Genomic DNA, 57,221 nt, shown 5'->3' on the forward strand with positions numbered 1-57,221 from the left:
CCTGACCGGTAGTACTGACAGGAGGGCCAATAACACCTGCTCCACCACAGCCATTGGTAGATTTAGTCAAAGAAGTTGTAGCAGTCTCAGTTCCATCTCCGTTACGGTATTTAACATACCAAGCATATGAAGTGCCGCAAGAAAGCCCTGTACCTTGCCAGGAATTAGTTTGAATCCAGCCTGAATTTGGAGAGTCACCGGAACGATAGAAGTAGTACCCGGAAGAACCAACAGTAGCATTGGTAAAAGAATCAACAGATAAAGATATGGTTGAGAGTGTAGCTGTGCCTGAAAAATTAGTTGGCGTTGGAGCTAGAGTATAGGCAGAGGAGGTTGAAGAATAGGATGATCCATTATCAGTTGTATCTTTAACTTTAACCCTGTAAGTGTATTGGGTATTGGCTGTTAAACCAGCGTCAATGAAACTGGTTGAAGCTTGGTAAGCACTTGAGGAAGAAGCTCCAGAGTTACCTGAAGTTTCTTGGAAGAAATATGGGGTGGAGTGCAGTCCAGCACCTGAGTCTATGGCTGTATCAGCTGTAACTGTTAACTGGGTAGTAGAGCCTGCTGTGACTGAAGATATGGAAACATTGGTTGGTGCTGTGGTGTCTACCTTAAAAGCAATACTACCTGAATTGGCAGTTGCATATGAGCTTTCAGCTGCATCATCATCAATACCTTTAACTCTCCAGTAGTATGAACCATCAGATAAGGTTTGGTCTTCTTCACCTGTAGTATAGCTTCCAGATCCTTCAGCTTGTCCAATAGTAAATGTTCTGGCAGTGCTTTCTGTTGCAAAACCAGAAACATAGTCTACTACTACAGAACCAAAGTCAGCACTGTCATCTACTTGTATCTGGAACTTAACCTGGTCATTGGTATCTGGGTCTGGAGTGGTAAATGTTAAGCTTGGGGTATTATCTGTCCCCCAGCTTCCATCAACATAGGCTGTTGGTCCTAATGGAGTTGGGGTAGTTGGTAAACGGTTAACAGTAAATGTGCCAGACGTTGATGATGAACAAGCATTGTCATCATCACAGACAAAGACATAGTAGTCATTGGATCCAGCATCTCCATCTTGAGCTTCATAGGTAAGATCTATTGGGTCATCTGTTACAAAGCTTGCTGAATCTGCCCAGGAGCCTCCATCACAGGTTTGAGTTGTAATGGCATCGGTCTTGCAGATATGTGCTTTAACCAGGTCCCCGGAGTCTGTGTCATTCCAGTCAGTAGAGAAAGTGGTATTACTGCCTGAGTTAACCGGATCTGGAGTATCGGAAACCGAAGAGATTGTTGGGGTTGCGTTTGTTGAATCATAGGTAATATAGATGGAGTATTTATTGTTGTTGTGTAATGAGTAACTTGGGTTTTCCGGTGTGGCGTAGTTGTTGGTTTGATCATAGTGGCCTTGACTAGCGTCTCCTGAATTATAGTAAAAATCCTGACCCCATGCGCTCTGACCGGTTATCCACATAATAATGTAGGTTGTGCTCCCAGTAAGGGAAGGTGTACCTGCTAATATACTGGTACGCCAGCCAGGAGTAGTGCTGCAAGTGACAGCGTTACCGACACCGTTTGCTATAATTAGCAAATCGGCTACGTTAGCAGTGTGAAGAACCATTACCCCTTTGGCGGGAGAAGACTGAACGCTAGATGCCACATAAAAAGTAATCGAAGTGCCAGTATCAACATCGCTTGGGGAGGTAAATAAAGAACCAAACAGCTCGCCGCCATTTATATTCGCGGAGGATCCTCCAATCGTCGTATAACCGAAAGTCGGATCGACAATTACAGGATAGGTCGCAGCATTCAACCATCCTTGGTCAACAGTGATTGTTAGCTCTTCTGACATCTCGTCAATGTCAAGATCAGCCCATATTTGAGCCCCTAAATTATCTATCACCATTGGTCTGTAAATATGGAATGCTATGCCTGTTTTATATTTATCGGCTTCCTCTTGTGAGGCGTATATCGGTTGTTTCGTATCGTGATAAACTGCATAGGAACCAACCACATTCTCTGGTCGCATTTTTCGTTTTGTTTCTAATAAAGTTATAGGCAGACTTGCTAAATAATTTTGCCAATCTTCTAATGATACTTCATCTGGTTTCTCCATCTGTCTTCTTTCGTTATACGTATTTAATTGTCTTTGTGCTTCTTCATCAGAAATCTCCGGCTGATAATAAAACTTTAATCCCTGCGTTTCTATATCAAGAACTATCTTATTTGCCAGTGGTTTCTTTTTAAGGATAACCTCGAATTCAAACCCTCCCTCGTCCATCTGTTCCGTTGGCTCTAGTGAATATAGGTGAACTTCCACATCCTTACCTTTCCATTTCAGTTTTTTGTTTTCCTGTTTGGGTTTTACTTTTTTATCAAAATTCGCATATTTAACTTTAATAAACGTTTCGTCTCCCCATTTTTTTAGTTTAACTTCTGGCGTATCAACTTCTGGTATCTCCACCTCTGACCACTGGCCAAAGGTTATCTTGTAAAGTCCCTGTTTTTTTGTGACATTTGGTAAATTTTCAAAGCTTCTATTTGGCGGGATAGGCTGTATTCCTGCTGCCTCTTGGATTTTTAAAAAGAAAAAGCCAGAGGTAATAAGGACCGCTGACAGAATTAAAATCACGATTTTACATAAAATCCCCTGCCTAGTTTTTGGTATTTTTACACTTTTAATTTTTATCTCCATAATTTCCTTTCTGTTTTTCTATTATATCGAAAAAAAGGGAAATATCAATTAAAATTAAAAAAGAGTCGTCTTCAACTAAAAGAACTCTTTTCATACATTTTTATATCATAATTATTTTAATTCTTCTTCGATTTTCAACAACCTATTATATTTTGCCATTCTTTCTTTTTTGGTAGGGGCGCCTGATTTTATAAAATCGGCACCGCTTCCCACTGCCAAATCAGCAATAAAGCTGTCTGGAGTATCACCTCCGCGATGCGAAATAACAGTTTTCCAATTGAATTTTTTTGCCAAGTTGATGGCTGATATTGTTTCTGTTACTGTCCCTATTTGATTGGGTTTTATAATAACTGCATTGACACATTGCTCTTGTTCGGCCTTTTTGAATCTCTCTTGATTAGTTACTGTTAGGTCGTCGCCGATAACCAAAAGTTGGTTTTTGATATTCGACATAAACATTTTCCATCCCTCCCAATCATCTTCGGCAAACGGATCTTCAATTGCTAAAATTGGATACTTCTGATAAAGCTTCACATAGAATCTTGATAACTCTTCTCTGTTTAAGGTTTTTCCTTCAAAAGAATATTTCTCATTTCGAAAAAAAGAAGAAGAAGCAACATCAAGAACAAATTTTACCTTGTTCTCGTGTCCAGTCTCTGATATGGCTTCAGTAATCAGGTCTAAGGCTTCTTCAGTTTTCTTTAAGGGCGGAATAAAGGCTCCTTCTATTCCTGTCTTTGTTCCTAATTCACCGTAATTTTTCTCTAATATTCGCCGGAGAGTATGGTGAATTTTTGTAACGACACGAAACTTGTCGCCAAATGAACCGGCCCGAGTAACGATCATAAATTCTTGAATATCTAAGGCACCGCTTCCGTGAAGTCCGCCCTCTATGCATAAAATAAAAGGGCTGGGTAAGGCTGGCTCTCTGCGGCTGAGTTCTGAAATCCATTTCCATAATGGTCTTTCTTCAGCTCCCGCTCTACAAATAGCTATTGAGACAGCTAAGATGGCATTCGCCCCAAGCTTGGATTTGTTTTCTGTTCCGTCCATTTCAATCATCAGCCTGTCTATTTCTTCTTGTTTGGTTGCATCCCTATCAATAAGCTTGGGGGCAATAATTTGATTAACATTTCTGACGGCTGCCAATACCCCCTTGCCCTGGTGTCTCGTTCCTCCATCTCTCAATTCAACGGCCTCATATTTGCCCTTAGATATTCCAGAAGGCACCGAAGCTGTAAAAACTCCTGATTCAGTTGTTAGTTTAACTTCTACTGTTGGTTCTCCTTTCGAGTCTAAAATTTCCTTGGCTTTTAAGTTTTTAATTTTAGATGACATTTTTGTTCTTTCTTTAATCTAAGTTTTCCAGGCTTTCTTCTAAGCCGGTTCGTCACTTTTCCTGAAGATAACTATAGGCAGAAAGTGCGGCCTTAGCTCCTTCTCCGCAAGCTATGATAATCTGTTTGTATTTCACATCAGTAACGTCACCAGCGGCAAAAAGACCAGGAGTTTTAGTGGCACAAGTCTTGTGATCAATTTTGAGCTCGCCCCGCTCATTAAAGTCGACTACATCTTTCACAAAAGCAGTGGCTGGAAGTGAGCCAATTTCAACAAAAATACCATTAACTTTAAGTTCTTTTGGCTGTTTTGAAACTTTATCTTCATAAACCAAACTTTCAACAAAATTATTACCCTTAATTTCTTTGACTATAGCGTTAGTAATTACCGAAATTTTACCAGAGGTTCTTGCTCTTTCTTGGATAACTTCATCAGCTTTTACATGAGGAGCAAATTCCAGGATATAAATTTTTGGCGAATATTTTTCCAAGTCCAAAGCAGCTTCAAATCCAGAGTTACCGCCCCCTACAATTGCTACTATTTTATCTTGAAAAAGGGGGGCATCACAAGTTGAACAATAAGAAACTCCTTTTCCCATAAATTGATCTTCGCCGGGAACTTTAAGGGGCCTTGGATTCCGGCCGGAAGTAATAATTACTGTCTTGGCCTGAAAATTATCTTTTTTTAAGGTTGAGACTTCAAATACTGCTCCTTCTTTTTTGATTTTTTTTACTTCTTCATTGCTTTTAATCTCGGTATCAAATTGCTTAATATGACTTTTAAAACTTTCTATTAACTCTATTCCAGAGATTGAATCAGCTCCGGGCCAATTTTCGACAGAAGAAGTTTTGCCCACCTGGCCGACAAAGTCTTTAGTAAGCATAAGGGTTTTAATTTTTTTTCTGGCAGCATAAATTCCAGCTGTAATACCTGCCGGACCACCGCCTATTATAATTAAATCGTAGATATTTGGCATGTGATTTAAATTTAAAAATTATAAATTCTTATTACTTGCCCCGCATAATCCGAGCGAAGAGATGATCTGTGCGGGGTTCAATGTGTGGCGCACGTAATACAGGGATCGTAAGCCCTGATTAGCATGGCGATTTTTTGTTTTTTTTGTTCTTTATTTAGTTTTTTCCAGTCTTTTAAATTTTCGAAATCTTCCAAGTCTTTTTCGAGGTTAGCCAAATTTTGAACAGTAGGAGTAATGATATTTAAATCAGATACTGTGCCATCTTCAGCCACTTGGACGTCATAAAAAAGCAGCCCCCGGGGAGCTTCCATGGCAACTATTCCTCTGCCGTCTTTCACTTGAAATTCCGGCTTCTCTTCTTTAATCCCTGCCTCTAAAATATTATCTATTAATTTTATTGCCTCTTCTAAAAAATGAACTATCTCTATTGCTTGAGCTAAAATATTGTAAAATGGGTTGAAATAGTGATTCTGAATTTTAGACTCTAAGAAAATCTTTTTAGCTAAAGAGTTTAAATACTGATTGTTGTTTTTTATTCTGGGCAGAGCTCCCACCATGTAACTGTTTCTATAGGATGTTCTCTTAACAACGCTTTCCGAAATTTGAATCTCTTTTATTTTTCCAAGAAAATCTTTCGTATTTAACCCTTCTATCTTGCCATTATGGACGGCGTATTCTTTATTGTCTGCCAAACAAATATAATCTGTTTTCCTTTCAAATTCGGGATAATCTAATTTCAGAAAAAATTGAGCTAATCTTTTAACCTCGGGAAGAAGCTTTAAGCAAGCAGCTTTTAAATTCTCCAAATCTTTTCTTTTTGGTAATTTTCGAAAACCGCCAACAGTTGGAGTTAAAGGATGAACGGCTCTGCCACCGATAATTTCTGTTATTTTATTGCCAATATCTCTTAATTTTATTGAATAAGAGGCCTCCACCGGGCATTTTTTAATAAGTTCGAGGCCGCTTTCTAATCCCAAAAAATCTGGACAAGAAAAAAAGAAAAGATGAAGACTATGACTGGTCATTATCTGGCCTGTCATCATTAATTTTCGCAAAAGAAGAGTCTGTTCAGAAATCTTCACATTCAGGGCAGACTCTATTGCCTTTAGGCTCGTTAAATAATGGACTGTCGGACAAATACCGCAAATTCTGGAAGCTATTTCCGGCAACTCTTCAATCTTCCTGTTTATAAGGATCCCTTCGATAAGCCTTGCTCCTTCTTCAACTTCTATCCTTGCCTTTTGGATTTCTCCTTTGACAATGTCAGCCAAAAAACTGGCGTGACCTTCGATTTTAGCAATATAATCAATTTTTATTTTCTCGTTATCGTGCATTTTATTTTATAAAATATTCTTTCCCTCCAAACCTTTCTAAAATAGATAAGGCTTCTTTTTCGTTAAAATTTTCTCTTAGTCTTATTTTTAAAATATCTAAACCAATTTTCTCTTTCAATGGTCCTCGACAGCCATCGCAAAAGAAACCCGACTGAGGACAAGGAGCTGCACAGCCAGCTAAGGTCACAGGGCCGAAGCAAATTTTCCCTTTATTTAAAAGACAACCATTATTTTTTAAGGGACATTCGAAACAAACCGGCCTCTTGGGAATTGTAGGGGTCTTCCCTTCAATATACTCCTCCATTATTCTTATGAACTCTTCTTTATTTATCGGGCAACCCGGAATTTCAAAGTCAACTTTAACATGCTCTTTCAGCGCTCGCACATCAGGGTTATCTATGCCTTGCGGCTTTTTATAGACATAGTCAATGATTTTTTTCTTGTCAGAATAATTTTTAATTTTTGCTATTCCTCCCAAGCAAGCGCAGGCCCCTAAGGCTACTAAAATCTTTGATTTTCTTCTAGTTTCCTTCAATCTTCTAAAATCCCTTTTCGTAATTGGGCAACCTTCAACAATAGCTATATCATATTCTGGAGGCTCTGGTGAATCTTCGAAAAGTTTAAAATCAGCTAATTCTATTTTCGAAAGAAGGTTTAGAAATCTATCTCCCAGATTAAATATCTCAATTATACAGCCCTCACAATCAGTCAGTGCCAAGATGGCTACCTTTAGTTTTTTTTTCATTACTTTTATTATATAAGATCTTTAAGGAAAATAAAAAACCCACAAAGAGATTTCAAGAAATAGCATTAAGAACAGTTAAAGTTTCTTGAGTATATTTTTGAAGATTTGTTAAGTCCTTTTTAGTTAAAATCTGGACTGCCAGGTTCCAGTGGAAAGAGATATATTGTCCTAATTTAGGCTGTGGTAATAAATTCCTATTCCAAATAATATATTTTTCTTTTATTTTTCCCAGCCGATATTTTTTACCAATCTTTAGGGGTTTGAATTTAACTTTGATCTTACTTTGCGAGAGATTGATTGCTATTACTTTTCCCCAGCCCACTCGGCAAAGGTCAAGTAATTTACCCCGAAGCTTTACCCTGCCAGTTATAGAACCAATTCTCAAAACATGAAAACTGTGATGTGGTTTAGACCCTACTGGAATCTTTTTCGCCTGTTTTGCCGCTATTTTTTTTGGTAAAAGGCCGGACCGCGAAAATTCTTTAACCACCATCTCTTTTAAAGCTTTGGTCGGAACTTTCTCTAGAAAGTTATTACCGATCCAATATGATTTTACTACTCTTTCATCAAAAGGATCTTTAATTCTATTGCATCTCGCAATTAATTTATAGTAAGAATAAGCTCCTTCAAATCCTTTGAAAATTTCTCTGATTTTTTTCTCCGCAATCTTTTGACCAGAAAGATATCTAAGTAAATATTGAGTAGCGGACCTCTCTTGAGGCCCGCAAAAACCAAGCAGATGAGGCTTTATTCCGTAAATAGCGGCTATTTTAAGCCCTCCTAAATTTTCCTGCTTAAAATTTGGGAGGGTAAATCCTAGCATAAACTAACAAACTTTTTGCATCGTTAATCATCTCTAAAATCTTTTTTATCCCGAGAATAAAGGCTATTCCTAAAATAATTAAGAATCCAGCTAAAACATCCTGAACAATTATTCCTTTCCCGAACGCAAAAGAAAGTAAGGTTGTTATTGGCGCACCAAAAAGTAAAATAACCGTAGCCTGATGAACGGGAATATATTTCAAACCGCTATACCAGGTCATTACATAACCAAAGAGAATGGTGGCGGTAATAAGAACCCAGCTAACTTGAGTGAAAGTCAGAGTGGTTATCAAAGATACTTGACCAGTGCCTAATAAAAATAAAGAAATAAAGAAAGCTCCGAAAAACATTCTTGCCCAGGCAACGGTTCTTCCTGGGAGTTCTTTTAAAACATATTTAGAAATTGTATTTTCAATTGCCCAAAAAAAGGTTGCCAGGAAAATAAGAAAGTATCCTGAATCTAATGAAAATGAAAAGGATAGTTTGTTTAGTAAAAGTAAATTACCTAAAATTAAGAAAAATCCTCCTAAAAGAAATCTTTTATCTATTTTCTCTTTTAAGAACAAAATCGCCAAAAAAGCTACATAGATAAACATTGTTTTGTGGATAAAAGAGCCTGAGACAGCAGAGGTCATGGAAAGCCCTTTAAAAAATAGTAAAAACGGGATACTACCTCCGATTAATCCGATAGAAATCAATAAAAGCCATTGTTTTTTGGTTAAATTTCTTAAGACGCGCCAATCTTTCAATGCAAAAAGCAGTCCCATCAATAAAATAGCGACGATTAGATTCTTTGACCAAGTAAAAATATAGGGATTAATAACGCTGACGCCAAATTTACTAAGAAAAATGGCGAAACCAGAAATTATAGCGGTTGAAAAAACTAAAAGATAACCTTTGTTCATGGTCTATTTCTTTGTTAAGTTTATGATTTCCTTTGCTGATTTTTTATCAATTTTTCTAACAACAAAATTGTTCTGCAAAATTACGTAATCTCCCACTTTTGTCTTAATTAAAGAACCGCTGGCCGATTTTTCTTGACCAGCTTCCTTAATAATAATCTTTTTATTTTTAATAGCAGTTATTTTAACGGGTATTGCCAAGCACATTTTTTTCGATTCACGAAAACTGTTCTCGTTAAATTAATTGTGGCTATATTTTTGATAAAACCTCGGGAATGGCTTCGATTACATCGGTGGCCGTCAATGATTCGCCTAATTTTTTAGCAGCTCTTTCACCGGCCAAACCATTAATATGGGCTGCCCCGCATCCTGCCTCAAAGGCATTGACTCCTCTGGCTAAAATGGCTCCTGCTATTCCAGCCAATGTGTCACCAGTTCCTCCCACGGTCATAAAAGAACTGCCGGTTTTATTTTGAGCTACTTCTTTGCCGTCTGAAATTATATCTGTTCCTCCTTTGAGTAAAATTGTCGTCTGCAATCTTTGAGCCTCTTCTTGGACAACTTTTTCTTTGTCTTTATCTGAAAGATGATGAACTTCTTTGTTGGTTAAAACAAAAAATTCATGAGAATGAGGGGTTATTAAAAAATTTTTACCAGAAATTACTCCTGGCCGTTTGCCGATAGCATGAATGGCATCGGCATCAATAACACAAGGGGTAAAATTCTGAGATAGAAATTCTAAAATTGCCTCTTGGGTTTTTTCCGATCTACCCATTCCCCCTCCAATTACTACTGCTGTCTTCCCACGAGAAACAGCTTCAGCTGATTCAATCATTCCCAATAAAATCGCTACATGTTCTTTGGTCAGCCAATCTCCTTTTAAAGGATATGCTGCCAAATTTGGGGAGAAGGAAGCAATAATGTCAGCCGCTCTTTTGGGGGCAATAACTCTAACCATATCTACTCCTGCTTTAAAAGCAGCCAAAGCTACTAAGGCCGGTGCGCCCGAATAGAACTCCGATCCCCCAATGACCGTTAACAGCCCATAGTCGTATTTTTTTCCCGTCGGTGGTCGTTTGGGATAAATTTTTTTTAATATTTCCCTAGTAATTTCTTGCATATAAGCTCGACACTAATACACCGATGGAACACCAATGTCACTAATCATTATTCGTATCATTGGTGCTTAATTAACCTGCGGGGAGTCTCGCTCTTTCTAAAGAAAGAGCGATCCAGCGTAAATTGGTGTCGGGTTATATTATTTCTTTTAAATATTTCTTTAATTCGGGGCCAAATTCAGGATGTTTTAAAGAGAGGTAAAGGTGAGATTTTAACCAACCAAGCTTGTTTCCACACTCTAACCACTCTCCTTCGATCTCGTAGCCATAAATTATTTTACCATCTTTTATCATTTTAGCCAAAGCCTGACTGAGATGAATTTCTTTGTTCTTGGCGGAGGAAATTTTTTTAAGGTAATCGAACACTTCGGGGGTAATAATATACCTACCGACAATTGCCAGATTTGAAGGGGCGGTTCCTTCCGGGGGTTTTTCAACAATTTCCTTTATTTTATAAATGCGATTGGCAATTTTTTCTACCCCGACTACTCCATAAAAAGGCAGTCTTTCTGGCGGCACTTTCTTAAGGGCTAAAATTGGAGCTTGGGAAGTTTTAAAGGCTTGTTTTAATTGAGAAAGACAGGGTATTTTAGAATCGATTATATCATCGCTAAAGAAAATGGCTGCGGGTTCTTTGTTGATCATATTTTTTGCCAATAAAATAGCTTGCCCATCGCCTAATGGTTCTTTTTGAATGACGAAAGAAAAAGAAATTTTTTTTGCAAGTTCTTGAATTTTTTTCAGCTCCTCTAAAAGATCTTCTCTTTTTCTTTCTTTTAAGATTTTTTCTAATTTCGGAGTTCTTTTGAAATATTCTGAAATTTCCTTTTTGCTTGAAGGAATAACAAAAATAATTTTTTCAATCCCGGCAGTTAAAGCTTCCTCGATAAGACAATGAACCATCGGTTTATCCACCAAAGGTAAAAATTCTTTACTTACGACCTTCGACAAAGGAAGGAATCTTGTTCCCAGTCCGGCAAGAGGAAAAATGGCTTTTTTTATTTCTTTTGATTCGGCCATATATTCTATGTTATCACAAAAGCATTATCTATATCAAAAACAAAAAACCCCGACTTTCCGGAGTGCTTGTTAATCTTTATCTTAACTTTAGCGATTTTTTTCGCAGAAAAGCCGGTGCGTCCCATTCGTTTTCCCGACTCACTATCTCTTTCTCCATCTTCTTTAACTCTTCTTTTAGATCTAAGGCTGTTTTGCTGACTTTAATATTAATTCTTTTCTCTCCATCTTTCCTGCCCCCCAAGCTAAACAGCCTCTTTCTGAGAGATTTCTCCTTTATTTCTTTCTTTATAGAATTCGATCGGGTTTCTTTTTTCCCTTTTGTTTTGATTTCCTTGACTCCTTCGGCCTCTTTCTTGACTTTCGTTTTCTTTTCACAGCCTACAGCTAATAAAGTAATTTTGATTTTGTTTTGATAGTTATCTTTTTGAGAAAGTCCGAAAATAATTTTGGCCTTAGGGTTAAAGCTTGAAATAACTTTGCTTATTCTTTCTACTTCATTAATGGTTAAATTTTTGGAGCCTATAATATTAAATAAAATTCTTTCGGCTCCCTGAATCCCATATTCATAAAGCGGGCTCTGAAGAATTTTTTTCACTCCTTCTTCGGCCCGATTGTCTCCCTGAACTTCGACTGTAGCTAAATAGGCCAATCTACCCCTTCCCTCTAAAACAGCTTTTACGTCGGCAAAATCAATATTAATTAAGCCTGACAAATAAATCATTTCAATTAAACCTTCAAGGTTTTCAGCTAAAATCTTATTTATAACTGATAACGCTTCTTTAAGAGGAGTTTTCTGGTCAATTATTTGAAAAATTTTATTATTGGGAATAATTGAAAAAGCGTTTAGATTTGGCTTCAGTTTTTCTAAAGAGGCCTCAGCGATTTCTTTTCTCTTTTTTCCTTCAAAATCAAAGGGTAAAGTGAAAATACCCAAGGTAAGATTTTTTGAATCTCTAGCTGCTTTAGCAAAAACTGGCAAAGCCCCTGATCCTGCTCCGCCCCCCAAGGTAGCTACCAAGATTGAAAGATCTTCTCCTTGGAATACCTTCTTGATCCTTTCTTTCTCATCTAAGGCGGCTGTTTCTCCTAATTGAGGATTCATTCCTGTTCCCAGGCCTTGGGTTAGTTTTTGTCCGAATTGAAAGCGTTTTGCTGTTTTAGCCGACGATCTCAAGGATTGTAAATCAGTATTGGCCACTAAAAATTTTACCCTCTTTAACTTAGGGGCAATCGCTGAGACAATTGAGCTTCCTCCTCCGCCAATCCCAACCACTTTTATCCTAATTCCTCGAAATTGAAACGAAGAAATGATCTTTTTTTCAATTTCCTTTTTTTGTTTTTTCCTAGCTATTCCTCCCTTCTTAACAACCCTTCTTTGTCTCGCCTTCTTCTTTGTCCGTCTCTTCGACGGACGTGCCGAAGTAGCCTCATCGGCTACTCGCCGAAAGTGGCGAAAGGCACGTTTTCGAGATTTTTTTGGCATTAGTTTAATATAAAATTTAGCAAACGTGTTGTCAACTTATTAAGTTGGCTAAAAATTGGATGCCGAAAAGATAATAAACTCCGAGTAATAAAAGAACAACTGCTCCAATTAAAGTAGCCCAGGTAACAAATCTGCCAGAAGCTAACCAAATGGTCGAGGTAAAAACAGCTATCAGAAAGATAATAAATTCATCAAGCATATAGAAAAAAATAAAGATAGCAATATATATCAAAGATTGAAATGTGGGGAGCTGGGATTGGGTTAAAATACCAACAAAAGCCAGAGGAACAACGGCTGAACAAGGAAACTCTACAACGGTAATTATAAAAGCAAATAGAAAGATACTGCCTACTATGAGAAAGAAATTTCCGGGCTTTTTGAGAAGCTCTTTCATCTTTAAAGAAATTTTTGAAACTATCCCTTTTCCGTCATCTATCTCGCAGGTCGGCCCTTGTTTTCTAAACTTAAAAAATTGCCTTAAAAGATAAATCCCTCCCCCTATACCCAAAAGGCCTATTAGGGTCTCCATTATCCTTAAATAGGGGCTCAAAAGAGAAAAAAGCTTATACCAAAATAATATTAAAATTCCGTAAATCATAGCCGTAGTTAAAATATATGTTCCGCCAAAAATCAACATTTTTATTCTTGATTTCAAGACTAAAACCAAGCCTAAAATTAAAATTAAAGCTCCTAACGAACAAACATTAAAACCATCTAAAGCTCCCAGGACTACAGCTAAAGCTAAAAGAGAAAATTTTGAGATATCAATTTCTCCGAAAAAGGGGAGAGAAATTTTTTTATCTGGCCCTCCAGATTCGTTTGGTTGTAAAGAATCTTCAATGAACTCTAAAATATAATTTTCTATATCTCGACCAATTTTTTCGCTGAAACCTGTAAAATATCGTCCTTCAATGAAAGTTATAGGTACCACCCCCTGGCTCTCTGGGGGAACCTCATAGTTTTGATAAAATTCTTTTAACAGATCAACGTTTTCTTGATTGGAAATAACAAACTTCTTAACTTCAATTTCGGAATATTTCTTTTCTAATTCTTCTAAAAATATTTTCTCTTGAGCACAATAGGGGCAGGTGGTGCTATAAAAAAAATTCACCTCTTTTGAGGGACTATTTTGGGCAAGAGTAAAATTCGCCAAACTTCCGAAAACAATAATCGGCAATAAAAAAATGGAAAACTTTTTAAACATAGTTTTTATAGTTATCAAACCGGTCGCTCAGCGCCCTGTAACTATTCCTCAATTAAAAGATAACTTAAATTTTCCCTTTTGACAATATTGTAGCCCTAAAACAAAAAGGCCTCGATTCCTTACGGAACGAGGCTTTAAATCTGACTCTGTTGTTTCCAACATCGAGGATCTTCTCCGAGAAAGTCCCCGTTTGCCAAAGCAGCCCCCCCCCCTACAACCGCCACAAGCAAATTTGTATTGGTATTCGCCACACTTCAACAATCTCAGGACAATTAGCTCTCGGTCAAAAAATGGTTGACGGTCGAAAATTGAATTTTATTGTTTTGATTGATCTTATAGTTTTGACTTGTATCTTTTCATTGAAAGGGAATTCAGAATAACACTTATCGAAGAAAAGGCCATGGCAGCTGCGGCAATAACCGGATTTAAAAGAAAACCGAAGAAAGGATACAAAATTCCAGCAGCTATTGGAATACCGACCGTATTGTAAAAAAAGGCCCAAAATAAATTTTGCCTGATTTTTCTGACGGTATAAGAGCTCAAATCAATGGAGGTAACAACATCTCTTAAATCATCTTTGATTAAAACGATATTGCCAGTTTCCATGGCTACATCAGTTCCAGAACCTAAAGCTATACCAATATCTGCTTGAGCTAAAGCCGGCGCATCATTAATACCATCGCCCACAAAAGCAACGACTTTCTGCGCTTTTTGCAATTCTTTAACCTTTTCGGCCTTATCTTGAGGCAAAACCTGGGCCATCACTCTGTCTTCTTTGATGCCTAATTGTTTAGCAATGGCTTGTGCTGTTCTTTTATTGTCTCCTGTAATTAACCAAACTTCTTTTTTCATTTTTTGAAGCTTTTCCACGGCTTCTTTGGAAAATTCTTTTAAGGTATCGGCTAAAGCTAAAAAGCCAGCGATTTTTTGATCAATGGCTAAAATTATTACTGTTTTTCCTTTATTTTCCAGCTCTTCCAATTTTTTCTCAGTCTCTGGATTAATTTCTATTCCCTTGTCTGATATAAACATCCTATTGCCAACAAAAATCATCTTATCTTGGTATTGACATTCTATTCCTTTTCCAGCAACTGTCTGATAGTTTTTACCTTCCTCAATCTTTAATCCTTCTTTCTCGGCCTTTTTAATTATGGCTTTACCAAGAGGATGTTCTGATCCTCTTTCGGCAATAGCAGTTAATCTTAAAATTTCATTTTGGCTAATCTCGAAATGCACGATATCTGTAACTTCCGGCTCTCCTTTCGTCAAAGTACCTGTTTTGTCAAAAATTACCGCCTGGAGTTTATGAGCAGTTTCCAAGGCTGCTCCACCTTTTATTAAAATGCCTTTTTCGGCCCCAAGCCCTGTTCCAACCATAATAGCTGTCGGCGTGGCTATGCCCAAAGCACAGGGGCAGGCAATAATTAAAACAGCGACGAAAATTATTAAGGCGAATAAAAATGGCTGGCCAGCTATGAAATACCAAAATCCAAATGACAAAACGGCGATAACAATAACTACCGGTACAAAATAAGAAGCTATCTTATCGGCCAATCTTTGAATCGGAGCTTTTGACGTTAGGGCTTCTTCAACAATTTTAATAATTTGAGCTAAAAGAGTGTCTTTGCCAACCTTGGTTGCCTGGAATTTTAAAAGCCCGGATAAATTCATTGTCGCCCCGATAATCTCCTCGCCCACTTTTTTGCCAACCGGCATTGATTCACCGGTGATAACTTTCTCATCAACCGAGGAATAACCTTCTATAATAATCCCGTCAACAGGAATTTTCTCTCCCGGCCTAACCACCACCATATCACCAACTTCAACATCTTTTATTGGTATCTCTACTTCTCTTCCTTCTTTAATTACCATGGCAACTTTTGGTTGCAAGCCAATTAGTTTTTTAATGGCGGCTGAAGTCTTACCCATGGTAAGTGCTTCTAGTAACTTGCCTAAAATAATTAAGGCGATAATAATGGTGGCAGTATCAAAATAGACAGCTTTTCCTAAAGTTGGAAAGAAAGCCACGGCAGTACTATAGAAATAGGCAGCTGAAGTCCCGACGACAATCAAAGTATTCATATCGCTTGTTTTATTTTTAAGAGCAATCCAAAAACCTTGATAGAATTGCCAGCCGACCCAAAACTGAATAGGAGTCGCTAATATCAGCAAAACAACGAAATTCTGCAAAATTCCCGGAACCCAAGGGAACCATTCGGGAAAGCTGCCTAAAAAAATTGGGATACTTAAAATCGCTCCGAAAAGAAATTTTATTTTCAACATTCTAATTCGCTTTTCCTGGGCAATTTTTTCTTTATCTTCCTCAACTTCTTCCCAATCTTTAGACTTATATCCTGCTCCTTTAATTTTTTCTTTAATAGCCGCCTGGTTTGTTAATTTTTGATCAAATGAAATTATTGCTTTCTCTAACCCAAAATCTAACCTCACATCATCAATGCCTTCAATTGATTTCACTGCCTTCTCAACAATTTGAGCGCAATGAGGGTTGTCCATTCCTGTGACTTTTAAAACCAGAACTTGCTTTCCTTTAGCTATTTCTTCTTTTTCAGGAATAATTAAATCGTATCCTAATTGTTGGACTTCTTTTTTAACTTTCGGCAAGCTAACTGTTTTTTCGTCAAATTCTAAGCTCATTTGAGCCAAAGGGAAATTAACCTGACAGGATTTGACGCCGGAAATTTTTGACAAGCTTTCCTCAATCTTCCTAACGCAGGATGCGCAATGCATGCCATGAATTTTTAAAATTTCTTTTTTCATAATAGTTATTTTAAGTTTATTTTTTAATTGTAATATTTTTGGGGATTATCTTCAAATTTCTTAAAACATTACTTACCTTCTAGAAACATCATAGGCCAGGCCCATGGAAATAATAATGTGGCCCAAAAGGACAACCGAATAAGGATAGCTTATTGCCTCAAAACCTAAAACGAATAATGCATACCAATGAACTAAAATATACCCTAAAATCAACAGCCAGCCAAAAACAGCCCTTTCGCCTTTATAAATATAGCCGCTGCCCCAGATTAAAAAATTCAAGAGGACGGACAAAAATAAATTGTTACGAGCAATGGAAATCATAATATAAAGTTTACCCTAAATAATTTTTCTGACCTTTACACCCACACCATAACGAGGACAGAGCACCGAAGGTGTCAAGATTGACAAAGTCAGTCCTCATTAATGGTATGGTGGTTTAGATGCTGAGCATTTTTTATCAGAGTAAACACAGACAATACAGCATTCTTTACTTTCTTTTGGAACAGAAATGATTTTCTGACATTTTTCGCATTTGTGAAATACCAAGCAACCTGTTTGAGGAACTTCGACTTCTTGCACAAAGCCGCAAAAAGGACATTTTAAATTGGCTATTTCTTTTTTAGTCATTACTCTAAATCCCATTCAAAGACTCTTAAGAAAGAGTCTTGAATAATAAGTTTTAGTTTCTTTGCCTGAATATCTAATTTTGAAAAGACAAGGACGCCTGCCAGATGGTGACCTCCGGACGGTGAACCCTGCCAGTCAGTAGCTTGATAGTTATTCCCTAAATCATCCTCTAATATTGAGATCTCGGTTAGGTCAAAACCTAAAGAGCCGGAATGGGTATCGATTTTTACTTCAAACTTCACGGGAGTATTAAAGCTAAAATCTAAAGGAGTTACCTTGAACAAAATTTCGCCTTGGTTATCTGTTTTGTTTAGTAAGCTTATTGCCTCGGTCAATTTTGGTTCACTACCGATTTTAGGGGTTATTGTTTCGGTTGTTGAAATATTTGCTGAAACATCTACTTTTACCTGATCATTTATTAGGAAAAAAACTGCTAAAAGCAAAACGAGGGATGATCCAATAGCTATCTTTTTAATTTGATTCATATTATAGATTAATACTCTTCTTAAAAACCCTTCGGATAATTTATTTTTCTGGATAATTTCCAGCATTATTGTAATGCCGATTAGATTCGAAAGAATTCCGAGAAAGAGAAAGAATGCTTGATATTGAGTCAAAAACACGGCAGCTGCCGCCAATCCCATCAAGGGTAAGACATCAACTAAATGATGCAAGCAACAGGCAACCATTGAGCCGGTTGAAATACCGCCTGAGGCAGTTACAGCGGCAGTGGGATTAGCCATTTGTCTTAAACGAAATGATGCTCTGATATAAAAATAAAGACCGACCTGCAAGCCAAAACCAGCTACCAAAGGTAAAATCCAATACCACATCTGGCTAAACTGTTCTATGGCGTGGGAAAAAGAATTAGCTGCGGAAAGGATGCTAAAATAGACAACCAGCAAAAACAGACTAGCTGCAAACCCTATAGTGATAAATCTTTTATTGGTTAGGCTTGAAGACATAATTTAAATAATCCAGGTTAAAATAATAAGTAAAGTGTAAAGACTAACTCCCAATAAAAAATATTCTGGCCTTCCTTTAGCTTCTCTAGGAATAAGGTCCATAATGACAATATAGAAGAAAGCTCCGACAATAAAAGCTAAAAGAATATGATACAGAAAAGTACTTTCTAAAATTATTGGAGCTGAAAGTACTCCTAAAAGAGCAGCCAAAGCTAATAATATCCTGAAAAATTTCTGTTCGCGAATATGAGTGTGAACCTCGGCAAAAGAAACCCTACTAACTGCTGCATAAAATAGTATGGGTACAAAAAGCAATAAACCTTTTATAGTGCTAAATTCTAAAAAATTTATTAAGACTATTCCGATAACAAAATAATATAAAAAGAAAATAAAAAAATGAATTTCCTTAAACCTAAAAAGGAGCTCTTCGCCTTGGATGTGTTGATAAAAATATTTTTCCAGTAGATGAACCAAGCTAAATCCTAAAAGAATAAAGACAAATATCCATTGATTAATATGAGCTACGCCCTTATAAAGGTCCGGCAAGAGATACAGAAAGACATAAGCTACCGAAGCTCCAGCCACAAAAGACATGGTTTTAGCTTTTATTGTCTCTTTCTTGAAAAAGATCTTTTCATTCCAAAAATGAACCGCTCCCAAAAATAAACTAAGTAAAATGGCTATTGTTAACATCGACATAATTCTCTGGCTTCTTCTTGAAGCTTTTTAGCAATTTTCGGTTGAAGACCAGTAAAACGAACCAAGTTATTAACAGAATATTTTAATAAATTTTTTGCCAAAATAATTCGTTTTTCGGCCAGCCTTTCTTTAGTATATCTTGTGAGTGAGGGCAAGATAGTAACGGGATAAAGTCCCTTCTTTTCAATTAAATATTCCAAGCTTTCATTTCTGGGATAACGCCAGCTGATAATTTTTAAACCAACACAACGGGCATAACGCATTGCTTCGCTAGTGCACCTAGTGTTCGTAACCAGCCACGCTTGATGAAAAAAGTGCCGATGACCAGGGATTTTTTCCCAGGTCTTTTTCACATCCAAAAATCTCGCACAAATATACAAAGCTACTTTTACATCCGAACGGACACCTCTACTATTATGATATTTACACTCAATCATAAAATGCTTTTTTTCTTTCCGAGCAACAATATCAACTTCGTGATTTACACAATAGCCCCGAACTCGTCTCCCTACTTTCGTCGAGTATCCATATTCTTTTAAGATTTCAGCAATATATTTTTCAAAAGGAAAACCCGTTGGTCCTAATTCCATTATGGCTCTTTTTAGAGTATACTTGGCAGCTAATACTGGATTTTCTTTTTTAAGAGAATGGGTAATTTGATCAAGAATTTGACTAGAGTTTATGCCAGAATAAACGCTTTTTTCTACATTCTGGCAAATTTTTTCTGCTAATTTCGGTTTGACTCCTGCCCTTTTAATAGATTGGTAGAGTTTCTCCTTGTTAAATTTTTCTTTTTTACCAGAAGCCTTAATTATGTCCATACTTTTGAATCATCTTAAAGGCTTCTTCGGCTGAATCGGCCAACTGGAAAATAGACAAATCTTTTTTATTGACGGCACTTCTTTTTTGATAAACTTCCTTTTCCAACCAATCAAATAAAGGGCTCCAATATTCTTTACCCACAGCTATTACTAGAACCGGTTTTAGCAACTTTTTGGTTTGAACTAAAGTTATCATCTCAAAAAATTCATCAAGGGTGCCGAATCCTCCCGGGAAAAAGACATAAACCTGACAAGCAAAAGAAAACATTACCTTTCTGGTGAAGAAATAGTGAAAGCCAATAGGGCTTTTGACGTATTTGTTCATTCTTTGGCCTTCGGGGAGTTGAATATTTATACCGACTGATTCTCCTCCAGCTTCAAAAGCTCCTTGATTAGCAGCTTCCATTATCCCCGGTCCGCCACCAGTGATTATTACGAATTTCTCTTTAGCTAAAAGTTTTGCCAATTTTCTGGCTTCTTGATAATAATGGTCTTTGGATGAAGCACGAGTAGAACCGAAAATACCTACCGCCTTTCTAAAATCAGCAATAAACTGAAACCCGTCAACAAATTCAGCCATTATCCTGAAAATCCGCCAAGAAAAAGTTTTCCGAAAATCTTCTTTAGCCGGCGGTAAATCAGGATCGGACCAACAAGGCACTTTTTTTAATTTTGATACTTTTGATTTTTTCATAATATATTGTCTATTTTAAATTAGCTAAATCTACATATTTTTTTTCCGCATATTTAAAAATCGGACGCAGACTGATGAATTTAACGAAATAAGATAACCATGAATTAGGGAAAGTGATAGAAATTTTTTGTGCCCAAGAAAGAAAGGTATAATATTTTTTATGTCTTAATACAACCTGTCGATATTCTTTTAACCCCTCGTTTCTGGTTATTTTTCCATCTATTATTCGTTGAATAATTTTACCACATTTTTGGCCAAAATAAAGAGAAGATCTAATCCCTTCTCCGCTGAAGGGCAGGCATTGGCCGGCAGCATCGCCAACAACAAAAATATTCTCCACAGTCGGCTCCCTGAAATTATTGGTAAAATGACCTCCGTGGAGGTCTTTTGTCATTTTTAGCTCAAATTCTTTCAAAAAAGTTTCCAGGCCTTCTTTTAACCTTGTTTTACCAATATAACTCCCGATACCGAATCTTGAAAACTCACCGCAAGGAAAAATCCAGGTCACCCCTTTTGGCATCATTTGAGGATTAAGCCAAACTTCAATAGCTTTGTTTTTATAAAAAGGCGTTGTTTCTATGCCAAAGCTTTTTCCGCTCTTGGGGACAAAGTCTTTTCTAACAGAGCTTGCTAAGATTGCCTGCCAACCTGTAGCATCAATAATACATTCTGACTGGAAATTTCCTTTATCAGTTATAACTTTATCTCCTTTTAGGCCACGAACTTTAGTTGAGAGAAATTGAGTGTTGCTTTTCTCATATAAAATCTGACAAAATTTTTTATAATCAAAAGTGGCAAGAGGATAATAGAGGCGAGAAGTAATGTTTTTTGAACCGATATGTAAAATTCCAGTATCAATAACTTGTAATATAGAATCTTCGCAACCTAATTTCTTTATAATGTGATAATAAGTACAGCAAGTAGATTTTTGGCTTGCCCCAATTTCTCTTTTGCCGTCAATAAGCAAGATATTGCCCTTTAAAGTTCTAGCCACCACCAGGCCGGCAAAACTAGCTCCGGCAATAATAGCGTCGTATTTTGCCATTTTTTGTCTGTGAGTAAAGCGAACAGCTACCAAAATGAGCACTCCGCTTAAATTTTGCCGCCGCCTCTACTCAATGTCTATGAATTGAAACTGCCCCAAGAAACTCCCGCAGCCTGCATGGGCCGAATAGGCCCAACCCTTGTTGGGCGAAGCGGGCTGCCAAAGTATATCTTGCAAAATTTGGGCGAGGCATAAACAATAATTTATTAAACAAGATTTTTAAAATTAATGACAGCTTCCGCCGGAAGCTCCAGATTGCTCTTTTACCATTTTCTTGCGATATTCTTCTCGGCACTCATCAGAACAAAACTTTTTACCAAAGCCACTAGGATAATACTCTCCTTCTTTTAATTCCATTTTGCAGATCGGACACTTTTTCTTAAAGATATTGAACATATTTATTCACCTTTTAATTTTTTGATAAGGTTTTCTTTGTTTACGCCACCTGTTGAGAACAGCTCTCCGTCAATAATAATCCCCGGAGAAGACATAATGCTGTATTTTTGAACCATTTCCTGTCCTTTGGGAGTTGTTATATCAACTTCCTCTATTTCAAGGCTTGGAAAATCTAGCTTAATTTCTTCAATTGTTTTTTTAACTTTTGCGCAATTGTGACAACCTGACATTGTTAAGAATTGTAATTTTGGCATAATTCTTAATTATTAATTTATTTATTTTTGGAGTTAGGGAACTTCTCAATACTTCTATAAATTCCGAAGGCTAACACCAAATATATCGACCAACTTGCTGCTTCTAAAAAGGAGGGGTTGCCATTATAGCCAAAGAGAGCTTTTAAAATGCTTCCAAAAGTGCTTTCTTCATTTAAAATCCAATTGATATCCCAAAGATGTTCTGTAATTATAGGCAGTATTCCTGCCTCTTGAAATTCATGAATTCCATGAGCAATTAACCCGGCAGCAAAAAAGATGAGGATAATGCTGGTAATTTGAAAGAACCTTCCGATTCTTAATTTTATTGCTCCCCGGAAGAATAACCAGCTAACTATTAGAGCTGCTCCAATCCCTAATACGGGTCCTATAATATTAACTTCCTCTACCCGACTAGCTGCTCCCAAAAATATTACTGTTTCTATTCCTTCTCTTAAAACCGCGAAAAAAACGAGAGCCATCAAACCAAAGGCATGTTTCTCGCTTATTTCCTTGGACACCTGTTCCTCTAGGTGCTGAGCGACGTATTTGCCCTGCCTTATCATCCAAAGAATCATGGTGGTTAAAAGCCCGGCGGCCACCAACATAAGGGTGCCCTCAAAAATTTCTTCAGTTCTTCCGCTAAGCCCTCCAAATAATGCCGTAAATATGATCGCTCCTGCTATAGAAATAAGGATTCCAAAAATGACCCCCCACCAGACAAACTTTTTGTAGCCCAGTTGGTTTATTTTAACCAGATAGGCTAAAACAATTCCCACTACCAGAGCGGCTTCAAGGGTTTCTCTGAATGTGATAAGAAGACCCGTTATCATTTTTTATTTAGAAATCTTTATTGTTTCTTTCCGTAATGGGCGGAGTAGATTACAAAAAAAATTCCAAGCATAAAAGCAGCCATGGAATCATAAAAGAAAAATTCAGTGGCAATGCCCCAAACGGCTGTTTTTGTTAATAGACCGTACCAGCCAATCGTATAAGCGCCAAGGCCACAGATAATTGAAACCCAGGCCCAAAATTTCCAAAAAGTTTGACTCATAAAATGAATAGTGAATGATAAATTATTAAGTATCGACCTTTGTTTTTCTTAGTTTATTCCAAATGATAGGAATAAAAATCAAACTAAAGAAAATCCAGGGAATAAATTTCTGAAATGGTTGCTCAATATGTTTATGTTCGTCCATCTCCAGTTCGGCAGGTAAGCCAACAACTTCTACGGCTCTATTCCAACCCTGATGAATAAAAGTTTCTTCATACCACTGATGGCCTCCCGGCAAACCATTAATGAATATAAAAGCTCCGATAATAACCAGCGCCCAGCCCATGACTTTATCAACGGTCACTTTCTTTTTAACAATCCAGCCAGTAGCATTGATGCCCAAAATTCCCAAAATAGAAAGAGCAATTAAAGGAACGGCTCTACCTGCTCCATGAATAAAGCCTAGCCAACCGCCATAAGCCAAACTACCCGTAGAAGCGATATAAGCCAAAAGAACATAAAAGGCTGGATTAGGACAGCCCACACCGGCATTGCCCAGGAAAAATCCTAAAAAGAACGATTTAAGATAACTTCCTTTTTTTTGAATCCATTTGGGAGTGGCAGCAGAAAAGCCGGGTATTTTAAATTTTAATAGTTTGAGCTCAGACAAACCGAATGAAAATGCGGCAAGACCCGCCACAAAAAACATTATTTGGGTGGCCCGATCTAATCCAAAAAGTTTTCCTGCCCAAGCAATAACTGTTCCATAAATGGCTAAAGTAATCGATAGCCCAAGGCCAAAAAACAAAGCCATTAAAAGTCCTTTCTTATATCCCCTGCCCATTGATAAAGGAACAATGACAAAGGCCAAAGGTAAAGTACAGGGTAAAAATATCATTGAAAGCCCTGCAGCAAAAGCAAGGGTTAAACCAACGGTTTGACCAGGAGTAAAAGCTAGCCAAAAAATACCGATTAAAAAAATGCTGGTCAAAATAAAGAAAGCAACAACTAAAGGAACTCTGGTCTTTTTTTGAAATTCAGTTAAAGCTGGCTCTTTGTTCATTTACCCCGTTAGAAATTTATAGTTTTCTAATAAGTCCCGATAGACTAGATGCAGAATTTCTAACGGGGTTTATTAGAAAGTTAACAAACATCGATACAATATTTATCCTCTTCAACCATTTTTACCGCTTTGATAATTTATAAATTTCCAAAATTTCTCTCGTAGATTTTGACTCTTTGCCAGATTTAATCTGCTCAATCACGTGGGTAGACAGGTGGTTTTCTAAAATTAAATCCTCAATACTTGAGAGCGCTTGTTTTGCTGCCAATGACTGATGAAGAATATCTATACAGTATTCTTCTCTCTCAATCATTTTTTGGAGTCCTCGAATCTGACCTTCTAAAATCTTTAATCTGCGTATTGCCTTATTCTTTATGTTTTTTTTCATATATTCTCATCTTTAACCCAGTAGGTTAAACTCGGGATTTTTTAATGTATTACAATCTCTATTTTACTCTATAGAAAATGTTGGTAGAAGGGAGAAAAAGGCAGCTCAACTCTCTCTTCTTCCCTTCTTTCTATCGGGGCAGGCGGCCAAAGCCTCCTACCCCTTGGTACAGCAGCCCTCGTCACAGTTGGCTACTGGCCGGAATCCACTCATTATCCAGCATGAACATACGCCTTATGGAATAAGCGAAATGAGCTGCGCCTTCACGATACCCCCGGGGGGTATTTTTGTCAATTAGGTTATCCACAGCCATTTAATATCTTTTTTTGCCAAAAAGTCTTTGGAGGGCTAAAATATAAACTACAGTACGCAGATTTGTTTGATGCCTCTTTTTTAATTTAGAAACTTTATCTAAAATTTTAGCCATAATCTGAGTCAATTTTTTTAAAACTTTTTTTTCGCCCCAATACCAGCAACCGGGATGGCCGAGGCCTACCCACTCCAGATGATGACCAAATTATCAGAATAAATCCTAAAAAATTTTAATATAAAATTTCAGGAAAAATTTTTACCCCCCACCACTTTTCGAAGAAAAGTCTCTTAGATAAAAAGTGGCGGGGGAAAGGTCGGGTAAAAAATAAGTTCTAATGACAAAATAATATTATGACACGACTCGTTGAACACGCGGAAAAATCGCCAGTCCAAGTTGACACTACCGGTGAACCAATTTTTGTCTGCCGCTGTGGCTTAACCCGGAATGAAAAAGGTCTTTGTGATGGTTCTCATCAGAAAGCCCAAGACGAGAAAGAGGGAAAGCTCTATTGTTATGATAAACAATTAAACCGCAAAGAAATAAAAGGAGATGAGGTTAAACAATGTGGCTGTGCCTAATGTAACTGTGCCTAAGGGGCACCAAACAGGGCGTCGTAAAACGACGCCCTGTTTTTAAATATGTCTCGTGAGGTTTTTTCACTTTACTCAAAATATGCCTCTAGGGATATTTATTACTTCGTTTAAAATATAATTCCGAAAACTTGGAATAAAATATGGAATATTAAATGAATTACTATCAAAAAAATCAGTAAAATTCTGGTGTATTTATGATATTTTATTAATTTGTCTCTGAATTTTCGTAAAAATCCCCAATTCAAGCTATTATACCACCAACAGGTTGCCAAATCGACAAAAAAGACAACAGTTAAAATTACAGCAATCCAGAAGAGTAAATCTTGACCAAAGATTAAGGTTGGCATATTCCGAGTTTAAAGTTAAAAATGAAAAATTAAATGAGTTTATTCAACCTTTAACGATCCTTTCATGCCAGCTGCCTGATGACCAGGAACTGAGCAGAAGATAGTATAGGTCCCTGAAACTGGAGCCGTGAATTCAATAGTATCTGTTTGCCCAGGACTAATAGTTTTTGTTCCTACTTCCAATTCAGAAATTTTAAAGTTGTGGATAATACTGCCATCATTCCTGAAGGTTATTTTCACTTGATCTCCGGCTGAAACGGTAATAGAAGATGGACTAAAGCTGTACTCGGTACCAAAGACTGTGAACTCTTTCACTTCAGACACCGGCGATAGCTCTTCTTCTGGAACTGAAGTTCCCTCTGGTAAAACGGTCTTTTCTTCCGCTGTCCCTGGTGCTATTCCGGAAGCCGGCGTTGGTGCCTGAGTCGGCGCCTGAGATCCTCCCTTTAATAAAAAATATCCACTAACAACTACAACGAGAATAACGATGATAATTAAGATTGTTTTATTCATAAATATTTAAAGTTTAGCAATAAACCTGCTCCGCACTTCCCGCTTTGTCGGGATAGTGCGTAAGTCGACCTTTTAATTTTATTCAATAAAGTTTTTTAAGTAAGATATCGCTTAATCTCTTCAAAATCTCTCAATTATAGACAAAACATTAGTAAACCCAAAAACACTCAAAACTATTTGATTCTCAATTCGCAAATTTATACTCGTTTTAGCGATTCGACATCTACTCCCCCTCTCCTTCTTTTTTTTCTTTTTCTTCTTCAGTTTTTTCTGGCTGAGCTGTTTGACTACAACCGCAATTGTCACACATATTTTTTTCTCCCTTTTATGTAATTTATATTAAACCCGACCTTTGGTAATTTTTAATTTTATCATAACTCAAAAACTATTTCAATTTTATCTCCATCTCTCATAATATAATTTTCGAATTCAAAGTTTTCTTTGTCATTAACAAATATTGTCACCTGACCTTCTGGCCCATTACATTTATCAAAAATACAATCTTTGCTAAATTTCTTGTCCCAAATTTCAAAAAAGTGAGCAAGCCTTATATCATCTTCTTTAACTGAACCCGGAAATTCCATGTGGATAACACCGTCTGCCTCATGAGTGTGAATGGGCCTATGTCCTCCAAATCCAATGCCTATATTGGTTGAAATTTCCTGTTTTTGGCCCAAAATTGAAATGGAAAGTTCAGCATGCCAATGAATGCCTTGTCTTGAAATAATTATTGATTCTGGAACAGGTGGTCTATTGACCAAAAACCAACCCAGGCCTAAAATTCCTCCTCCTATAATTAAGATTCCAAGGCCTATCCAAAAGATTTTTTTTAGCTTTTTTACCCGCTGATTTCGATGAAGCTCTTCCTGTTTACGTTGTCTTTTGAATAATCTTTTTTCCTGCTTAGACAATTGCTGCATCTCTGTTTCCTTATGATTTTTTCCTGCTCCGAACCGAGCTTGCCCTGGTGCAGGACCTAACTCTTCCACCCCGTTAGACATTTTTTTGTTGTTTTCTATTATAATAATTTTTGATCCTCAATAAGACATACTTAATAGTAATTTCAAATACGAGATGTCTAACGGGGTCTATAAAATCTAGAGGCAAATAGTATTAATATTTATTGTTTTCTTTGGAAAGCTCCTAAGAACCAGAGGGTTAAAAAAAGTAAAGTTATACTGCCCGTCATTATCAAAGTAGAGTATTTTGTTAGGAAAATAATGGCGCCGAAAGGAAGAAAAAGGCTGGCCAGAGAAAAACAGGCTGGACAGGCTGGTAAGATTGCGCCCAAGCCAGCCCCAAAACTTCCCAAAAAACCTGATTTTATCATTTTGGTCGGGGGGCAAATTCTTTTTTTCCTCTGCCAGATAAAAAAAGAAATGGTTAAGCCGAAAAGAACCCCATAGAAGAAGTACAAAAACCATTTCAAGGGAGTTAAGAGAGAAAACCAATATTGTAATGAGAACCAAAAATTATTTAGGTTTTGAGAAAAAAGAGGCAGATTCTGAAAAAGAGGATATAAAATTAAAATTAAAACTGAAAAAAGAAAGCTAATCAATAAATATTTCCTACTTTGGATCATTAAAACAATTTGAAAATCTCTTTTTCCTTCCATTTTTATTTTTTCTAAAGATGAGCTTTTTTATTCCAGATCAATCAAGGCTTGATCTACTGCCGCTTTAAGTGTGTTATAGGGAACAGCTCCTGGTATAGACTGACCGTTTACAAAGCTTCCCGGAGTTCCCCTCACTCCTGCCTTTATTCCCTCTTGATAATCTGCCTCTACTTTATCTTTGTATTTTCTGGAAGAAAAGCAATTATTAAACTGATCTGAATCAAGGCCAATCTGAACAGCTAATTCTCTATAAAGACTCTCTCCCAGCTTTGATTGATTCTCAAATAACAGATCAGCAAATTGCCAGAAACCATCATTCCCCTTCTGTTCCCAGACACATTCTGAAGCTTCAGCTGCCGGTCTAGCTTGAGGATGAATCTGGTCTAAGGGAAAGTGTTTATAAATCCAGCGAACCTGGCCGGAATAATCATCTAAAATCTGCTGCATGGTAGGGTGAAATCTTTGGCAAAATGGGCACCGAAAATCAGAATACTCAACAATGGTTACTGGGGCTGAGAAATCTCCTCGGATATGATCTTTTTCAGCAATGGTAAATTTTTCTGGAGACTCTTTTTCTGATGGAGAAGTAGTCTCGGCTGCTTCCTGAGATTTCTGGTCAAGAGAAGTTTCTTCCTGCGGACTTCTCGTATAGATAATTGCTCCAGTAATAATAATAGCGCCAATAATAATTGAAATTGGCAGATAAAGAGACGATAAATTTTTTCGATTACTTGTTTCGTTCATAAATCTATTTTAATTTAATGCCTAATCCGACCTTTTTAATTTTATATTTTTTATTTGAACTGGTAGCAATACGGCATCGGACACTTTTAATTACTCAACAATTAAAGTGCCTATCATCCGTGAATGACCGGCTCCGCAAACTATGGAACATAAGAATGAAAAAGTCCCTCTACGAGTAGCCTGGAATTCAATAGTTACCGTTTTTCCGGGTTCTAAAATTTCATTAATGCCGAATTCTGGCAAGGAAAAGCCATGAACGACATCAACGCTTTCAATTTCTAATCTGACATTGTCTCCAAGCTTAACCCTAATTAAATCTGGCGTAAAAGAAAATTGACGAGCAGTTACCTCAATTTCTCTTACTTTGCCCGTAAGAACGTTTTCTAAACTCGGATTCTGTGAAAAAGGAGAATTTACAGATGAATTTATATTTCTATTATCATTTATCTTTCCTAAAATCCAGAATCCCACTACGATAATAATGCCGAAAATAATTAATCCTTTGATTGGAATTCGAATTACCATACCCCGTAGAAGAAATTTGACAATTATTTTAGAATATTATTGCCAAATTATCCACAATAACCAATTATTAAAGCTAATTTTTTATATCCCCGTATTGCCTTTTGATTTTTCTTTCAGAAAAATCCAGTCAAATTTTCTCTACGGGGCATATTTTATACTCCACAGCCACCGCCGCTCGATGGTGCCTGTTCAGTAAGATTATTAGTCTTAAGCCAGTTACGAACCCGGCTCCAGCCCTGAGGAGTGGAATAATCTTTAGCGGCCACCAACCTTCCATCAACTTGAGCCCAATCTTTCCCTTCTTTTGCCTGAAAATATTTAGCTATATCAAGATAAGTCTGGGGAAACCAAAAGGCATTGAAATATTTGAAGGCCTCAAATATTTCTTCAACAGAAGCTCCCTGGCCAGCCATAATTTCTCCCAAAGCTAAGGCTGCCATTCCATGGTTACAGTCAGGAAAACCGGTGGGATTAGAACAGCAGGGACGATAAGAATTATAGGCAAATTCTTCTAAAATTGCCTGCTGTTTGTTGTCTATGGAGATAATTTCATATTTGGAATAAAGTTCGGTTGCTTTTTTCGTTCCTAAAGTCCAACCACCGGTTGAAGCAAAATTACCTATCTGGCCTTTGCCATATTTCACCATCGGCCCCTCTTCTAAAATTGGATTTTTATTGGCTAAACCTAAGGCCCAAAGAAAGTTTAAGAGAAAATAAGAATTATCAGGAGTAATTTTGATTTTCTGATTAGAGCCTTCGGTTAAGATTTTTAATTGTTCTTTGGTTAAGGGCCGACCGGCTTTTTCGTAAATAGATTTCATTCTTTCAAAATCAATAGCGCCAGCTGCCAAAAGTTTAGGCCCAATATCACCGTAAATTGCATCTACGGTATAGCCTTCTGGTGGATTTATCTTTTGAAACAGTTCAGAAGAATCTACGTCAAAAGTTGCTCCAACTGAACCTGCTTGCCCAGAACTTAATGTGGTTTGAAAGGAGCTGGGCTGAAAAGAAAGTCGAAAGTTAAATTTATCAGCTATAGCTGGCAGATAGAGAACTAAAAACAAAAGAGAAAGGCCAACAAAAGCTGGCAGTAAAGGTTTAATGGTCCCCTTATTGATAGTCAAAACGAAATCCCCTTTTTCAATTCTCAAAAAGGTTTCTTTTTTAACTGGTTCACAAACTGGACGGTCTCTATTTGAAATAGATTTTGCTGAAGAGAAAATAGCAAAACCCAATAAACCCAAAGAAATAACTTTAATTTCCAGACCCTGAAAAGGGAAAGCCATTAATCCTCCACCAATTCCCAAAATTGAGACCAAGAAGGTGCCGCAGACCGGACAACCGGTAGACACGGCACCAAAAAAAGAGGCAATGAAGGTATTTCCTGTATGACCAGCAGTATTTTCTTTTCGTGCTCTCCACTGCCAAATTAAAAAACTCATTGCTATTCCAAAGAAAAGACTAATAAGTAAGGTTGAAACAATCGAAAACCAATTATAGAAGGCGGAATTTGAGGCAAAAAAGACTTCTAAAGTAGTAGTTTTGTAAAGGAGGAAATAATAAAGCGCCAAAAGGTTTAAAGCCAAGCTTAAAGCCAAAGCCACAAAGAACGGATCTTTGAAAACAAGAAAGAGGGCCTGAAGAAGAAAGTTTTTACCTGCCCCGTAACGAGCCTGCCCGCCCCGTAGGGAAACGTAGTTTCTCCTTTGAGGCTCTGCTTCGGGGTTTTTTGAGTTGGTCATATTTTTTGATCAATAAATTAAAAAGAATAGATTAGTAGATTTCCGGTGATTCTATGACCGGTAAGATACTCTCTTAAAAAGTTTAAGAGTATCAAATATATTCTACATCACCTATTCTTTTGTGACGACAGTGAAAAATTGAATTGTTTGTGGATCGGGTAAATATTCTAAAGAATTAAAAGAATTGCCATCTTGTCTGGTTAAACTAGATAATTTTTCTGTGCCAATATAATTTTTCGAAATAGAAATAAATTTTTGATTATTTTCGTCTCGGCTTTGACTGTTTGCCAAAATCTCTTTTTGATAATAGCAAGAATCAGAAAAATTGTGAAAATCTTGCGGAGATGTTTGATTATTTTGTGTCAAGCTATGATTCAAAAGAGTAGCCTGTGTTATATTAATATGATAAATAAGCCCACCTAAGAAAATAAAGCCAATAATAACAACAAAGAGAGTATATTTTGTTGGTTTTAAAAACAGGCCTTGGTTTCTCATACTAACAGTTTAACTCAGTAAAATAAAAAGTAAAGTTTAAGGAATAACGTTGACTAAAAGTCTTATTTCTATTTTCTGGTTGTCAGGATCACTGGTGGAAAGATAAATGGCCCTGATAACCGGACCTGTCCCTTGGGGACCATGAAAAGCTGGGTCAAAGGTGACTTCTAAAAAACCTATTTCCCCGGGGGCTATTTTTTGAGACCAAAATTTTGGGTTATTATGCATACCAAACTTTGGACTTTCCTTGTCTCCCGTTTTTAAAATAGCCGTAGTACACATGCAAGAAGTCCGAATATCCTCTATTTTTAAATCACTATCTCCATTATTTCGAATCTCATAGATATGCTTAATTAATCCAGCAGCCATTGAAATGGTACCGGCGTCATATTCTAAAGGATTTACTTCTATCTTTCCCTGCCCCTCTTTCTGGTCAAGATAAGGCAGGCCAAAAACCAACAAAACTATAATTAAAAATGTTGAACCTACAATAAAAATTACGGGTCGCATCTTATTATTTGGCTTCTTCTTTATTTTGTTTATCAGCCTTCTTGCTTTTTTTTAATATTTCCAGAGTGTCTTCAGAAACTTCACAAAGAGGACATTCCTTATTTTCCTTTTCTTTTTGTTTTTGCTCGCCCTGCACCGAATTCATTCCAGTGCGGGGATTGTTTTTTTCTTTCTGCATATTTCTTTTATTTTTTTCTTCCATAATTTTATACGAAAAATATTAAAATTCCAGCTCCCAAGAAAATCATCAAAAGTCCCATAACTAATTTTTCGGTTCTTTCGTGTTTCTGCCGAAACTCAGCCAATTTAGCCAAAGTGAAAGGATTCATTGCCAAAAAGAGTAAAATCAGCAAGGGAACAATCACCATTAAATTATAGAGTAAAAGATATAAAAATCCAGTCAGGTAAGTGGTTTTGGCGGCCAAAAGCGAAGTGACGGCGGTATAAATTCCGGCAGAACAAGGGACCGAACAAAGTCCCACCAAAAAGGCAGCCACAATTACCCCAAATAAAGTTGCTTTTTCCAGACGAGACTTTACTTTTTCTGAGGCAATCCTGGGCATGCGTAAATGGAACGGCAGTTTGGGAAAAAAATAATCTTTGAGCTGAAGTCCGCCCCAAACAATTAGAAGCCAGGAACCCAAAATGGCAAAAAAGTGATGTTGACCAAAAAGCACGATTCCAGAAAACAGTCCCACTCCAACAGCCAAATAAGTCAGAAAAACTACGAAAATGTAAACTAGACCCAAAAAGAAGATATTTTTAAATGTTCTCTGCAGGCTAATCAAAAAAGCTATGAAAAATATCAAAATCGCTATCACACAAGGAGATAAGCCGTCTAAAAGTCCGGTGACAATTACCAAGGGTAATAAGTTATCTAACATTTGCGTAAATTTTTACTTCTACTTGGGGGTTAATGAAATCAGAACTCTTCACATAAATAATTCTCTCCTGCTTCCCCCGACCGTGGGGGCCGGACATAGCTCCGGTATCATAAGTTACCAGAAGTTCGACTTCTTCGTTGGGACTTATTTTTTCTTTGCTTATTTTAGCTACGGTACAAGCACAAGAGGTGGCCACTCTTTTTATTTCTAAAATTTCCTTTCCCGTATTTTTAACTTTAAAAATATATTCAACCACCTTCCCGTATTCAATCTCTCCGAAATCAAAAAATTCGGGAGTAATCTCAATTTTGGGAGCATTTTCTGCTCCGTTCTCTGGGCCAGAGATAGCCTGAAAATAACCGTAAACAGCCATCCCCAAAATAAGTAATCCTAAAATTGAAAAAAACCAAATTTTTAGTCTCATGTTTTAAGTCAAGTCTTTTTTCTTTTCTTTAAATTCTTCTTTGTTAATTTCACCCTTAGCGTAGCGTTCCTTGAGAATATCTAAAGCATTTTTATCTTTACTCTCGCCCTTGCTTTGATCTATAAGCCATTTCACTAAAGCTATAATTCCGATTATGACTAAAATCCAGAATAAAATCATAAAAACCCAACCAAGCCACATCCAACCACCGCCAAGGCCCCAGTGATCCCAATCCATCATATTATAATTTCCGTTGGCTAAAGTAAAATTAGGCAAAAAAATAGAAATGTTTATCAAAAGCGTAAGAAAAATTATTTTTTTCATATTTTTACTTTAATCGATTTGATTTAACTCAATTTTCACTTTCTTTTCAAAATCAATCGGATCATTAGAAAGAACAGAAATTTCCCTGATGGCTTCTCCCCGAAAATCTTTATGGGCATCTGGATCATACATAACTTTCAATTGAGCCCGCCCGCCAGATGGGATTGACACTCCTTTCCATTCAGGATTTTCATAACCATGGCCCGACATAGTGAAAAATGGCGACTCTTTACCTTCAAATACAATCGCAGCAAAAGTGCAACCGCAGGAGGTCTCTAATTTATCAATAACCAAGTCGCTTTTTCCTTCATTTCTGAGGTCAAAATAAGTAAAAACTTTTCCTTCTTTTTGAGAAATCACGCCAAAATCGTAGGAAACGGGAGTAAGAGAAATTATTGGCCGGTTGCTAGGGGCTGCAGCAATAAGCTTTTCTTTAAATTCTTCTTGCTTATTTTTATCAACAAAAGAATTTAAGCCATATTCTTTAACATAAGACAGAATAACCTCATCTTTAGAAAGTGCCGTTTGAGCCAAGAAATCAATATAATCTATTCTCTCTTTGGCTAATCCACAGCAAATATTGTCCTTATCTAAGGGTCGTCCGCAACAAGGACAAAAAAACAAAGGATAAATTTCTTTGGCTGAAACAGATTCTACCAAAGAAGAAATCACCGAACTATCAAGAGTCTGACTATAAATTTTCCCGTTAATAACTTTAATATATAAAATTACATTCACTGCTAAGCTCAACAACAAAAAAATAACCACAATTAAAGTAGAAACTTTCCAAAAGTTTAATTTAAAATTTGAAGCCTGGGTCATTAAAATCTGTTTAAAAATTAGAAATTCTTTCTCTAACACCCTCCGACCATTTGGGGCATAAATTCTGGGAATTCTTCTAAAAGTTCTTTTATTCCTGGTTCGCCAGCTTTCTCCATTTCGGTTAATTTTTCAGTAAGGGTTTGCTTTGGGAAATAAGTAATTCTCCAGGTGTTTAATTCTTCCAAGATTTGGTCGTCAGAAAGCTCGGGGTGGTTTTTAATCAGATAAGCAGCCAATCCTCTCATCATTATTGAATGAGCACAACCGCAAGCCGCCTGGCCGTCTCTTCTTACTAATGTTTTTGCTCCGCAACAATATTTACAGGCAGTTTGAGAACCAATATTAATGTATCTTTCCAGATCAGCGCCGGTAAAGGTTATTTTCTTCCCCTCCTGTCCATAGGTAGGGCCAAATACTCTAACCTTATTAATAGCATCTTGAACCTGGTCAAAAGAAATATCGAGCTCTTCTCCGTAAATTGCCGGAACGCCCGAAGGAACGAGAGAGCTCTTTACGGCTTTAAACTTTAAATAAGCAGCGCAGGCCTCCTCTGTATTTTCCAGAATTTCCGGAAGAGGACAAGTAGATTCATTGCTTTGTTTGTTTAATAAGCTCGCTGTCCCAGAGTTTAATTTTAAGGAATCAGAACTTAAAAGTCCAAAACCAATAATTCCGATTAAAATCACTCCTGAGATTAATCCGGTTATAAAATTTAGGGGAAATTTAGAAAATTTTAAATTGTTTCTCATTTTTTATATACTTAACCGTATGATGAATTATCAACCTTTTTAAATATTTTTAAAAATTTCAAGTAATTCTTCGATTTTCTTTCTCCTCTCTCTCCTATCTTTCCCCCTGATTGCTTCAGTGACACAAGTATTTAAATGACTTTCTAAAATATATTGATTTACTTTTTTAATCGCCTTAATTACTGCTTCTGTTTGTAAAATTATATCAATGCAATACTTATCATCTTTAATCATCTTCTTAACTCCTTCTAAGTGTCCCGAAAGGTAATTCATTCTATTTATAATTTGCTTCTTTTCTGATTTTTCCATAAGTTTAACCCCCCTGTGGGGGGTACTCTACACATTATACTTAAAAAAGCACAACGTCAAGAGTTATTTAATCTTTTCTCAATTCGATTTTCATAGTAATTCCAACCCGTTCAAAGCTAGATTTTTTAAAATTGCTTTTACTCATTAGATTTCTAACATAATTTTCGTATTCTTTTTTCAAGAAACCGTGCAAAGAAATGGTCTTTTTGAAAAAAGTTTTTATTATCTTAAGCCCGGCATGGTATTTCAAGCCCCTTTCTATATCCCTATCAGACATCTCTGAATAGATATCGTAAATAAAAACCTGGCCTCCCCTTTTCAAAACTCGGTGTATTTCATTAAGAACCTTTAAGGGTTTTTTCCAATGATGAAAAGCGAGGGTTGAAATAATATAATCAATACTATTTTCCTTAAATTCCAGATTCTTGCCATCCATTACCTTAAATTCTAAGTTAAGTGAGTTCTTTGTCTGTTTATTGGCTATTCTAATCATTGTTTCAGATAAATCAATACCAATAACTTTTAAATTCGGGTATTTTTTGGCAATTAGTTGGGCCAAATCACCCGGACCAGTACCAATATCTATTAAAAAACCCTTGTTCTTTAATGGTAAAGTTCCAACGATCTGTTGATAAGTCGGCTGAAGCATTCTGGCGGGGATCCAACTATAAAAAAGAGAAACCAACCAAGATAATTCTTCTGGTTCGGTAAATTTTCTATCAAGTTGACTACTCATAAGAATTTTAGATTTTTATTACCATTAATTAAATCATAAATCCCCCACCTTGAGAATGCCTCATAATTGGGCTCCCGGTTGAGGAAAACACTTTGTACAAGTAGTTGTTGATTTAATACTAAACTCTTAAGCAAGGTGGGAGGGATAAACTTCAGAAAACGAAAAAGATCCGAGGCAATCCCCCGGCGACCTCGAGACAGATGATTCAATGCAACTTGTCTGGCCTCACTATTTAGCGAAGCTAGGCCTTACCAAACAAAACAGCGACTCTAGGGTTGAAATATTTTACCCGCTTTTTTCGTCTAAGGTTACTTGAAAAACTTTTTTCTGACCATCTCTTAAAACTTCCAAGACTACTTTATCTCCTGGGTTATATTTCATAATAACTTTAGCCAAAGTATTCTTGATAGTAATTTTCTCATTATTAAATTCTAAAATTATGTCCCCTTCTTGTAAGCCCACTTTTTCAGCTGCAGATCCCGGGAAAACGGCCGTCTCTCCCGGCAAATCTCCTCTAATAATCCAGGCTCCGTAATCTACTGACAGATTATTCCTCGTTTGAATTTCCTGATTAATTATAACGTAACGAACCCCCAAAAAAGGATAAATAATCTTTCCTAAAGTTTTTACCTGCTCGATATCTCTTTTGGCCTTATTAATGGGGATGGCAAAACCAATGTTTTCTGCCTCAAGAGCCACGGCTGTATTAATCCCGATCACTTCTCCTCTAAGGTTCAAAAGAGGACCCCCAGAATTTCCCCTATTGATAGCGGCATCAGTCTGAATAATATCAGTTAATGTTTCAACTAATCCTCCGCCAGAAGCAGTTATCGTCCTTCCCAGTCCAGAGATTACCCCAACCGATACAGTATTTCTAAACTCTCCCAGAGCATTGCCAATGGCAATTACGGTTTGGCCGATTTCTAATTCGTCTGAATCGCCAACGTTTAAGAGAGGAAATTTTCCTCCTTCTATTTTGAGGATCGCCAAGTCTTGACCAGGATCACGAGCCAAAACTTCAGCCTCATACTTTTCTCCATTGTTGGTGAAAACTATATAATCTGCCTCTTTAATCGAAACGACGTGTTTGTTGGTTAGAATTAAACCGTCTTCGGACACAATGAAACCACTCCCTCCGCCAATCTCCCGTTTTTCTGTCTCGGTTCGATAATAAAAAGGAAATCCAGGTATTGACACATCTTTCATAACAATGATACTAACCACGGCCGGAGAAACTTCTTTGACAACTTCGATTACCGTCTTTTCGCCTAGAGTTTGAGGAAGATATGGGGAAGTTTCTTCTTTGTCGGTTGTTTGAGGCTGAATTTTATCGGGTCGAAAAAATCCAATATTGAACTCTTGAAGGTAATCTTTTAATTCTGAAGAAAAAAAACTTCCTGATATGGCTCCAGCTAAAAAACCAAATATTGAAGAAATAAATATACTTAAAATAACCATCCAGAAAATTTGGTTTTTCCAGAATTTTATTTTATGAAATGAAGTCTTATATTTTTTAATTCCGTTAGAAATCCCCGTTGATTTTTTTTCTTTGGATTTCTTCAAAAAATTTCTAACGGGGTTAAACTTTGGTAATTGATAAAATGACATAGATTTTTGAAATTAATTTTTTGGACAATTTAAAAATTTATTTCAAGTTTTTTTTAAATTTTGGTGGTTTTTATCAGATTTGTGGTATTTAAAGATGTCTGATTTAAATTTGGCAAAAAAAAGCATATAAAGACCAGTAAGAAGAAATATTGAATATGTCTTAAATCTTCCTTCCCTCTCAAATCTCCGTACAGAAGTTAAAACTGAAGGCACTTTTGTTAAAAAACCAAACTTACCATGTTTTGCTCCTTCGCGAGCATAAGCATGATCTTCACCAATGGTTATACTTTCATCAAAGCCACCGATTTGTTGGTGGATTTCTTTTTTAATTAAAATGGTTTGGGTGACATGGGGCAGAAATCTCTGAGTTGCCCAGGCAAAGCAATTATAGATACCGTATAAAATTTTATCTATTATATTCCCCTGAGGATAAACTGGATAAGAAGCTAAGTCTAATTTTCTTTTTTTAAATTCTCGAATTAATTCGGCAAAAAAATTCGAGGGCAGGACGGAATCAGCATCAATAAAAAACAATAAATCTCCATGGGCGATTTTGGTTCCTTCGTTTCTTCCTTTGGATGGCGATCCTCCAGAGATCACTTTACAGCCGTAATTCTTGGCAATTTCTCGAGTTTTATCTTTAGATCCACCGTCAGCCACAATAATTTCGTACTCTTCTTCAAACTCTTGGCTCTTAATAGATTGTATTAAAGATTCAAGGTATTTTACTTCGTTCAGGACTGGAATAATAATGCTTAACATTTTTAAGATTTATTTATTTTTTTAACAACAAATAATACCTGCTGAGTTATAAGGAGCGAGGGATATTTCTTTTTATAAATAACTTTGAGGTTCGCTTTTTCAAAAATTTTTTCCCATTCAGAAATTTTTTTAAAATTAAACGGCATATTGGTAGTTTCTTTCACGAATTTAGTCAAAAGACAAAACGCCAAATTCGTAACTATATCTTTAAAATAAAGTACGAATCTGCCAAAGCTTAAACTATATACGTCTTCAATGATAATTATTTTATCTTTTGTTACTCGAGCAGTTTCTTTTAAAACTTCTACGGGTTTTTCACAGTGATGAAGAACGCATATCAAGAAAGACACATCGAAATTATCTGCAAGAAATGGTATCTTTTTGCCGTCATAGAGAACCAACTTAAAATCAGTCTGATTGAAATCAATCACATCTAAAAGAGTAATCTTTGCGTCTTTCCTCTTTTGGAGTTCCCTGCTAATCCATCCTCCTCCCGCCCCAATATCTAAAACTTTTTCTCCTGGTTCGATAAACTCTTCGAAAACATCTACTGTTTTCGCGGTCATGTGTTTTATTATTCTATCCAGCAATGATCTCAAAGGAAGATAACGGTAATATTTGTTTTTAAGGGTGAATTCTTTGCTCATTATTTTTCTTACCAGATAGTGCACTCGCTTCGCTCGTGCACTATCTCCCTTCGGACAGCCCCTTTGTTAAAGAGGCTGGGTCGTCTCGGGTTTTCTCGCCTATCTGGTCCAGCCTCTCAACTGAAAGTTGAGGGCTGTCGGAATTTGATTTATTCAAATTCCGAGACGAAGAAATAAATAAATTTTTAGCTGCCTCCCAAATTTCCGGCTGGTTTTGTTTTGTTTTCATCCAGAACCACCATTCGTCGCTTCGTTCCTTAGACACCTTCGGTTTCTAACGGTCGCCTTCGGCGACCTGTTTTTCCACCACGGGGAGATACCCAATCTCCCCGACCCCCTCTTTGCGAATGGTGGTTCTGAATCTATTGTTCTTGGGTAAGAAATAGATTTCTTGCTTCATCCCATATCTGAGAATTATTCTGAACACTCTTCATCCAGAACCACCATTCGGCTCCCCATAAATAAAACTCCTTGAAGCCGGTTCTTTTAGCAAATTCAATATTTTCTTTAAATTGAGTTGGATTCATTGTCTTTTGTTGCTCTTCAATTGGTGAATCATAAAGTAGTTTTTTCCCCCAAGGTTCAGCTTGAAGCTCAATTACTATGACTTCTTTGCCAAATATTTTTTTAATAATCTGGGCTTTCCGCCAGTAAAAAGTTGGAGGAAAAGGATAATGTATATACATCCCTATCTGTCTAAACCCTCCTAAGTTTTTTTTCAAAAAATTTGGGAGGGTAAACCAGACCTTTTTATACATTGTCGTGCCTATGATATCTCCAAATCTGGCAGCTGTAATCCACAGGGACCCTTCTCCGCTATCTGAAATAATAACCGGCCTCTTTAAACGGTCTATAGATTTTACCAGTTCTATCTCTTTTTTCAAGAACACTTTATCAACCCAGGGACACTCGCCAAAAGGAAAAAATGGTTCGTTCTCTATTTGCCAATACTTGATGGTTTCTGAATTTTTATATCTATTAACAATTTTTTCTAACATTCTCAAAATCTTTTTTTGTTGCTGGTCTTTCGTTAGATTTTTTGCCCAATTGGGAGTGTGGCATTCCGGCCAGCGAGGAGTTTTCATGCCAATCGCTAAAAGAATTTGAGCTTCTCTTTTCTCGGCCTCCTCTATTTGCCAATCTAAGTCTCCAAAATTAAAATTTCCATCTTCTGGCTCAATTGAATCCCAGTGGGCGGCTACTTTCAAATTTTTTACTTCCAAATCATCAAGTAAGGCCAAATAGGTTTCTTGCCAATCTAATCCTAAAAGACTGGCGTGTTTTTGGGAAAAATTAACTCCCCAAATAATATCTTTAGCTATTGGCGGCTTCCCGATGAAAAGATAACCGGCAAAGACCAAAAGTAAAACAAAAATTCCCAATAGAATATATTTTAAAATCTTCTTAAATTTTTTCATTTAAAAACCAATATTACTAGCCCTACGGCTATCAATAAAATAGCAGTTATTTTCTGGAAGATAATTTTTTTTGAAATGTCTTCTCTTATAATTTGGGGAAGTTTCAGGGAAAGAATAATAGTAAAAATTAGTAAAAATACATATTGTGTTCCCTGGAGAGCGCTAATCACGGCAACATAAACTAAAGGCGCGAGAGCTATCGACCAATTTTGTAATATATTGGCGCTGGCGCCCAGTCCTTGATTGAAAAGGAAAAGGCCCGCCGTTTTTTTTGGGAAAGCCTGTTTCGTTCTAAAAACCTCTCGTCTAACTTCTTTATAAATAAGAAAAAAAACAGCCGCCGTCAATACTCCCCCTAGTCTTATCAAGATGTATCCCGACCAAAAGGGCTGAGTTAAATAAACGTATTTTGTTAAAACAAAAGATAAAGCAAAGAAAAAAGCAGCAATAATTGAGATACCCAAACACTTTAAAGGAATTTTTTTAGCTCCTTCATAGGTTATCAAAATACTACCTGTAATTAGTAATAAAAGAGCTATAAGATCTTTTGGCGCTAAAACCTCTTGTCCCTGAGAAAAAATATAGGTAAAACCCAGGGCAAATAAAGGCGAGATACCGCCGACAGCCGGTATGATCCGCGAGGCTTCAAAAATCTGCAGGCCCTTAAAGAACCAAAATAAAGAATAAATAAAAATAGCTCCTGCCAAAAAGGCCAGAATAATTTGGGAAATTGCTGGGACCGAGAAGCCGACAAAGGGCAAAAGTAATATGGCAAGAATTCCTAATCCTCCAACATAAAAAGAATAAACCTTTGGGTTGGGTATTTTTTTAACTAAAAGATATTTATCTATTAAAAAGGCGACGGCAAGAATTAAATAAGCTGAAATGGCAGTGATTAACCACAACATATTTTTTTACCCACACACTAATTTTGCGAGAAAATTTAGTACGGGGTCTGCACTATACGTTTGATATTATAAGTTCCTAATTTTTCTCCTTCTATAAAGCCCTGCATAGCGAACTCGGCAAGATAACCTTTCTCCAGCCAGTCAAAAAGCCACTGATTGGTATAGGCTGGGTTTTCCTGTAGAATACCAAAGCCCGATTTTAAAAGCCATCTCATATTAAATTCTTCTTGAGAACCGATTGGCGGGGCGATAATTATCGGCAATCCCAGGGCAGAATAAAAAGAAAGCTCTGATGGCTTTGTCCATAAAATATCGGTCTTTCTTAAGGCACGATTAAAATCTTGGAAATAACCCCCAATATCTTTTTCAAAAATTATTTCAACGTTTTTTTGTAAATACTCTTTGAGGCCTAATTTTTCTATATTTTTTTCAAAATATTCTCTTACTTTTTCTCTAATACCGGCTGCTAAAATTATTTTAATTTCATTTTTTTTGATTTTTTTAGCCAGGCTTTGAATAATCTTTATTCCAATTTCTTTTTGAGCTCCGGCTCCGCCAACAACAAACATTATTGTTAAAGAATGGTCAGGTTTTTCAGCTAATTTACCCAATTTTTTTTCAATTAATATGCTGTATTTTTCGAAATATTTTTTTTGGGGGTCTAAGTTCAGCATTCTATATCTCAGGTCGGCTCTTAAAGTGTCCAATTTTACGCCCCCGATATTTTCCGAGGGCAAAGGAAAACCGGTCAAAAAGATATTCTTTGGTTTCACCCCATATAGCTTTAATCTTTCTACTACTCTTGTGGTTGGAGCAAAATACTTAATTTTGCTCGATCTTGGTTTTAAAGAAACCCAAGCCCTGGAAATGTCAGCATCGCAAATTACACAAAAAATTTCGCCTGGATAATTAAAAAATTCGGCCATAAAAGCTGGAATAAAAAAGGTGCTGATTAGAAAAAGAGGTTTTTGTTTGAGTCTCTCAATGAAATGCTTCCCCCAGTCTCTTTTGATTAAGGAAAAGACTTGTTTTAGTTGAAAGCTTGGCTTTGATAAATCTCTTTTTGGATAAAAACTAAGAATCTTCTGAAATTGATCAAAGATAAAAAAAACAGCCCGACCAATTAAGGGAATTCTTTTGAAAATTGAAACAAATTCGTAGAACTTCTTTGTGCTCTCCCAAATTTTTCGATCTTTCTCCGGAATCCCTTGATAGTCGTTGGCATTAATAATTTTCCCTTCAGGAGATAGTCCCTTTAAGGGGTGGGCTGTTCTCTGATGGCCATAGCCCATATTTACAGATATTATCCAGGCCCGCCTAAATTTTTGGGATATTTCCTGATTCCTTATTATTTCTGACGACTTATTCAAAAATTTAGGTGGGCAGGCTTTTTGCTTCATAGGTTTATTTTAGCATACTTATCCCCACACCAAATGAGGACTAATTTTGTTAATTCAGGTGTCTCCAGCGTCTTGTCCTCGTTGTGGTGTGGGGGTCAGTAATTTAAAAATCTTAGTTTTTGTTTTTCTTGTAATCGCCAAATAAAATAAACCAAAATTAAATAGGAAATTATCAGCCAAATCCAAGAGATTTCTAAGGTCAAAGAGGCCAAAGGTATCTGAGAGAACCAATCAACTATTTTTGTCACATAGTTTAGTAGGAACCAGGCTGGCCAGGAAAGAATCCAGCCCAAGGGCTGCCAAAATATGCCAATTAAAGCAGAAATAAAACCGAAAATCATAATCCAGTAAAGTAGAGGGACAATTAAAATATTGGCGGAAACCCCGACTAAAGACATTCTGCCAAAATTATAGACCAAAATTGGCAAGGTGAAAATCTGAGCAGAGAGAGTCATAGCTAGAATACTTCTCAAATTAAAAAATCTCTCTTCGGGAATAAATCTTAACCATTCCCTAAAGATTGGCAAAAGATAAATTATGCCCATCATTGCCAAAAAAGAAAGCTGAAAGCCAACGTCTAATCTTAAAAGCAAAGGGTTTAGGACTAACATTACAGCCGCAGCAAAGACAATTGTCCGAGAAGAAGTATTCATTCTCCCTACATGTTGGGCCAAGAGAAAGAGGCCGGCCATAATCCCAGCTCGAATGGCTGATGATTGAAGGCCGGTCATTATAATAAAAAGGGCAATTAAAACTATTGAGAAATAAAATGCTTGTTGGCGCCAAAAACCGAGACCAATTAATAAAGTCATCAGAATGCTGGCCAATATTGCCACGTGAAGTCCTGAAACAGCAGTAATATGCCTTACCCCAACGATATTTAACTTTTCTTTAAGATCATCTGACATTTTCCTCTTGTCTCCCAAAACCATAGCTCCCAATATTGAGCTCTGGGGAGGAGATAAATTCCGATAAATACTTTCTCTTAATTTATTTTTAAAAGATAAAATTTTAGCATAGAGGAAATTTCCTTGATCTTTCTCAATAACTTCAATTTCGGGAAAATACATCACAGAATAAATTCCATCTTTCTTTAGATAGTCTTTATAATTAAAATCTTCGAATTGCTGTGGGGTTTCTAATTTCCCGGCAATTTTCAACTTGTCACCATATTCATATTCAGGGTATCTACTAATTGTAACCAAAACCTTACCATTAACAAACAGAGGCCCGACCTCTGTTTCGATTGTTAGATTATCTATTGTTAATTTGATGCTTTTTTCTCTAACATCCGGCTCTGTTGTAATAATGCCTGCTAAAGTGACAGTTTCTTTTCGGTCGTTAAATATTCTCAATTCATTATTCGCAATTTTTAATTCAACCGCCTGATGTCGCCACGCCCCAGCCACTAAGAATAAAATACAGAAACCGATTATAACGATTTTTTTATGTGTCCAAAAAACCGAGATTAATAGAATGCCTAAAATTACAATGCCCAGCATTAATAGCTGGGGAATGTAAATAAGAGAATTAATAAAAATGCCGCCGATAAAAGCAAGACAGAAATAAAAAAAGATTCTAGATTGCGTCATTTTCTTATTCTATCATAATAAAAAACCCGAGAAAATTATTCTTGGGCAATGGGGAAAACTTAATTCTTAGTTCTTAAAAACAAAAATGCCTCTGGCTGGTGCCTGAGGCTTGAGGAAAAATAGCAATTTCTTAAGGAGACTTCCTTGTTCCGTCTGCCCTGATGAGTGGGTGGATAAATTGAACTTCCTTTTTCAGCTCATTGAGAACTGTAGTTATTCTTTTGCTTCTCTTGTTAGTGGCAATTTTCTCATTAAGTATTTCCAAAACTTCGTCTAACGCAGCTACTGAAGATATTTCATCCAACATTTCCACGGAATTCCCTCCTTGATGAAACATGCTATTTACCAATACTTAACCCTATTGCATCCTTAGTTATTTGTCAAACAAAAAACCGCCTTCTTGGCGATTGATAAAGTTAACTAACAACTAAAAACTATAAACTAAAAACTAGAAAAATGGGTCGTCTAGCGGATGAGATTAGAACCTGTTTTTGTCTATTAAAAATAAAAAAACCCTGACTTCGTTGGAAGTAGAGGCATTAAATGTGCTATTAGAATCTTCTCCTATCGAGAAGTCTTTCGAGATTATTGATAAGCATATTGCATCAGCAAGGCGAGAATTTACTCGATACCGATTATCCTATTTCTTCAAATTGTACTTGTCCAGAAGGAAAAATCTTACCAAGTATCATTTTTACTTTTAGCTGAGGATATTTGCTCAAGATAATTTCTTTAGCTTTTTTCATTTCTGAAGCATGGAATTCGCATTCCTTTTTAAAGGAATCAAACTTAGAACTTCCTCCATATGCTCCACAATCTGTATGGTTAGATAAAATTATTTCGCTGATCCTGTGAAGATTAACCGAAATATCAATTTGGCTTAAGATAAAAGCTCTGTCTGATGAGCTCTTAGGAGAAAGTAATGATTTTACTCCTCCTGCTACAGATACAATATCACAATCTCCTAATGCTCCTTGTCTTTCTAAGAGCTCTTTTATCGGTTTACCAAGCCTAAAATCCATACAGTGTAGTATAAAAGCTTTACAATGATGTTCCATATGCTTTTACCTCCTTGTCTCAATTCTTATATTAACGAAATATTTATAAAAGTCAACCTTATCTAGAATTTAATGCCTTGCTAAACAAAAACCCCGCCAATTAAGGCAGGGTAGGCAGGTCGTCTAACGGGTTTGAACCTCTCTAAAAATTTACCTTATTTGGCAGATTCCAAAAAATGGAGAAATGGCTTTTTGGATTTCCAAAAGATATTTTTGAGGATAGGGTTTAACCTTGTCGAATTTAGGATTAATTGTTTTTTCTGGGCGAAAATTCTGTAAAAAATATTTCGGGGAATCCTGAATCCAACGAGCAATCTTTATAATATCTTCTTTTTTCAGAAGATTGGGAATAATAGTAGTTCGAAATTCAAAATTAATTTTATTCTCTTTTAAAATTATAATGCTTTTTTCAATGTTTTTAATGTTTACTGCTTTTCCCGCAACTATTTTATATCTTTCTTTTGGTGCTTTAATATCCATGGCCACATAATCAATCAATTGTTTATCAATCAAACCTTTAAGCATCTTGGGGTTCGAGCCATTGGTGTCAAGCTTGACTAAATAACCTAACTTTTTAATTTTTTTTATAAAACTTGGCAAATCTTTATGGATAGTTGGCTCTCCACCGCAAATAACTACTCCTTCCAAGAGTCCTTTTCTTTCTTTCAAAAAACTAAAAAATTCTTTTTCTAGAATTTTGGGATGGTTTTTAATCTTTTCCGGCAAAACAAGCTCTGAAGCATAACAGAAAGGACACCTGAAGTTACACCCGACAGTAAAAACCGTGCAAGATAGCTTGCACGGAAAATCTATCAAGGTTAATTTTTGTAAACCACCGATTAACAACTGGCAATTAGCCATTAGTGATGAGTGATTAAAACGGAACCAGTTTCCTTTTGGCTAGCTCACCTTTAGCTAGCTCACTTTGACTAATGGCTGGTTTAATTTTGAATTCTTTCCTTTGGTTAAATTCTTCTTGTTTGCCCTTGTTCCACTGCTTAACCGGCCTTAGATATCCAACAATTCGTGAGTAAACTTCACAAGGTTGTTTAATAATACATTGGGGGCAGTGAAAATGTTCTCCAGCTAAATACCCGTGAGCGGGACAAATTGAAAAGGTGGGAGTAATAGTAATATAAGGTAAATAAAAATTATTAAAGGTTTTTTTAATCAATGCTTTAACAGTTTCAATATCAGAAATTCGTTCTCCTAAAAAGAGGTGCAAGACCGTACCACCAGTATATTTTTTTTGAAGATTATCCTGAAGCTTCAGGGCCCCAAAAGCATCATCAGTATAATCTACGGGTAATTGTGAACTGTTGGTATAATAAGGTACCTCTTTGGTTCCGGCAGTAATTATATCTGGATATTTTTCTTTATCTTTCAGGGCTAGTCTATAAGCAGTTGCTTCAGCGGGGGTGGCCTCAAGATTATACAAATTTACGCTGTCTTTCTGGTATTTCACTAATCTTTCTCTCATAAATTCTAAGATTTCGCTGGCAAATCTTAATCCCCGTCGGGACCCAATGTTTTCTCCAATAAAATTAAGCAGGGCCTCGTTCATCCCAACTAAACCAATGGTTGAAAAGTGATTACCAAAATACTGGCCCCTCATTTTCTTCATTCCTTCCAGATAACGCTTAGAGTAAGGATAAAGTCCTTTTTCTACAAAATCCTCTAAAGTCTTCCTTTTGATATCTAAACTCTCTTTAGCCAAGTCCATCATCTTGCCTAATTTCTCGAAAAATTCTCTTTTAGTTTTGGAAAGATAGCCTATTCGGGGCAAATTTATCGTTACCACGCCTACTGATCCGGTTAGAGGATAAGAGCCGAAAAGCCCTCCCCCTCTCTGGTAAAGCTCTCTATTGTCAAGACGAAGCCGACAACACATACTCCTGGTATCTTCCGGTTTCATGTCTGAGCGAATAAAATTAGCAAAATAATTAATCCCATATTTAGCCGTAGCTTCCCACATCGGATTTAAATTAGGGTCTTGCCAATCAAAATCTTTGGTAATATTAATAGTAGGAATGGGGAAATGAAAGGGCCTTCCTCTGGCGTCTCCTTCTAACATTGTCTCGTAAAACGCTCTGTTGAAAACATCCATCTCTTCTTGAAACTCACCGTAAGTTTCCTTTTGGGACTTGCCGCCGATAATTACTGGCTGTTTAGCCAGGGTTGGGGAAGGTTTAATGTCTAAAGTTAAATTTGTAAAAGGACATTGGAACCCTACCCGCGTGGGAATTGAACAATTAAACATAAACTCCTGAATTGATTGTTTGACTTCTCTGTAGGTTAGGCCGTCATATCTAATGAAGGGAGCTAACAAAGTATCAAAACTAGCAACAGCTACAGCTCCCGCGCATTCCCCCTGAAGCGTATAAAAGAAATTAACTAATTGTCCTAAAGCTGTTTGAAAATGCTTGGCCGGTTTGGATTCTGTTTTGCCGGTAACTCCGCCAAATCCCTTTATTAATAAATCATAAAGATCCCAACCCATGCAATATGGGCCCAAGGTATCTAAGTTGTGCAAATGGAAGTCGCCCGATTCGACAGCTTCTCTGATTTCTCTTGGATAGATTTTGTTTAACCAATATCTTTTAGTAATATTTGAAACCCCGTAATGATTTAAGCCCTGTAAAGAATAAGCCATATTAGCATTTTCTTGAACCTGCCAGTCAATCTCTTCGATATATTTATCTAACATTTCTACCGATTCATCTACCATTCCGACTGCTTCTCGAATTATTCTTCTCTGCTCTCGGTATAAAATATAGGCCTTGGCTGCCTCAACTAATCCCTCTAAAATTAAAATCTCCTCAACGATATCCTGGACTTGTTCAACGTGAGGGATTTCTTCGGCTTTAAAGCGACGATTTAAAATTTGAACCATTTTATTAGAAACTCTTTTTGATTTCTTTCCGTCGCCCTGGCCGGTAGCAGTTATAGATTTAAAAATAGCATCCGTAATTTTTTTTTGCTCAAATTTTACAATTGTATCATCTCTTTTTTTAATTTTTGTAATTTTATTGCGGAACATGGAAAAAAAATAAAAAAATACTTTAGAAATAAAGATTATTTCATTTTAAACCAATAAAAAAATTGGGTCAAATCCTTTCTCAAGTCAAAGTCTGTGGATAACTTCGAGTAAAACGAGAACCGAGCACATAATACGTTATGTGCTCAGTTTCGCTCCCCCGCCATCGATTAAACGAGGAAAAATTCATTAAAAGGCTAACTTAAGGGCGGGATCGTTCAAAATCCAGTAATAATGACCATTATTTTCACCTCTCCTTCGATTAAGTCTTTATTCTGAACTGCTCCAAAAATTACCTTAGCTTCTGGATCAATAAAATCTCTGATCATCTGAGCGGCTGTGTTGACTTCGGTCATTGTTAAATCTTTTCCTCCGCTCACATTAAAAAGTACCGCCTTTCCTTTTTTAAAAACGGTGTCGTCAAGCAAAGGCGAATGAAGAGCCAGATTAAGGGCCTTTTCGATTCTTTTCTCTCCGCTCGCTCTCCCCACCCCCAATAGAGCAGGTCCCGCATTCTTCATGATAGATCTCAAATCAGCGAAATCAACATTAATAATTCCTGGCAAAGTAATTAAGTCAGAAATTCCTTGGACAGCTTGTCTCAAAATTTCATCGCAAAACCAGAAGGCAGAAAAAACTGAAGTTGTGGGTTCTACTATTTTTAATATTCTGTCATTGGGAATAACCAAAAGAGTATCAACTTTGTTTCTTAAATTCTCCAGTCCTCTCTCTGCAATTTTCTTTCGAGGAATTCCTTCGAAAGAAAAAGGCTTTGTTACCACGGCCACTGTTAGAGCTCCGTCTTTCCTGGCAATATCGGCCACAACGGGAGCAGCTCCTGTTCCCACTCCTCCTCCCAGGCCACAAGTAACAAAAACCATATCTGCTCCTTTTAAAATTTCTCTGATCTCTTCTTTACTTTCTTGGGCGGCCATCTCTCCTATTTTGGGGTTCATGCCGGCTCCCAAACCTTTGGTGGTTATTTTTCCAATCTGAAGTTTGAAATCTGCCCGAGCTTTCTCTAAGTCCTGAACGTCGGCATTAATAACAATTAAATCCACTCCTTGAATTTTGACAGCAGCCATCCGAGAGATAGCATTTAATCCTGATCCCCCTACTCCCACTACTTTAATTTTTGTTGTAGATTGCATATTTTTTGTTTTTATTGTTAACCTAAAAAATCAACTGTACGGGAACTGTTCCCGGATATATTATTCGTGTAAATTCATGCCGAGATTAGTGTTTTATTGGTGGTTATGGAATAAAAATTTTAAATATTTTTTTAATTTTGGTGGTAAACTTTTCGCCAAAGACTGGCTGCTCTTGTTCAGAGTCTAATCCGCTCAAAACCAAACCAGCAACCAAAGCAAAAGAAGGATCTTGCTCCAGGCCTGCAATGCCTTTGGGATAACCAATCTTGCAGGACAGCTTTAGTTCTTTCTTGGCCATCTCTCCTATTTTGGGTAATTTCGCCCCTCCACCGGTTAAAACAACACCTGCGGGAAGTTTACCTTGACGAGCAATTTTTTTAAGTTCTTTGTTGGTTAGGTCAAAAATTTCTGAAATCCTAGCTTCAATAATCTTTCCTAACATTTTTAGAGAAAAAACTAAAGGCTCTTCTTTGTGGATGTTTTTAATCTTTTCTTTCTTTTTTCCGCTATGAAGAAAACAAGAACCATACTCCAGTTTTATTCTTTCAGCAGTATCTATGTCACACCTTAACCCAATGGCAATATCATTAGTAATATGGCCGGAGCCAATTGGAAAAATAGAGGCCTGAATCAGGTCTCCTTCTTCAAAAACAGCCAGGCTGGTTGTACCCGCCCCTATGTCCAAAAGAACAACTCCCAGTTCTTTCTGCCTGGGGGTCAGAACTGCTCTCGAGGAAGCCAAAGGAGAAACAAAAATATCTTGAATCTGAAGGCCGGCGTTTAGAACGGTATCAGTTAAATTCTTAATATAAGGAGAGAATCCACAAAGAGCTAAAATTTCTGCTTCCAGCCTTATGCCCTTCATCCCCAAGGGTTCTTTAATGCCTTTTTCTCCATCAATAATAAATTCTTTAACAATAGTATCTAAGACTTCTTTATTAGAGGGTAAAGAAAATGTCTGGGCAGCCTGAAGCACTCTATCAATATCTTCCGGAGAAATCTTCTGATCAGCCCTCGAAACAGCAATTACCCCCCGAGAAGGAGTAGAAAAAATGTGGCTACCACTAATATTTACAATAGCTGAATTAATTTTTTGCTCAAATGAATTCTGAAATTCTTCCAGGGCCGAACGAAGACTATTAGAGGCTTGTTCAACATTAATTATTGTTCCTTTCCTAATGCCCTCTGACGGAAAACGAAAATATTTTAAAACTTCGGGCTCTGAATCGCCTTTTCTTTCTTCCACTACTAAAATCTTTATGTTTTCTGACCCGATATCAAGACCAGTGATGAATTTAGCCTTCAGCATATAGATTAAAATTTAGAAATGAGAAACGAAAAACTATAATTAAAAATTTTGAACTTTATACTATAACCTTATGCTTTTACGCTTCTGCGCTTTTGGGAATTTGTGAGTTGGAAAAGATAACGCCTTTCTTTCTTTTGCATTTTCTTAGCCTTCTGTTCATCTTCTTCGTGGTCGTATCCTAAAAGATGTAAAATACCGTGAATTAAAACCTTTGTCAGTTCTCTTTTAAATGCTGAACTGAACCCTGTTAGAGATTTGCTCTCTTTATGTTTCTTCCTTGCTTCTATGGTCCCTAATGGGGTAAATCTTCTGGCGTTTTTTTTAACCTCATTTGGACAAATAACTATTTCACCCAAGTTCTGAATTCTTTTTCTTGGCCCTACTTGAAATTTTGTTCGTAAATCTTTCGGCTCTGAGAAAGATAAAACGTCAGTTACCCTATTTTTGCCTCGATATCTTTTATTGATTTCCTTTATTCTCGTGCGCCCCACGAAAACGATTGATAGTTCTACTTCGCCCTTTATCTTCGCCTCTTTTAGGGTTTTTTTGGCGATTCCCAATAGTAATTTTTTATCAAGGAAAACGGCAGTAAGATTATTAATCTCAATCACAATATAAAAATATAGCCTTTTTAGATAATATCACAGATTTAAAAAACCAGAAATCCCCTCGAAATGGTGAAATTAGTAACTTAAGTTAACCCCCCAAAAAAAAGAAAACTTTCAATTTCCTACGGGGCAAGTAATTCTTTTACTATTTGACTGATAAGACTGCCCTCGGCCTTTCCTTTAACTTTGGGTATTAATTCTCCTATTACCTTGCCCATATCTTTTTGGCCGGAAGCCCCAATCCTATCAATGGTTTCTTTGGCTAATTTCTTGATTTCTTCTTTTGATAGCTGTTCTGGCAGATATTTTTTTAAAATCTCTAATTCTTTCTGTTCTTTTTCTGCCAAGTCTTCTCTTTCGCCTTTTTGAAACCCTGCTATCGCTTCTTTTCTTTTCTTAGTCTCAGAAAAAACGGCTTCAATTATCTCTTCTTCGGTCAGCTGGCTTTCTTTTTTTAGCTCTTCCTCATTTATCTCCTTCTTCTTTTTGGCTAATCTATTTCTTTTCTCTTTTTCTTTATTTAAAATCTCGGCTAAAAGCTGCCTCAAAACCGAAACTTCGGTTTCTTTCTTCTCTTTTAAATATTCTTTTAAATTAATTGTAATTTCTTCCTTGATAGACATATACTGAAAATACGAATAATTTTAAGCGAGGTGGCGAGTACCACTTCTTGATCTTTTTTATTTAAAAATTATCTTAGTAAATCTTCGGGGACCAATTTGTAGAATTATCTCTTTTCTTGGGTCAATCTTTTCATAAATATTGTCAACTTTTTTTTGATTAATTTTAACTCCTCCCTGCTCGATTAATCTTTTGGCCTCGTTTTTGCTTTTTACTATATTTATCATCACCATCAATTGGGGCAGAAGAATTTCCCTTTTTCGAATCAAGATATATTCTGGTATTTTGCTGGGAAGTTTCTTCTTTTGAAAAACAGTTTTAAAATATTCTAAGGCCTCCGCGGCTTTTTTGCTTCCATGATAAGTCCTAACTATTTCAAAAGATAGCTTCGACTTAAGATCTCGAGGATTTATTTTTCTTTTCTTTAATTCTTTTTCGAACCTATCGATGGTTTTTGAATCAATATTGGTACAAAGCCGAAAATATTTTATCATCAAACTGTCGGGAATAGACATTATTTTCCCAAACATATCAGAGGGTTCATCGACCAAACTAACATAATTCCCCAAGCTCTTTGACATCTTCTCTTTGCCGTCAATTCCCTCTAACAAGGGCAATAAAAGGCAGCATTGAGGGGGCTGATTATAGGCTTTTTGAATATCTCTACCGACTAAAAGATTGAATTTTTGATCAGTCCCTCCAATCTCGATATCGGCTTTTATTGCTACCGAATCATACCCCTGTAATAATGGGTATAAAAATTCATGGATAGCAATTTCAATCCCGCCCTTGTATCTTTTTTTAAAGTCTTCCCTTTCTAACATCCGGGAAACATTATAGCTGGCTGTCAATTTTATTATCTCTCTGAGAGCCATTTTCTCCAACCATTGGCTATTGAATAATATCTTGGTTTTGGCAAGATTAAGGATTTTCGAAAACTGATCAATATAAGTCTTGGCGTTAGACAAAACTTTTTCTTTTGACAAAGAGGGTCTTGTCTTGGATTTTCCGCTTGGATCTCCTATTTGAGCGGTAAAATCACCGATAACAATCATAACCTTATGGCCCAACTGCTGGAATTGCTTTAACTTTCTCAAAGAAACCGCCAGGCCTAAATGTAAATCAGGGGCTGTTGGATCAACCCCTAATTTTACCTTTAAAGGTTTTTTCCGTTTAAAAGAAAGAGTAAGTTTTTCCTTCAAGGCATTGGTCGGCAAAATTTCTACCACTCCTTCAGTTAAGATTTTCAACTGCCCAGAAATTGACTTCATAATTATTTTACATTATTCAAGAAAGATACTCTGTGATTTTTTTAACCAAGGCTTGGGGAGTAAAATCAGTCTTCAATAAATAAGCTTTGACTCCCAGGCTCTCTGCTTCTTTTCTTGTCTTGGGTTCATCGTAATTAGAAAAAGCTATCACTGTAATCGATGAAATTTCTGGTTCTTGTTTTAATTTTCTTAAAAAGCTAATTCCGTTTTCTTTCGGTAATAAAATATCAAGCAAAATTAAATCTGGATTTTCTTTTTTGGCCAAATCTATTCCTTCTTCGGAGGTAGAGGCTAAAACAACCTGAAATCCCTCTTGAGAAAATCTATCTTGATACATTTCAGCTAAAATTTTTTCGTCCTCTACAATAAGAATTTTTTTCATAGAAATAAATTGCTAAACTGTTACATTATTAAATTGTTATTTCTTGGCGACAACTCTATTTTTAATTTTTACAAAGATGAAATAGATGAGGCAGGAAATAAGATAATAATAAGGTATGAGCAAGATAATCCCTATAGATACCATAACGAAGTCGTACAGCCCGCGTGTGGCGTAAAACCATCCTAGATCACCAGACCTTTCAAATAATATGAAGGGCAGGGCAAGCAATACGAAAAGATATGCGTAAAGCTTTTGGATTGTGGGTAAGGCGCCATCTTGAAATAAGAAATACCCAAATACGAAATTAACCAAAAATAGGCACGAAATAAGCACCTTTCACCAATTCGGTTTTAGAAATTCTTTAAGAAACTTAGCCATTTAGCAATGTAACAATTTAACAATTTAAGTCTTATCTGCCTAATTTCCCCAATTTTTTTAATTTTTCGTATTTTTTCTTTAGTTCTTGCTTTCTTAAGGCGGCTGATTTTTTAGCGTAATGGCTTCTCTTGCGTTTTCGAAAACGAATCTCTCTTGCCCGAAGCAAAATCCCGCTTCCTCTAATGCTTTTTGAAAAACGGTGAATTAAACCCTGGCTGGTTTCTTTAAATTGACGTTTAACTTCAAGTGCCATAATAAATTTTAAATCCTAATTTCTAATATCTAAATGCTAAACCCCATAGGTATAACTCGCTTCGCTCGTTAACTACGGGGCAGGCAATATCTAAATTTTGGAATTTGCTGCGCCCCGGACTTAAATCCGAATGATTTATAGTTCTGGGGTTTCGGATTTCGAATTTCGAATTTCTTTACTTAGGGCATTTCTTCTATTGCCCCTCCTAATAGATGTAGGTGCAAATGATCAATCAATTGCCCTCCCTCTTTTCCAACATTAATCGCCAGTTTGTAGCCCTTTAGGTCTTTTTCTTTTGCTATTTTCTGGGCTACCAAGAAAAGATCGCCTATCAAATTCTTATCCTCCGACGTTAAATGATTAACTGATAAAATGTGCTTTTTAGGTAGAATTAAAATGTGAACAGAAGCTTTAGGATGGGTATCTTTAAAAGCAATTGTTTCTTCTGCTTCATAAACAATTTCTGAAGGTAGCTCTTTGTTTATAATTTTACAAAAAAGACACTCTTCCATAAATAACTGTTTATGGCTATTTCTTCAAACGTTTTTTCATTTCTTTTATTATTTTTTCTGACTTTATCACTTCTTGTTTTCCGGTTTTCATATTTCTTATCAAAACCACTTCCCCCAGAGCTTCTTTCTGGCCAATAATTAAAGTGTATTCGACTCCCATTCTATCGGCTAAATAAAGTTGGGCCTTTAAAGAATCTCTTCCAAAAGTTTCAGCTAAAGGAATTTTAGCCTTTCTAAACTCTTCGAAAAGTTTAAGTCCTTTTTTTTTGGCTAGTTTCCCTAGTTGAGCCAGAAAAATTTGCTTTTTAACTTCAACGGGAGGCTTCCATGTTTTTTCTTTCATTAAATTCACAATCCTTTCTACTCCGGCTGCCCCTCCCATACCCGGCGTATCTTTGCCCCCTAAAAGTTTCACCAAGACATCATATCTCCCGCCAGCAACTATTGCTCCCTGTCTTTTTCCTTCTTCGCCTTTATCAAAGATCTCAAAAACTGTTTTAGTATAATAATCAAGTCCTCTTACAAGATAAGGATTAAGATAGTAAGGTAGCTCTAGTTCATCCAAGAATTCTAAAACTTCTCTAAAGTGATTATGACATTCCTGACAGAGATGATCAATTATTTGAGGGGCCTGGTTTTTAACTCGTTGGCACTTTTCTTCCTGGCAATCTAAGATTCTGAGGGGATTTTCTCTAATTCTTCTTTGACAACTATGACACAAACTCTCGGTTTTAGATTTTAAATAGCTTACTAAAAGTTTTTTATAATAAGGCCGGCATTGACTATCTCCTATACTATTGATTTCAACGGTCAAATCTTCGAAACGAAGCTCTTTTAAAATATTATAAAAAATTTGGATAATCTGAGTATCAACAACTGGACTTTGTTCTCCGAAAACTTCAAAACCAATTTGATGAAACTGACGAAATCTGCCAGCCTGTGGTCTCTCATAGCGAAAAAAGGGGCCAGAATACCAAAACTTTACCGGCTGAGGACGATTAAACATCCCATGTTCAATATAGGCTCTAACCACGGACGGGGTCCCCTCTGGTCTGAGGGTCAACCAATCTCCTCCCTTGGTTCTAAATGTATACATTTGTTTCTGGACAACATCGGTGCTCAACCCTGTTCCTTTTTCAAAAAGTCCAGCTTCCTCTAAAATCGGAGTTTCAATAAATCTAAAACCATAGAAATTGGCAATATTCTCAGCTATATTATAAAGTTTCTGAAAGTACTTCTGGTCTTCAGGAAGAATATCGTGCATTCCTTGGGGAGATTGATACCCTCTTTTTCTTTTTTTGGAAATACTTGAATCCATGCCCCGTAGTGAAATTTCGACTTAAATCAATGAGATGAAATCTCGGTTTATAATTTATATGTTGAATATCTTTTTCTCTCTTTTATGCCCCGTTTTACCTTGTTCGCCCTTCGGGCGAACTGTCGAAATTCTACTACGGGGCATGTCTTCTAAGGGGTTTTATAAATGGGAGTGATAATTTTGGCAATAGCTGTTGGGGGCCAAGCCCTGAAAAGAACTCGACCAATAATATAATTTTCTGGTAAAGATCCCCAACGTCTCGAGTCAGAAGAAAAAGCCCGGTTATCTCCCAAAACAAAGTATTTATTTTCTTCTAAAGTAACAAGAAAGTCTCCGAGGGTAACCGATGGCTCAAAAAAATAGAACGATTCATCTAACATGTAGGCTTCTCCGTCTTCTGAAATAAATATTTGACCTTCTTTTATCTGAATTGTTTCTCCGGGAAGACCGATAATTCTTTTAATATATCGTTGAGAAGGATCCTGAGGATACTTGAAAACTATCACTTCACCTCTTTGGGGTTCTCGGAATCTATAGGAAATTTCATCGATAATTAAATAGTCCCCACTATTAAAACTAGGCTCCATCGAGGCTCCCCTAACAATAAAGGGCTGAAATAAAAAATAACGGACAGGCACCACTATTAATAAAGCGATAATAACTATTTTTGAGATCTCCCAGAGAAAAGACAATATATTTCGCATAACTATTCTATTGTAGCTAAAATTTTTTCATCTGGCAAGCCGACGCACCAAGCGAGGATGAGGCACAGAAAGCATCTAAATTAACAAAATAATCATCGTTTGGCGTGGGGGCAAGAGAAATGATATAATATTATTACGAACAAATTTATTATGATTTTCATTATTGGACTGGGTAATCCAGGAAAAAAATTTCAAAAAAGTCGCCACAATATTGGCAGGTCAATAGTTAGTTGCTGGCAGGAAGTCATTGGTTTCCCTAATTTTAAACTGCAAAAGAAATT

The 57,221-nt window shown here is 36.6% G+C and carries 65 protein-coding genes (1 of these 65 running past the window's edge); 3 read left to right on the plus strand and 62 right to left on the minus strand.

Annotated features, from left to right (window positions below):
* The 25 genes from ENH66_00005 to ENH66_00125 form a co-directional block, all read right to left on the minus strand.
* Positions 1 to 2,695, minus strand: a 2,695-nt coding sequence (locus ENH66_00005; GenBank protein ID HDZ54085.1) for a hypothetical protein, incomplete at its 3' end; no start/stop codon positions are given.
* A 111-nt stretch (positions 2,696 to 2,806) separates the two neighbouring features.
* The gene (locus tag ENH66_00010; protein HDZ54086.1) at positions 2,807 to 4,033 is read right to left on the minus strand and encodes a phosphopyruvate hydratase; all 1,227 of its coding nucleotides are present in this window, start codon (positions 4,031 to 4,033) and stop codon (positions 2,807 to 2,809) included.
* Positions 4,034 to 4,085: 52 nt separating this feature from the next.
* On the minus strand, positions 4,086 to 5,009 hold the full coding sequence (locus ENH66_00015) for a hypothetical protein (GenBank protein HDZ54087.1): 924 nt from the start codon (positions 5,007 to 5,009) through the stop codon (positions 4,086 to 4,088).
* 77 nt (positions 5,010 to 5,086) lie between these two features.
* Entirely contained in the window at positions 5,087 to 6,343 is a 1,257-nt protein-coding gene (locus ENH66_00020; GenBank protein HDZ54088.1) for a Ni/Fe hydrogenase subunit alpha, read from the minus strand.
* A gap of 1 nt (position 6,344) precedes the next feature.
* Complete coding sequence (locus ENH66_00025) at positions 6,345 to 7,088, minus strand: NADH:ubiquinone oxidoreductase (GenBank protein HDZ54089.1); 744 nt, start codon at positions 7,086 to 7,088, stop codon at positions 6,345 to 6,347.
* 52 nt (positions 7,089 to 7,140) lie between these two features.
* Positions 7,141 to 7,911, minus strand: coding sequence for a hypothetical protein (locus ENH66_00030; GenBank protein HDZ54090.1), 771 nt, complete (start codon positions 7,909 to 7,911; stop codon positions 7,141 to 7,143).
* Positions 7,883 to 8,815 (minus strand): DMT family transporter, encoded by a 933-nt coding sequence (locus tag ENH66_00035; protein HDZ54091.1) that lies wholly within the window; start codon positions 8,813 to 8,815, stop codon positions 7,883 to 7,885. Before ENH66_00035 ends, ENH66_00030 begins: the two co-directional genes overlap by 29 nt.
* A 3-nt stretch (positions 8,816 to 8,818) precedes the next feature.
* Entirely contained in the window at positions 8,819 to 9,019 is a 201-nt protein-coding gene (locus ENH66_00040) for a HypC/HybG/HupF family hydrogenase formation chaperone (protein ID HDZ54092.1), read from the minus strand.
* Between the two features lie 43 nt (positions 9,020 to 9,062).
* Entirely contained in the window at positions 9,063 to 9,932 is an 870-nt protein-coding gene (locus ENH66_00045) for an NAD(P)H-hydrate dehydratase (GenBank protein HDZ54093.1), read from the minus strand.
* A 133-nt stretch (positions 9,933 to 10,065) separates the two neighbouring features.
* Positions 10,066 to 10,950: a UTP--glucose-1-phosphate uridylyltransferase gene (locus ENH66_00050; protein ID HDZ54094.1), complete on the minus strand. Its 885-nt coding sequence runs from the start codon at positions 10,948 to 10,950 to the stop codon at positions 10,066 to 10,068.
* 76 nt (positions 10,951 to 11,026) lie between these two features.
* The gene (locus ENH66_00055) at positions 11,027 to 12,433 is read right to left on the minus strand and encodes a cell division protein FtsZ (GenBank protein ID HDZ54095.1); all 1,407 of its coding nucleotides are present in this window, start codon (positions 12,431 to 12,433) and stop codon (positions 11,027 to 11,029) included.
* Between the two features lie 31 nt (positions 12,434 to 12,464).
* Positions 12,465 to 13,637, minus strand: a complete 1,173-nt coding sequence (locus ENH66_00060) for a hypothetical protein (GenBank protein ID HDZ54096.1) — start codon at positions 13,635 to 13,637, stop codon at positions 12,465 to 12,467.
* 333 nt (positions 13,638 to 13,970) lie between these two features.
* Positions 13,971 to 16,418, minus strand: coding sequence for a heavy metal translocating P-type ATPase (locus tag ENH66_00065; protein ID HDZ54097.1), 2,448 nt, complete (start codon positions 16,416 to 16,418; stop codon positions 13,971 to 13,973).
* A 69-nt stretch (positions 16,419 to 16,487) separates the two neighbouring features.
* Entirely contained in the window at positions 16,488 to 16,736 is a 249-nt protein-coding gene (locus tag ENH66_00070; protein HDZ54098.1) for a hypothetical protein, read from the minus strand.
* A gap of 99 nt (positions 16,737 to 16,835) precedes the next feature.
* On the minus strand, positions 16,836 to 17,042 hold the full coding sequence (locus ENH66_00075) for a hypothetical protein (GenBank protein ID HDZ54099.1): 207 nt from the start codon (positions 17,040 to 17,042) through the stop codon (positions 16,836 to 16,838).
* On the minus strand, positions 17,042 to 18,007 hold the full coding sequence (locus ENH66_00080; protein ID HDZ54100.1) for a hypothetical protein: 966 nt from the start codon (positions 18,005 to 18,007) through the stop codon (positions 17,042 to 17,044). The genes ENH66_00075 and ENH66_00080 overlap by 1 nt, the downstream gene beginning before the upstream one ends.
* 3 nt (positions 18,008 to 18,010) lie before the next feature.
* On the minus strand, positions 18,011 to 18,706 hold the full coding sequence (locus tag ENH66_00085) for a hypothetical protein (protein ID HDZ54101.1): 696 nt from the start codon (positions 18,704 to 18,706) through the stop codon (positions 18,011 to 18,013).
* On the minus strand, positions 18,694 to 19,527 hold the full coding sequence (locus ENH66_00090) for an ATPase (GenBank protein ID HDZ54102.1): 834 nt from the start codon (positions 19,525 to 19,527) through the stop codon (positions 18,694 to 18,696). Before ENH66_00090 ends, ENH66_00085 begins: the two co-directional genes overlap by 13 nt.
* Entirely contained in the window at positions 19,514 to 20,221 is a 708-nt protein-coding gene (locus ENH66_00095; protein ID HDZ54103.1) for a TIGR00730 family Rossman fold protein, read from the minus strand. Before ENH66_00095 ends, ENH66_00090 begins: the two co-directional genes overlap by 14 nt.
* A 10-nt stretch (positions 20,222 to 20,231) precedes the next feature.
* A complete protein-coding gene (locus ENH66_00100; protein ID HDZ54104.1) occupies positions 20,232 to 21,266 on the minus strand; it encodes an NAD(P)/FAD-dependent oxidoreductase in 1,035 nt (344 codons plus the stop codon).
* A gap of 398 nt (positions 21,267 to 21,664) precedes the next feature.
* A complete protein-coding gene (locus tag ENH66_00105; GenBank protein ID HDZ54105.1) occupies positions 21,665 to 21,916 on the minus strand; it encodes a thioredoxin family protein in 252 nt (83 codons plus the stop codon).
* 17 nt (positions 21,917 to 21,933) lie between these two features.
* Positions 21,934 to 22,746: a high-affinity iron transporter gene (locus tag ENH66_00110; protein ID HDZ54106.1), complete on the minus strand. Its 813-nt coding sequence runs from the start codon at positions 22,744 to 22,746 to the stop codon at positions 21,934 to 21,936.
* 17 nt (positions 22,747 to 22,763) lie between these two features.
* Positions 22,764 to 22,967, minus strand: coding sequence for a hypothetical protein (locus tag ENH66_00115; protein HDZ54107.1), 204 nt, complete (start codon positions 22,965 to 22,967; stop codon positions 22,764 to 22,766).
* 25 nt (positions 22,968 to 22,992) lie between these two features.
* Entirely contained in the window at positions 22,993 to 23,970 is a 978-nt protein-coding gene (locus ENH66_00120) for a cytochrome C biogenesis protein (GenBank protein HDZ54108.1), read from the minus strand.
* 121 nt (positions 23,971 to 24,091) lie between these two features.
* A complete protein-coding gene (locus ENH66_00125; protein ID HDZ54109.1) occupies positions 24,092 to 24,358 on the minus strand; it encodes a metal-sensitive transcriptional regulator in 267 nt (88 codons plus the stop codon).
* Between the two features lie 663 nt (positions 24,359 to 25,021).
* Between ENH66_00125 and ENH66_00130 the strand changes: the two genes are divergently transcribed.
* On the plus strand, positions 25,022 to 25,249 hold the full coding sequence (locus tag ENH66_00130; protein ID HDZ54110.1) for a CDGSH iron-sulfur domain-containing protein: 228 nt from the start codon (positions 25,022 to 25,024) through the stop codon (positions 25,247 to 25,249).
* 122 nt (positions 25,250 to 25,371) lie between these two features.
* Here ENH66_00130 and ENH66_00135 read toward each other — a convergent pair whose 3' ends face one another.
* The 3 genes from ENH66_00135 to ENH66_00145 form a co-directional block, all read right to left on the minus strand.
* Positions 25,372 to 25,611, minus strand: coding sequence for a hypothetical protein (locus ENH66_00135; GenBank protein HDZ54111.1), 240 nt, complete (start codon positions 25,609 to 25,611; stop codon positions 25,372 to 25,374).
* A 39-nt stretch (positions 25,612 to 25,650) separates the two neighbouring features.
* Complete coding sequence (locus tag ENH66_00140; protein HDZ54112.1) at positions 25,651 to 26,124, minus strand: hypothetical protein; 474 nt, start codon at positions 26,122 to 26,124, stop codon at positions 25,651 to 25,653.
* A 371-nt stretch (positions 26,125 to 26,495) separates the two neighbouring features.
* Positions 26,496 to 27,125, minus strand: coding sequence for a hypothetical protein (locus tag ENH66_00145; protein ID HDZ54113.1), 630 nt, complete (start codon positions 27,123 to 27,125; stop codon positions 26,496 to 26,498).
* 219 nt (positions 27,126 to 27,344) lie between these two features.
* Here ENH66_00145 and ENH66_00150 point away from each other — a divergent pair, with 219 nt between their 5' ends.
* A complete protein-coding gene (locus ENH66_00150) occupies positions 27,345 to 27,530 on the plus strand; it encodes a hypothetical protein (GenBank protein ID HDZ54114.1) in 186 nt (61 codons plus the stop codon).
* Positions 27,531 to 27,766: 236 nt separating this feature from the next.
* Here ENH66_00150 and ENH66_00155 read toward each other — a convergent pair whose 3' ends face one another.
* From ENH66_00155 to lepB, 34 genes are all read right to left on the minus strand, one after another.
* Entirely contained in the window at positions 27,767 to 28,483 is a 717-nt protein-coding gene (locus tag ENH66_00155) for a DsbA family protein (GenBank protein ID HDZ54115.1), read from the minus strand.
* Between the two features lie 90 nt (positions 28,484 to 28,573).
* On the minus strand, positions 28,574 to 29,008 hold the full coding sequence (locus ENH66_00160) for a hypothetical protein (protein ID HDZ54116.1): 435 nt from the start codon (positions 29,006 to 29,008) through the stop codon (positions 28,574 to 28,576).
* Between the two features lie 152 nt (positions 29,009 to 29,160).
* Positions 29,161 to 30,750, minus strand: coding sequence for a hypothetical protein (locus tag ENH66_00165; protein HDZ54117.1), 1,590 nt, complete (start codon positions 30,748 to 30,750; stop codon positions 29,161 to 29,163).
* Between the two features lie 111 nt (positions 30,751 to 30,861).
* The gene (locus tag ENH66_00170; protein HDZ54118.1) at positions 30,862 to 31,245 is read right to left on the minus strand and encodes a hypothetical protein; all 384 of its coding nucleotides are present in this window, start codon (positions 31,243 to 31,245) and stop codon (positions 30,862 to 30,864) included.
* Between the two features lie 36 nt (positions 31,246 to 31,281).
* Entirely contained in the window at positions 31,282 to 31,755 is a 474-nt protein-coding gene (locus ENH66_00175) for a DUF1573 domain-containing protein (protein ID HDZ54119.1), read from the minus strand.
* A gap of 4 nt (positions 31,756 to 31,759) precedes the next feature.
* Positions 31,760 to 31,957 carry a hypothetical protein gene (locus ENH66_00180; GenBank protein ID HDZ54120.1) on the minus strand — a complete coding sequence of 66 codons (198 nt, stop codon included), beginning with the start codon at positions 31,955 to 31,957 and terminating at the stop codon, positions 31,760 to 31,762.
* A 4-nt stretch (positions 31,958 to 31,961) separates the two neighbouring features.
* Entirely contained in the window at positions 31,962 to 32,639 is a 678-nt protein-coding gene (locus tag ENH66_00185) for a hypothetical protein (protein HDZ54121.1), read from the minus strand.
* Complete coding sequence (locus tag ENH66_00190; GenBank protein ID HDZ54122.1) at positions 32,629 to 33,063, minus strand: DUF1573 domain-containing protein; 435 nt, start codon at positions 33,061 to 33,063, stop codon at positions 32,629 to 32,631. Before ENH66_00190 ends, ENH66_00185 begins: the two co-directional genes overlap by 11 nt.
* Positions 33,064 to 33,066: 3 nt before the next feature.
* Positions 33,067 to 33,300 carry an SHOCT domain-containing protein gene (locus ENH66_00195; protein HDZ54123.1) on the minus strand — a complete coding sequence of 78 codons (234 nt, stop codon included), beginning with the start codon at positions 33,298 to 33,300 and terminating at the stop codon, positions 33,067 to 33,069.
* Between the two features lie 96 nt (positions 33,301 to 33,396).
* Positions 33,397 to 34,248 carry a DUF1573 domain-containing protein gene (locus ENH66_00200; protein HDZ54124.1) on the minus strand — a complete coding sequence of 284 codons (852 nt, stop codon included), beginning with the start codon at positions 34,246 to 34,248 and terminating at the stop codon, positions 33,397 to 33,399.
* Positions 34,242 to 34,958: a hypothetical protein gene (locus tag ENH66_00205; GenBank protein ID HDZ54125.1), complete on the minus strand. Its 717-nt coding sequence runs from the start codon at positions 34,956 to 34,958 to the stop codon at positions 34,242 to 34,244. Before ENH66_00205 ends, ENH66_00200 begins: the two co-directional genes overlap by 7 nt.
* Positions 34,959 to 34,997: 39 nt before the next feature.
* The gene (locus ENH66_00210; protein ID HDZ54126.1) at positions 34,998 to 35,267 is read right to left on the minus strand and encodes a metal-sensing transcriptional repressor; all 270 of its coding nucleotides are present in this window, start codon (positions 35,265 to 35,267) and stop codon (positions 34,998 to 35,000) included.
* Positions 35,268 to 35,334: 67 nt separating this feature from the next.
* Complete coding sequence (locus ENH66_00215; protein HDZ54127.1) at positions 35,335 to 36,003, minus strand: class I SAM-dependent methyltransferase; 669 nt, start codon at positions 36,001 to 36,003, stop codon at positions 35,335 to 35,337.
* Between the two features lie 285 nt (positions 36,004 to 36,288).
* Entirely contained in the window at positions 36,289 to 37,611 is a 1,323-nt protein-coding gene (locus tag ENH66_00220; GenBank protein HDZ54128.1) for a PDZ domain-containing protein, read from the minus strand.
* 42 nt (positions 37,612 to 37,653) lie between these two features.
* A complete protein-coding gene (locus tag ENH66_00225; protein ID HDZ54129.1) occupies positions 37,654 to 38,373 on the minus strand; it encodes a glycosyltransferase in 720 nt (239 codons plus the stop codon).
* A gap of 2 nt (positions 38,374 to 38,375) precedes the next feature.
* Positions 38,376 to 39,020: a class I SAM-dependent methyltransferase gene (locus tag ENH66_00230; GenBank protein HDZ54130.1), complete on the minus strand. Its 645-nt coding sequence runs from the start codon at positions 39,018 to 39,020 to the stop codon at positions 38,376 to 38,378.
* Positions 39,021 to 39,060: 40 nt separating this feature from the next.
* Entirely contained in the window at positions 39,061 to 39,249 is a 189-nt protein-coding gene (locus ENH66_00235; GenBank protein HDZ54131.1) for a hypothetical protein, read from the minus strand.
* A 133-nt stretch (positions 39,250 to 39,382) separates the two neighbouring features.
* On the minus strand, positions 39,383 to 40,438 hold the full coding sequence (locus ENH66_00240) for a hypothetical protein (GenBank protein HDZ54132.1): 1,056 nt from the start codon (positions 40,436 to 40,438) through the stop codon (positions 39,383 to 39,385).
* Positions 40,435 to 41,346 (minus strand): hypothetical protein, encoded by a 912-nt coding sequence (locus ENH66_00245; protein HDZ54133.1) that lies wholly within the window; start codon positions 41,344 to 41,346, stop codon positions 40,435 to 40,437. Before ENH66_00245 ends, ENH66_00240 begins: the two co-directional genes overlap by 4 nt.
* A 35-nt stretch (positions 41,347 to 41,381) precedes the next feature.
* Positions 41,382 to 42,638, minus strand: coding sequence for a hypothetical protein (locus ENH66_00250; GenBank protein ID HDZ54134.1), 1,257 nt, complete (start codon positions 42,636 to 42,638; stop codon positions 41,382 to 41,384).
* A 203-nt stretch (positions 42,639 to 42,841) separates the two neighbouring features.
* Positions 42,842 to 44,338 (minus strand): ComEC family competence protein, encoded by a 1,497-nt coding sequence (locus ENH66_00255; GenBank protein HDZ54135.1) that lies wholly within the window; start codon positions 44,336 to 44,338, stop codon positions 42,842 to 42,844.
* Between the two features lie 635 nt (positions 44,339 to 44,973).
* A complete protein-coding gene (locus ENH66_00260) occupies positions 44,974 to 45,396 on the minus strand; it encodes a hypothetical protein (GenBank protein HDZ54136.1) in 423 nt (140 codons plus the stop codon).
* A 150-nt stretch (positions 45,397 to 45,546) separates the two neighbouring features.
* Positions 45,547 to 46,257, minus strand: a complete 711-nt coding sequence (locus ENH66_00265; protein ID HDZ54137.1) for an anaerobic ribonucleoside-triphosphate reductase activating protein — start codon at positions 46,255 to 46,257, stop codon at positions 45,547 to 45,549.
* 13 nt (positions 46,258 to 46,270) lie between these two features.
* Positions 46,271 to 48,436 carry a ribonucleoside triphosphate reductase gene (locus ENH66_00270; protein HDZ54138.1) on the minus strand — a complete coding sequence of 722 codons (2,166 nt, stop codon included), beginning with the start codon at positions 48,434 to 48,436 and terminating at the stop codon, positions 46,271 to 46,273.
* A 215-nt stretch (positions 48,437 to 48,651) separates the two neighbouring features.
* Entirely contained in the window at positions 48,652 to 49,584 is a 933-nt protein-coding gene (gene ftsZ, locus ENH66_00275; GenBank protein HDZ54139.1) for a cell division protein FtsZ, read from the minus strand.
* A 103-nt stretch (positions 49,585 to 49,687) separates the two neighbouring features.
* Positions 49,688 to 50,893, minus strand: coding sequence for a cell division protein FtsA (gene ftsA / locus ENH66_00280; protein ID HDZ54140.1), 1,206 nt, complete (start codon positions 50,891 to 50,893; stop codon positions 49,688 to 49,690).
* A 68-nt stretch (positions 50,894 to 50,961) separates the two neighbouring features.
* Positions 50,962 to 51,507 (minus strand): rRNA maturation RNase YbeY, encoded by a 546-nt coding sequence (ybeY, locus tag ENH66_00285; GenBank protein HDZ54141.1) that lies wholly within the window; start codon positions 51,505 to 51,507, stop codon positions 50,962 to 50,964.
* 116 nt (positions 51,508 to 51,623) lie between these two features.
* A complete protein-coding gene (locus tag ENH66_00290) occupies positions 51,624 to 52,124 on the minus strand; it encodes a GatB/YqeY domain-containing protein (protein ID HDZ54142.1) in 501 nt (166 codons plus the stop codon).
* A 57-nt stretch (positions 52,125 to 52,181) separates the two neighbouring features.
* Positions 52,182 to 53,393 (minus strand): tyrosine--tRNA ligase, encoded by a 1,212-nt coding sequence (locus ENH66_00295; protein ID HDZ54143.1) that lies wholly within the window; start codon positions 53,391 to 53,393, stop codon positions 52,182 to 52,184.
* A 16-nt stretch (positions 53,394 to 53,409) separates the two neighbouring features.
* Entirely contained in the window at positions 53,410 to 53,775 is a 366-nt protein-coding gene (locus ENH66_00300; GenBank protein ID HDZ54144.1) for a response regulator, read from the minus strand.
* A gap of 409 nt (positions 53,776 to 54,184) precedes the next feature.
* Positions 54,185 to 54,406 carry a hypothetical protein gene (locus ENH66_00305; GenBank protein HDZ54145.1) on the minus strand — a complete coding sequence of 74 codons (222 nt, stop codon included), beginning with the start codon at positions 54,404 to 54,406 and terminating at the stop codon, positions 54,185 to 54,187.
* 179 nt (positions 54,407 to 54,585) lie between these two features.
* On the minus strand, positions 54,586 to 54,918 hold the full coding sequence (locus ENH66_00310) for an HIT domain-containing protein (protein HDZ54146.1): 333 nt from the start codon (positions 54,916 to 54,918) through the stop codon (positions 54,586 to 54,588).
* Positions 54,919 to 54,934: 16 nt separating this feature from the next.
* Entirely contained in the window at positions 54,935 to 56,236 is a 1,302-nt protein-coding gene (locus ENH66_00315; protein HDZ54147.1) for a histidine--tRNA ligase, read from the minus strand.
* 149 nt (positions 56,237 to 56,385) lie between these two features.
* A complete protein-coding gene (gene lepB, locus ENH66_00320) occupies positions 56,386 to 56,940 on the minus strand; it encodes a signal peptidase I (GenBank protein ID HDZ54148.1) in 555 nt (184 codons plus the stop codon).
* Positions 56,941 to 57,090: 150 nt separating this feature from the next.
* On the opposite strand from lepB, the gene ENH66_00325 reads away from it, so the two are divergent.
* Positions 57,091 to 57,221, plus strand: the start of a protein-coding gene (locus ENH66_00325) for an aminoacyl-tRNA hydrolase (GenBank protein ID HDZ54149.1). Its footprint extends 436 nt past the window's final position; only the first 131 of its 567 coding nucleotides appear in the window; its start codon is at positions 57,091 to 57,093; its stop codon lies beyond the right edge, outside the window.

The organism is Candidatus Nealsonbacteria bacterium, assembly GCA_011050465.1.
Classification (GTDB): Bacteria; Patescibacteriota; Minisyncoccia; order Minisyncoccales; family RBG-13-36-15; genus RBG-13-36-15.

Bases quoted from the DNA above. Each gene is read 5' to 3' on its own strand.
- ENH66_00120 (HDZ54108.1), bottom strand. From the start codon at position 23,970: ATGAACAAAGAGCCAGCTTTAACTGAATTTCAAAAAAAGACCAGAGTT.
- ENH66_00105 (HDZ54105.1), bottom strand. From the start codon at position 21,916: ATGCCAAAATTACAATTCTTAACAATGTCAGGTTGTCACAATTGCGCA.
- ENH66_00195 (HDZ54123.1), bottom strand. From the start codon at position 33,300: ATGGATTGGGATCACTGGGGCCTTGGCGGTGGTTGGATGTGGCTTGGT.
- ENH66_00100 (HDZ54104.1), bottom strand. From the start codon at position 21,266: ATGGCAAAATACGACGCTATTATTGCCGGAGCTAGTTTTGCCGGCCTG.
- ENH66_00020 (HDZ54088.1), bottom strand. From the start codon at position 6,343: ATGCACGATAACGAGAAAATAAAAATTGATTATATTGCTAAAATCGAA.
- ENH66_00270 (HDZ54138.1), bottom strand. From the start codon at position 48,436: ATGTTCCGCAATAAAATTACAAAAATTAAAAAAAGAGATGATACAATT.
- ftsA (HDZ54140.1), bottom strand. From the start codon at position 50,893: ATGCTGAAGGCTAAATTCATCACTGGTCTTGATATCGGGTCAGAAAAC.
- ENH66_00180 (HDZ54120.1), bottom strand. From the start codon at position 31,957: ATGGAAGAAAAAAATAAAAGAAATATGCAGAAAGAAAAAAACAATCCC.
- ENH66_00250 (HDZ54134.1), bottom strand. From the start codon at position 42,638: ATGGGCTATGGCCATCAGAGAACAGCCCACCCCTTAAAGGGACTATCT.
- ENH66_00245 (HDZ54133.1), bottom strand. From the start codon at position 41,346: ATGTTGTGGTTAATCACTGCCATTTCAGCTTATTTAATTCTTGCCGTC.
- ENH66_00225 (HDZ54129.1), bottom strand. From the start codon at position 38,373: ATGTTAAGCATTATTATTCCAGTCCTGAACGAAGTAAAATACCTTGAA.
- ENH66_00035 (HDZ54091.1), bottom strand. From the start codon at position 8,815: ATGAACAAAGGTTATCTTTTAGTTTTTTCAACCGCTATAATTTCTGGT.
- ENH66_00220 (HDZ54128.1), bottom strand. From the start codon at position 37,611: ATGTCATTTTATCAATTACCAAAGTTTAACCCCGTTAGAAATTTTTTG.
- ENH66_00025 (HDZ54089.1), bottom strand. From the start codon at position 7,088: ATGAAAAAAAAACTAAAGGTAGCCATCTTGGCACTGACTGATTGTGAG.
- ENH66_00185 (HDZ54121.1), bottom strand. From the start codon at position 32,639: ATGTTAGATAACTTATTACCCTTGGTAATTGTCACCGGACTTTTAGAC.
- ENH66_00160 (HDZ54116.1), bottom strand. From the start codon at position 29,008: ATGGTAATTCGAATTCCAATCAAAGGATTAATTATTTTCGGCATTATT.
- ENH66_00260 (HDZ54136.1), bottom strand. From the start codon at position 45,396: ATGGAACATCATTGTAAAGCTTTTATACTACACTGTATGGATTTTAGG.
- ENH66_00295 (HDZ54143.1), bottom strand. From the start codon at position 53,393: ATGAAGTCAATTTCTGGGCAGTTGAAAATCTTAACTGAAGGAGTGGTA.
- ENH66_00075 (HDZ54099.1), bottom strand. From the start codon at position 17,042: ATGACTAAAAAAGAAATAGCCAATTTAAAATGTCCTTTTTGCGGCTTT.
- ENH66_00165 (HDZ54117.1), bottom strand. From the start codon at position 30,750: ATGACCAACTCAAAAAACCCCGAAGCAGAGCCTCAAAGGAGAAACTAC.
- ENH66_00050 (HDZ54094.1), bottom strand. From the start codon at position 10,950: ATGGCCGAATCAAAAGAAATAAAAAAAGCCATTTTTCCTCTTGCCGGA.
- ENH66_00130 (HDZ54110.1), top strand. From the start codon at position 25,022: ATGACACGACTCGTTGAACACGCGGAAAAATCGCCAGTCCAAGTTGAC.
- ENH66_00010 (HDZ54086.1), bottom strand. From the start codon at position 4,033: ATGTCATCTAAAATTAAAAACTTAAAAGCCAAGGAAATTTTAGACTCG.
- ENH66_00015 (HDZ54087.1), bottom strand. From the start codon at position 5,009: ATGCCAAATATCTACGATTTAATTATAATAGGCGGTGGTCCGGCAGGT.
- ENH66_00110 (HDZ54106.1), bottom strand. From the start codon at position 22,746: ATGATAACGGGTCTTCTTATCACATTCAGAGAAACCCTTGAAGCCGCT.
- ENH66_00215 (HDZ54127.1), bottom strand. From the start codon at position 36,003: ATGAGTAGTCAACTTGATAGAAAATTTACCGAACCAGAAGAATTATCT.
- ENH66_00310 (HDZ54146.1), bottom strand. From the start codon at position 54,918: ATGGAAGAGTGTCTTTTTTGTAAAATTATAAACAAAGAGCTACCTTCA.
- ENH66_00135 (HDZ54111.1), bottom strand. From the start codon at position 25,611: ATGCCAACCTTAATCTTTGGTCAAGATTTACTCTTCTGGATTGCTGTA.
- ENH66_00030 (HDZ54090.1), bottom strand. From the start codon at position 7,911: ATGCTAGGATTTACCCTCCCAAATTTTAAGCAGGAAAATTTAGGAGGG.
- ENH66_00290 (HDZ54142.1), bottom strand. From the start codon at position 52,124: ATGTCTATCAAGGAAGAAATTACAATTAATTTAAAAGAATATTTAAAA.
- ENH66_00190 (HDZ54122.1), bottom strand. From the start codon at position 33,063: ATGAGACTAAAAATTTGGTTTTTTTCAATTTTAGGATTACTTATTTTG.
- lepB (HDZ54148.1), bottom strand. From the start codon at position 56,940: ATGCGAAATATATTGTCTTTTCTCTGGGAGATCTCAAAAATAGTTATT.
- ENH66_00145 (HDZ54113.1), bottom strand. From the start codon at position 27,125: ATGTCTAACGGGGTGGAAGAGTTAGGTCCTGCACCAGGGCAAGCTCGG.
- ENH66_00300 (HDZ54144.1), bottom strand. From the start codon at position 53,775: ATGAAAAAAATTCTTATTGTAGAGGACGAAAAAATTTTAGCTGAAATG.
- ENH66_00240 (HDZ54132.1), bottom strand. From the start codon at position 40,438: ATGAAAAAATTTAAGAAGATTTTAAAATATATTCTATTGGGAATTTTT.
- ENH66_00305 (HDZ54145.1), bottom strand. From the start codon at position 54,406: ATGGCACTTGAAGTTAAACGTCAATTTAAAGAAACCAGCCAGGGTTTA.
- ENH66_00150 (HDZ54114.1), top strand. From the start codon at position 27,345: ATGGCGCCGAAAGGAAGAAAAAGGCTGGCCAGAGAAAAACAGGCTGGA.
- ENH66_00115 (HDZ54107.1), bottom strand. From the start codon at position 22,967: ATGAGTCAAACTTTTTGGAAATTTTGGGCCTGGGTTTCAATTATCTGT.
- ENH66_00230 (HDZ54130.1), bottom strand. From the start codon at position 39,020: ATGAGCAAAGAATTCACCCTTAAAAACAAATATTACCGTTATCTTCCT.
- ENH66_00085 (HDZ54101.1), bottom strand. From the start codon at position 18,706: ATGTCGATGTTAACAATAGCCATTTTACTTAGTTTATTTTTGGGAGCG.
- ftsZ (HDZ54139.1), bottom strand. From the start codon at position 49,584: ATGCAATCTACAACAAAAATTAAAGTAGTGGGAGTAGGGGGATCAGGA.
- ENH66_00095 (HDZ54103.1), bottom strand. From the start codon at position 20,221: ATGAAAAAATCAAAAGTATCAAAATTAAAAAAAGTGCCTTGTTGGTCC.
- ENH66_00315 (HDZ54147.1), bottom strand. From the start codon at position 56,236: ATGGATTCAAGTATTTCCAAAAAAAGAAAAAGAGGGTATCAATCTCCC.
- ENH66_00210 (HDZ54126.1), bottom strand. From the start codon at position 35,267: ATGGAAAAATCAGAAAAGAAGCAAATTATAAATAGAATGAATTACCTT.
- ENH66_00080 (HDZ54100.1), bottom strand. From the start codon at position 18,007: ATGTCTTCAAGCCTAACCAATAAAAGATTTATCACTATAGGGTTTGCA.
- ENH66_00090 (HDZ54102.1), bottom strand. From the start codon at position 19,527: ATGGACATAATTAAGGCTTCTGGTAAAAAAGAAAAATTTAACAAGGAG.
- ENH66_00155 (HDZ54115.1), bottom strand. From the start codon at position 28,483: ATGAACGAAACAAGTAATCGAAAAAATTTATCGTCTCTTTATCTGCCA.
- ENH66_00045 (HDZ54093.1), bottom strand. From the start codon at position 9,932: ATGCAAGAAATTACTAGGGAAATATTAAAAAAAATTTATCCCAAACGA.
- ENH66_00140 (HDZ54112.1), bottom strand. From the start codon at position 26,124: ATGAATAAAACAATCTTAATTATCATCGTTATTCTCGTTGTAGTTGTT.
- ENH66_00040 (HDZ54092.1), bottom strand. From the start codon at position 9,019: ATGTGCTTGGCAATACCCGTTAAAATAACTGCTATTAAAAATAAAAAG.
- ENH66_00205 (HDZ54125.1), bottom strand. From the start codon at position 34,958: ATGAGAAACAATTTAAAATTTTCTAAATTTCCCCTAAATTTTATAACC.
- ENH66_00175 (HDZ54119.1), bottom strand. From the start codon at position 31,755: ATGCGACCCGTAATTTTTATTGTAGGTTCAACATTTTTAATTATAGTT.
- ENH66_00070 (HDZ54098.1), bottom strand. From the start codon at position 16,736: ATGATTTCCATTGCTCGTAACAATTTATTTTTGTCCGTCCTCTTGAAT.
- ENH66_00055 (HDZ54095.1), bottom strand. From the start codon at position 12,433: ATGCCAAAAAAATCTCGAAAACGTGCCTTTCGCCACTTTCGGCGAGTA.
- ENH66_00255 (HDZ54135.1), bottom strand. From the start codon at position 44,338: ATGACGCAATCTAGAATCTTTTTTTATTTCTGTCTTGCTTTTATCGGC.
- ENH66_00235 (HDZ54131.1), bottom strand. From the start codon at position 39,249: ATGAAAACAAAACAAAACCAGCCGGAAATTTGGGAGGCAGCTAAAAAT.
- ENH66_00265 (HDZ54137.1), bottom strand. From the start codon at position 46,257: ATGGCTAATTGCCAGTTGTTAATCGGTGGTTTACAAAAATTAACCTTG.
- ENH66_00170 (HDZ54118.1), bottom strand. From the start codon at position 31,245: ATGAGAAACCAAGGCCTGTTTTTAAAACCAACAAAATATACTCTCTTT.
- ENH66_00060 (HDZ54096.1), bottom strand. From the start codon at position 13,637: ATGTTTAAAAAGTTTTCCATTTTTTTATTGCCGATTATTGTTTTCGGA.
- ENH66_00125 (HDZ54109.1), bottom strand. From the start codon at position 24,358: ATGAAAAAAAACATAAAGAATAAGGCAATACGCAGATTAAAGATTTTA.